Annotated in this window: 47 protein-coding genes (1 of these 47 running past the window's edge); 12 read left to right on the top strand and 35 right to left on the bottom strand. The window is 61.1% G+C overall.

Features of this window, described 5'->3' with window-relative positions; all coding sequences use genetic code 11:
• Nucleotides 1-113: 113 nt before the first annotated feature.
• The 9 genes from DWQ09_14540 to DWQ09_14580 form a co-directional block, all read right to left on the bottom strand.
• On the bottom strand, nt 114-377 hold the full coding sequence (locus DWQ09_14540; protein KAA3626806.1) for a hypothetical protein: 264 nt from the start codon (nt 375-377) through the stop codon (nt 114-116).
• Between the two features lie 362 nt (nt 378-739).
• Nucleotides 740-1,393 (bottom strand): hypothetical protein, encoded by a 654-nt coding sequence (locus DWQ09_14545; protein KAA3626807.1) that lies wholly within the window; start codon nt 1,391-1,393, stop codon nt 740-742.
• A 270-nt stretch (nt 1,394-1,663) separates the two neighbouring features.
• Nucleotides 1,664-2,746, bottom strand: a complete 1,083-nt coding sequence (locus DWQ09_14550; protein KAA3626808.1) for a Glu/Leu/Phe/Val dehydrogenase — start codon at nt 2,744-2,746, stop codon at nt 1,664-1,666.
• 18 nt (nt 2,747-2,764) lie between these two features.
• Nucleotides 2,765-6,286 (bottom strand): indolepyruvate ferredoxin oxidoreductase family protein, encoded by a 3,522-nt coding sequence (locus tag DWQ09_14555; protein KAA3626809.1) that lies wholly within the window; start codon nt 6,284-6,286, stop codon nt 2,765-2,767.
• Nucleotides 6,287-6,682: 396 nt separating this feature from the next.
• A complete protein-coding gene (locus DWQ09_14560) occupies nt 6,683-7,030 on the bottom strand; it encodes a YqcC family protein (GenBank protein KAA3626810.1) in 348 nt (115 codons plus the stop codon).
• A 66-nt stretch (nt 7,031-7,096) separates the two neighbouring features.
• Nucleotides 7,097-7,288 carry a hypothetical protein gene (locus DWQ09_14565; GenBank protein KAA3626920.1) on the bottom strand — a complete coding sequence of 64 codons (192 nt, stop codon included), beginning with the start codon at nt 7,286-7,288 and terminating at the stop codon, nt 7,097-7,099.
• Nucleotides 7,289-7,432: 144 nt separating this feature from the next.
• Nucleotides 7,433-7,834 (bottom strand): DUF2917 domain-containing protein, encoded by a 402-nt coding sequence (locus DWQ09_14570; GenBank protein ID KAA3626811.1) that lies wholly within the window; start codon nt 7,832-7,834, stop codon nt 7,433-7,435.
• A 257-nt stretch (nt 7,835-8,091) separates the two neighbouring features.
• Nucleotides 8,092-9,942 carry a PAS domain S-box protein gene (locus DWQ09_14575; protein ID KAA3626812.1) on the bottom strand — a complete coding sequence of 617 codons (1,851 nt, stop codon included), beginning with the start codon at nt 9,940-9,942 and terminating at the stop codon, nt 8,092-8,094.
• 114 nt (nt 9,943-10,056) lie between these two features.
• A complete protein-coding gene (locus tag DWQ09_14580) occupies nt 10,057-10,698 on the bottom strand; it encodes a peptide-methionine (S)-S-oxide reductase MsrA (GenBank protein KAA3626813.1) in 642 nt (213 codons plus the stop codon).
• A 398-nt stretch (nt 10,699-11,096) separates the two neighbouring features.
• Here DWQ09_14580 and DWQ09_14585 point away from each other — a divergent pair, with 398 nt between their 5' ends.
• The 6 genes from DWQ09_14585 (at nt 11,097) to DWQ09_14610 (ending at nt 17,462) form a co-directional block, all read left to right on the top strand.
• Nucleotides 11,097-11,921 (top strand): hypothetical protein, encoded by an 825-nt coding sequence (locus tag DWQ09_14585; protein KAA3626814.1) that lies wholly within the window; start codon nt 11,097-11,099, stop codon nt 11,919-11,921.
• Between the two features lies 1 nt (nt 11,922).
• The gene (locus DWQ09_14590) at nt 11,923-12,768 is read left to right on the top strand and encodes a magnesium transporter (GenBank protein KAA3626815.1); all 846 of its coding nucleotides are present in this window, start codon (nt 11,923-11,925) and stop codon (nt 12,766-12,768) included.
• On the top strand, nt 12,768-14,075 hold the full coding sequence (mgtE, locus tag DWQ09_14595; protein ID KAA3626816.1) for a magnesium transporter: 1,308 nt from the start codon (nt 12,768-12,770) through the stop codon (nt 14,073-14,075). The genes DWQ09_14590 and mgtE overlap by 1 nt, the downstream gene beginning before the upstream one ends.
• 199 nt (nt 14,076-14,274) lie before the next feature.
• Nucleotides 14,275-15,273, top strand: coding sequence for a cytochrome-c peroxidase (locus DWQ09_14600; GenBank protein KAA3626817.1), 999 nt, complete (start codon nt 14,275-14,277; stop codon nt 15,271-15,273).
• Nucleotides 15,274-15,291: 18 nt separating this feature from the next.
• Nucleotides 15,292-16,203 carry a phosphorylase gene (locus DWQ09_14605; GenBank protein ID KAA3626818.1) on the top strand — a complete coding sequence of 304 codons (912 nt, stop codon included), beginning with the start codon at nt 15,292-15,294 and terminating at the stop codon, nt 16,201-16,203.
• 221 nt (nt 16,204-16,424) lie between these two features.
• On the top strand, nt 16,425-17,462 hold the full coding sequence (locus tag DWQ09_14610) for a GGDEF domain-containing protein (GenBank protein ID KAA3626819.1): 1,038 nt from the start codon (nt 16,425-16,427) through the stop codon (nt 17,460-17,462).
• 3 nt (nt 17,463-17,465) lie between these two features.
• Here DWQ09_14610 and DWQ09_14615 read toward each other — a convergent pair whose 3' ends face one another.
• From DWQ09_14615 to DWQ09_14635, 5 genes are all read right to left on the bottom strand, one after another.
• On the bottom strand, nt 17,466-18,035 hold the full coding sequence (locus tag DWQ09_14615; protein KAA3626820.1) for a hypothetical protein: 570 nt from the start codon (nt 18,033-18,035) through the stop codon (nt 17,466-17,468).
• A 68-nt stretch (nt 18,036-18,103) separates the two neighbouring features.
• The gene (locus DWQ09_14620) at nt 18,104-18,661 is read right to left on the bottom strand and encodes a DUF924 domain-containing protein (GenBank protein KAA3626821.1); all 558 of its coding nucleotides are present in this window, start codon (nt 18,659-18,661) and stop codon (nt 18,104-18,106) included.
• Nucleotides 18,662-18,753: 92 nt separating this feature from the next.
• On the bottom strand, nt 18,754-21,078 hold the full coding sequence (locus tag DWQ09_14625; protein KAA3626921.1) for an aldehyde ferredoxin oxidoreductase: 2,325 nt from the start codon (nt 21,076-21,078) through the stop codon (nt 18,754-18,756).
• 115 nt (nt 21,079-21,193) lie between these two features.
• Complete coding sequence (locus tag DWQ09_14630; GenBank protein ID KAA3626822.1) at nt 21,194-21,667, bottom strand: MarR family transcriptional regulator; 474 nt, start codon at nt 21,665-21,667, stop codon at nt 21,194-21,196.
• Between the two features lie 86 nt (nt 21,668-21,753).
• The gene (locus DWQ09_14635; GenBank protein KAA3626922.1) at nt 21,754-22,272 is read right to left on the bottom strand and encodes a bifunctional (p)ppGpp synthetase/guanosine-3',5'-bis(diphosphate) 3'-pyrophosphohydrolase; all 519 of its coding nucleotides are present in this window, start codon (nt 22,270-22,272) and stop codon (nt 21,754-21,756) included.
• A 598-nt stretch (nt 22,273-22,870) separates the two neighbouring features.
• Here DWQ09_14635 and DWQ09_14640 point away from each other — a divergent pair.
• Entirely contained in the window at nt 22,871-23,074 is a 204-nt protein-coding gene (locus DWQ09_14640) for a hypothetical protein (protein ID KAA3626923.1), read from the top strand.
• Nucleotides 23,071-26,019: an EAL domain-containing protein gene (locus tag DWQ09_14645; GenBank protein ID KAA3626823.1), complete on the top strand. Its 2,949-nt coding sequence runs from the start codon at nt 23,071-23,073 to the stop codon at nt 26,017-26,019. The genes DWQ09_14640 and DWQ09_14645 overlap by 4 nt, the downstream gene beginning before the upstream one ends.
• A gap of 12 nt (nt 26,020-26,031) precedes the next feature.
• Here the strand turns inward: DWQ09_14645 and DWQ09_14650 are convergent, their stop codons facing one another.
• From DWQ09_14650 to DWQ09_14665, 4 genes are read right to left on the bottom strand one after another with little or no spacing between them, the layout of a single operon-like run.
• Complete coding sequence (locus DWQ09_14650) at nt 26,032-26,847, bottom strand: tRNA cyclic N6-threonylcarbamoyladenosine(37) synthase TcdA (GenBank protein KAA3626824.1); 816 nt, start codon at nt 26,845-26,847, stop codon at nt 26,032-26,034.
• 12 nt (nt 26,848-26,859) lie between these two features.
• Complete coding sequence (locus DWQ09_14655; GenBank protein KAA3626825.1) at nt 26,860-27,639, bottom strand: TatD family deoxyribonuclease; 780 nt, start codon at nt 27,637-27,639, stop codon at nt 26,860-26,862.
• Nucleotides 27,630-28,298, bottom strand: a complete 669-nt coding sequence (locus tag DWQ09_14660) for a DsbA family protein (GenBank protein KAA3626826.1) — start codon at nt 28,296-28,298, stop codon at nt 27,630-27,632. The genes DWQ09_14655 and DWQ09_14660 overlap by 10 nt, the downstream gene beginning before the upstream one ends.
• Nucleotides 28,282-28,581, bottom strand: a complete 300-nt coding sequence (locus tag DWQ09_14665) for a hypothetical protein (GenBank protein KAA3626827.1) — start codon at nt 28,579-28,581, stop codon at nt 28,282-28,284. The genes DWQ09_14660 and DWQ09_14665 overlap by 17 nt, the downstream gene beginning before the upstream one ends.
• Before the next feature lie 176 nt (nt 28,582-28,757).
• Between DWQ09_14665 and lon the strand changes: the two genes are divergently transcribed.
• Nucleotides 28,758-31,166: an endopeptidase La gene (gene lon, locus DWQ09_14670; protein KAA3626828.1), complete on the top strand. Its 2,409-nt coding sequence runs from the start codon at nt 28,758-28,760 to the stop codon at nt 31,164-31,166.
• A gap of 142 nt (nt 31,167-31,308) precedes the next feature.
• On the opposite strand, the gene DWQ09_14675 is transcribed toward lon, so the two are convergent.
• The 6 genes from DWQ09_14675 to DWQ09_14700 all read right to left on the bottom strand — a co-directional run bounded on the left by DWQ09_14675 (nt 31,309) and on the right by DWQ09_14700 (nt 39,158).
• The gene (locus DWQ09_14675; GenBank protein ID KAA3626829.1) at nt 31,309-31,956 is read right to left on the bottom strand and encodes an MBL fold metallo-hydrolase; all 648 of its coding nucleotides are present in this window, start codon (nt 31,954-31,956) and stop codon (nt 31,309-31,311) included.
• A gap of 51 nt (nt 31,957-32,007) precedes the next feature.
• Nucleotides 32,008-32,904, bottom strand: a complete 897-nt coding sequence (locus tag DWQ09_14680) for a 2-hydroxy-3-oxopropionate reductase (GenBank protein ID KAA3626830.1) — start codon at nt 32,902-32,904, stop codon at nt 32,008-32,010.
• A gap of 11 nt (nt 32,905-32,915) precedes the next feature.
• Entirely contained in the window at nt 32,916-33,692 is a 777-nt protein-coding gene (gene hyi / locus DWQ09_14685; GenBank protein ID KAA3626831.1) for a hydroxypyruvate isomerase, read from the bottom strand.
• A 107-nt stretch (nt 33,693-33,799) separates the two neighbouring features.
• The gene (locus DWQ09_14690) at nt 33,800-34,591 is read right to left on the bottom strand and encodes an alpha/beta hydrolase (protein KAA3626832.1); all 792 of its coding nucleotides are present in this window, start codon (nt 34,589-34,591) and stop codon (nt 33,800-33,802) included.
• 10 nt (nt 34,592-34,601) lie between these two features.
• Complete coding sequence (locus DWQ09_14695) at nt 34,602-35,894, bottom strand: O-acetylhomoserine aminocarboxypropyltransferase (protein ID KAA3626833.1); 1,293 nt, start codon at nt 35,892-35,894, stop codon at nt 34,602-34,604.
• 141 nt (nt 35,895-36,035) lie between these two features.
• A complete protein-coding gene (locus DWQ09_14700; GenBank protein ID KAA3626834.1) occupies nt 36,036-39,158 on the bottom strand; it encodes an AAA family ATPase in 3,123 nt (1,040 codons plus the stop codon).
• Here DWQ09_14700 and DWQ09_14705 point away from each other — a divergent pair.
• A complete protein-coding gene (locus tag DWQ09_14705; protein KAA3626924.1) occupies nt 38,397-39,485 on the top strand; it encodes a nitronate monooxygenase in 1,089 nt (362 codons plus the stop codon). The two genes, DWQ09_14700 and DWQ09_14705, sit on opposite strands and share 762 nt — an antisense overlap.
• On the opposite strand, the gene DWQ09_14710 is transcribed toward DWQ09_14705, so the two are convergent.
• Nucleotides 39,404-39,622, bottom strand: a complete 219-nt coding sequence (locus DWQ09_14710; protein ID KAA3626835.1) for a hypothetical protein — start codon at nt 39,620-39,622, stop codon at nt 39,404-39,406. The two genes, DWQ09_14705 and DWQ09_14710, sit on opposite strands and share 82 nt — an antisense overlap.
• A gap of 26 nt (nt 39,623-39,648) precedes the next feature.
• Nucleotides 39,649-40,947, bottom strand: coding sequence for a sorbosone dehydrogenase (locus DWQ09_14715; protein KAA3626925.1), 1,299 nt, complete (start codon nt 40,945-40,947; stop codon nt 39,649-39,651).
• Nucleotides 40,948-41,270: 323 nt separating this feature from the next.
• Here DWQ09_14715 and DWQ09_14720 point away from each other — a divergent pair, with 323 nt between their 5' ends.
• Entirely contained in the window at nt 41,271-41,651 is a 381-nt protein-coding gene (locus DWQ09_14720; protein KAA3626836.1) for a PilZ domain-containing protein, read from the top strand.
• 78 nt (nt 41,652-41,729) lie between these two features.
• Here the strand turns inward: DWQ09_14720 and DWQ09_14725 are convergent, their stop codons facing one another.
• Both DWQ09_14725 and DWQ09_14730 read right to left on the bottom strand, forming a co-directional pair.
• A complete protein-coding gene (locus DWQ09_14725; GenBank protein KAA3626837.1) occupies nt 41,730-43,097 on the bottom strand; it encodes a TrpB-like pyridoxal phosphate-dependent enzyme in 1,368 nt (455 codons plus the stop codon).
• 57 nt (nt 43,098-43,154) lie between these two features.
• Complete coding sequence (locus DWQ09_14730; GenBank protein ID KAA3626838.1) at nt 43,155-46,652, bottom strand: indolepyruvate ferredoxin oxidoreductase family protein; 3,498 nt, start codon at nt 46,650-46,652, stop codon at nt 43,155-43,157.
• 181 nt (nt 46,653-46,833) lie between these two features.
• On the opposite strand from DWQ09_14730, the gene DWQ09_14735 reads away from it, so the two are divergent.
• The gene (locus DWQ09_14735; GenBank protein ID KAA3626839.1) at nt 46,834-47,316 is read left to right on the top strand and encodes an Lrp/AsnC family transcriptional regulator; all 483 of its coding nucleotides are present in this window, start codon (nt 46,834-46,836) and stop codon (nt 47,314-47,316) included.
• A gap of 13 nt (nt 47,317-47,329) precedes the next feature.
• On the opposite strand, the gene DWQ09_14740 is transcribed toward DWQ09_14735, so the two are convergent.
• The 7 genes from DWQ09_14740 to aceE all read right to left on the bottom strand — a co-directional run.
• A complete protein-coding gene (locus tag DWQ09_14740; GenBank protein KAA3626840.1) occupies nt 47,330-48,646 on the bottom strand; it encodes a TRAP transporter large permease in 1,317 nt (438 codons plus the stop codon).
• Between the two features lie 2 nt (nt 48,647-48,648).
• The gene (locus DWQ09_14745) at nt 48,649-49,173 is read right to left on the bottom strand and encodes a TRAP transporter small permease (GenBank protein KAA3626841.1); all 525 of its coding nucleotides are present in this window, start codon (nt 49,171-49,173) and stop codon (nt 48,649-48,651) included.
• 186 nt (nt 49,174-49,359) lie between these two features.
• Nucleotides 49,360-50,307 carry an ABC transporter substrate-binding protein gene (locus tag DWQ09_14750; protein KAA3626842.1) on the bottom strand — a complete coding sequence of 316 codons (948 nt, stop codon included), beginning with the start codon at nt 50,305-50,307 and terminating at the stop codon, nt 49,360-49,362.
• Nucleotides 50,308-50,613: 306 nt separating this feature from the next.
• Entirely contained in the window at nt 50,614-51,576 is a 963-nt protein-coding gene (gene lipA, locus DWQ09_14755) for a lipoyl synthase (GenBank protein ID KAA3626843.1), read from the bottom strand.
• A gap of 150 nt (nt 51,577-51,726) precedes the next feature.
• A complete protein-coding gene (gene lpdA / locus DWQ09_14760; GenBank protein KAA3626844.1) occupies nt 51,727-53,802 on the bottom strand; it encodes a dihydrolipoyl dehydrogenase in 2,076 nt (691 codons plus the stop codon).
• 141 nt (nt 53,803-53,943) lie between these two features.
• Nucleotides 53,944-55,212, bottom strand: coding sequence for a dihydrolipoyllysine-residue acetyltransferase (gene aceF / locus DWQ09_14765; GenBank protein KAA3626845.1), 1,269 nt, complete (start codon nt 55,210-55,212; stop codon nt 53,944-53,946).
• 13 nt (nt 55,213-55,225) lie between these two features.
• On the bottom strand, nt 55,226-57,671 hold the 3' portion of the coding sequence (aceE, locus tag DWQ09_14770) for a pyruvate dehydrogenase (acetyl-transferring), homodimeric type (protein KAA3626846.1). 230 nt of this gene lie beyond the right edge of the window; 2,446 of the gene's 2,676 nt are visible here — the last part of the coding sequence; the start codon falls outside the window, past its right edge; it ends in the stop codon at nt 55,226-55,228.

A 57,671-nucleotide genomic window follows, 5' to 3' on the forward strand; every position in this document is an offset into this window, starting at 1 on the left:
CGCACAAAACAGCTAGAAAACGGCCCATGTTGAGCCGAATACTGCCTGCAAACGCTCCTTATGATGAAAAACACAAACATATTGAATCGGCCGTGCTGGTTTGCATCACTTATTCAGACGTTCCTTAAATCATACCTATCAGATGTATGAATTCTCGAAAACTCAACGAGCTTTTCAATGTCTACCATAAGAAGCTTGTCTATAGCGTAGTTTATTCTTTGCAATTGCGTACTATCTATAGCTCCAGTCGAAAAGGCTTTAAATGCTCTAGCAACTAATTTTGGCTTTGAAATATCATCCATTCTATCAAGCAGTAAAATTATGCTTTCACCAACATTTTGGCTATAGGCATCATCTTGCTCTAGTCGCTCAACCATTGATAGACGTTCAGCCAATGTAATTTCGGAAATACTCACGAGAAATTTTAGTAATTTCTTAGAAAAATAATAATTTTGAATATTTCCACCAGTTTTTACCAACCCTATTATGCTCGAAACAACAGGAATATCTTGAAATAATCCATCTTCGATAATTTTATCAAGCCCTACTTCAGCTATGTTTCCTGCAACATTAGATAGATCCGATTTTTTCAAAGTATCTGTAAGTGATACATCAATATCGTGATCTGGCATCTGATCTACCTCGTTTTACTTGAATAAACATCTAACGTCTTGGCTCACAGGCCGTAGGTCCCGTGCAGCAATTTGTAAGACGGCAATGTCCACACTGATAACAAGCGTCAATTATTTTCATCCTTGAACCCTATGTGCCAATGCGTTCCGTCACAGAACGGCTTGTTTTTTGATCCCCCGCAGCGGCAAAGCGTAAAGTGTTCCGTTGAAGCCCCTTCACCTAACGGTTGATCAACAAGCTCAATTCCTCCTGTAACTGCATATGGGCCATCCTTTGTGACCGTAACCATCGGCCCTCGATCATGATCTCGATGCTCAACATTATCGATTGTGTAACTAAGCGCTCCCGACGGGCATTTCTTTATTGTGTTGATAATATCCTCGGCTGTCGCACCACTGGGATCAACCCATGGCTCTTCATTCAATTTAAATACAGAACTGAGATTGTCTGTGCAGTGGCCAGCGTGGGCGCATATTCCACGGTTGTCGTGGATCGTAATCTGCTTGCCAACGTAGTTATCACGTTTGTTGTACACCCCATCTGTCAGTTTCTGATCGGTGAAGCCATTTTTACCATGAGTGCCATCACAGAAAGGTTTGTTATTTGAACCACCACAGCGGCATAACGCCACTCCGGTGATCGTAGCACAAGGGTCTCCGTTAGATTTTTGAATGTTTGGGATTACACGCGGCGTAAGATCATTTAGCAAATAATACGGCCCGTTCGGAAGGCAGGCGATTTTAGGTTTCTCTGTGCTCATTTCAATACCTCCATTCTGTTACTTGACGTCTAACGCCGAAGCTCACCGGCGGCAATGGAGCGCAGCGCAATTACCGTCCGGTGCAGCGCCTTGTATGGCTGGATTCGATAGTAGATAGCAAATCCCCGCCGATGGCCGAACAGGTCGATTAGGCGTAAACAGCTCTTTGGACCTGCCGGCGCCCGGGTAGCCGCATAAACGCGTTTTTTTTCTCCTTGAGGTCGTAACGATCTCCGGCTCTGCTCTCTTTTCCTTTTTCGGGACGCTGGTTTACGCCACCGCGCTGGCACTTGTTCCCTTCGCGATTCGCATGAAACGCCGTTCGGCAATGCGATCGGCAATCTCGGCGGTGGTCTTACCGGTTTCTCCGGCTTCAGCGAAGATCTCGCTCAGCGTGTCACCGATTTCTTCGAGCTTTACCATCTCCGCCACCTCGTCATCGCCATGTATCTCGAAATAGATGTCGATGATGCCGCCCGCGTTGATCACGTAATCGGGCGCATAGAGGATGCCCCGGCGGTGCAATTCCAGGGCGTGGCGATTCTCGTCCAACTGGTTATTGGCGGCGCCGGCGACGATGCGCGCCTTGAGTTGGGGCAAGGTGCGATCATTGATCACCGCACCCATCGCGCAGGGGGCGAATACGTCGACCTTCTGTGAGTGGATTTCGTCGAGCGGTACGGCCACAGCGCCGAATCGCTCCTGCGCTTCGTGCACGCGTGCCGCGACCGGGTCGCACACCCATAACCTGGCGCCTGCATTGTGCAGGCGTTCGGCGAGATGCATGCCGACGTGACCCAGGCCCTGAATGGCGACCTTCACGCCGTCGAGGTGGGTGCTGTTCAGGGCATGCAGCACGGCAGCGCGGATACCGACAAACACGCCGTACGCGGTCGACGGTGAAGGATCGCCGCTGCGCGGCCCGGCCGTGGTGCGTCGTTCGCGAAATCCGGCAACGTGCGCTGTCTCCTGGGCCATCCATTGAATATCCTTGACCCCTGTTCCCGAATCTTCCGCACCGATGTAGCGCCCACCCAGACTGTCGATAAAGCGCCCCATGGCCCGCATCAACGCTTCGCTCTTGCCGGTGAAGGGATCACCGATGATCACCGCCTTCCCGCCACCCAGCGGCAGCCCGGCCAGGGCCGATTTGTAGGTCATGCCCCGCGACAGACGCAACACATCGCGAAGCGCTTCCTCATCGCTCGCGTAGGGGTACATGCGACAGCCGCCCAGGGCAGGACCAAGCTTACGATTGTGGATGGCGATGATCGCCTTGAGAGAGGTGTCGCTGTCATTGCAAAAGACCACCTGCTCGTGGCCGTCGAAATCCTTGCTGCTGAATACACTCACTTCTCCTCCCCTCGCCGTTTACGCCGCTTCCGGCGACTGTTTCTCTTCCCGATAAGAGGAGAGCAATTCGCTGGCACGCTGTTTGACTTTCTCCCGGTTGCGCTCTTTCACCGGTCCGAACCCCCGTATGCCCATCGGCAATCCAGCCAACTCCACGGCGAGGGCGTGATTCTCGCGGCTGAGTTTCGGCAACAGCTGCTCCACCAGCGCTTCAAAATCGGCGATATCCTGGCGCTCGGCACGGCGCTCCGCGCTCCGGCCGAACAGGTCGAAGACCGTACCGCGCAGGACCTTGAACGGTGCAAGCCCGCGAAACAGCCGCATCATCCACGGCCCGTAGCTGCGTTTGCGGATCTCGCCGGTTTGCGGATCGGGTTGCGCCAGCAACGGCGGCGCCAGGTGAAACCGCAGCGAGTAATCGCCTTCGAACTCCTCCCGCACCTTGTCCATGAATGCCGGCTCACTGAAAAGGCGCGCGACCTCGTACTCATCCTTGTAGGCCAGCAGTTTGAAGTAGCTGCGCGCCACTGCCTCGGCAAGCAGTGTGGAGTGCAGCGGCGATTCGGCACGCTGCGTGCGCTTCACCAACGCCTGATAGCGCTGCGCATACGCTGCGTTCTGGTAGCGGGTGAGATAGTCCATGCGCTCGGCAAGCAACTCCTCCAGTGGCTGCGTCGGATGGATTGGTATGACCGCTTTGAGTTGGGCGAACGATTGCACCCTGGCGAGATCGTGCGCTGCGCGCCGACCCCAGAGCAGCGCCTTCCTGTTCATCTCCACCGCGACACCATTGAGCTCTATGGCTTGCAGCAGCGCCTCTTGCGATACCGGCACCAGACCCTTCTGCCAGGCGTAGCCGAGCAGGAAGAGATTGGTGGCGATGGTATCGCCCATGAGGCGCGTTGCCAGTGCGGCTGCGTCGAAGAAATCCGCCCGTCCTTCACCGACGGCATCGATGATCATCTTCTGCATGCGACGCAACGGGAATTCCCAGTCGGGATTACGCACGAAATCCGAGGTAGGGACCTCGGCGCAGTTGACGGCGGCGCGCGAGAGATCGCTGCGCATCTTGGCCAGCGCCTCGAAGCTGGCGGTTACCACCAGGTCGCCGCCAATCACTGCGTTGGCTTCGCCGGCGGCAATGCGCACGGCGTGGATATCGTCGGAACGATCGGCGATGCGCACATGCGAGTAGACGGCGCCGAATTTCTGCGCGAGCCCGGTCATATCCAGGGCGCTGACGCCCTTGCCATCGATATGCGCTGCCATGCCGATCAGTGCACCGATGGTGATGACGCCGGTGCCACCCACGCCGGTGATCAGTATGCCCCAGGGCTTCTCGGTGCTCGGCAGATCGGGTGCGGGGAGCTCGCCGAACTGGCTCTCATCGCCCCCCAGCGCCTTGCCCCTGCGCACATCGCCGCCCTCTATGGTCACGAACGAAGGACAGAAGCCGTTCAGGCATGAGTAATCTTTGTTGCAGGCGGATTGATCAATGGCGCGCTTGCGTCCCAGACCGGTCTCGACCGGCACCACGGAGAGGCAGTTGGATTTCTCCGAGCAGTCGCCGCAACCCTCGCACACCAGTTCGTTGATAAAGACCCGTCGCGCGGGATCGGGGAACTTGCCGCGCTTGCGGCGACGACGTTTTTCCGCCGCACAGGTCTGATCGTAGATGAGAATCGACACGCCGGAATATTCGCGCAACTCTTTCTGGATCGCGTCGAGCTCATCGCGATGGCGCATCGGTACACCGGGACCCAGATCCGCGGCACCGTAACTGCGCTCGGTACCATCGGTGACCACGACAAACTTCTCGATGCCTTCGCCTTGCAACTGCCGCACGATCCGCGGCACCGTCAAAGTGCCGTCGATGGGCTGACCGCCGGTCATCGCCACCGCATCGTTGTAGAGGATCTTGTAGGTGATCGGCACGTTAGCCGCCACCGCCTGGCGAATCGCCATTATCCCGGAGTGGAAATAGGTGCCGTCGCCGAGATTGGCAAAGATATGGCGCTCTTCGGTGAACGGCGCCTGCCCGACCCAGGCCACGCCTTCGCCACCCATGTGGCTGAAGGTGGAGGTGTTGCGATCCATCCAGTTCACCATGTAGTGACAGCCGATCCCGGCCACCGCGCGGCTCCCCTCGGGCACGCGGGTCGAGGTGTTGTGCGGGCAGCCGGAGCAGAAGTGGGGTGTGCGCTGGATCGACACCGGCACCTGCGCCAGTGATTGCTCCTTGGCTTCGAGAAAGGCCAGGCGTTCCTGAATGCGCGACGAGGTGAAGAAGCGCTCGATGCGCGCCGCGATCACGCGGGCGATCATCGACGGCGTGAGTTCACCGGCCGCCGGCAGCAGCCATTCGCCATGCCACACCTTGCCGTGATCGGTATGCTCGAAGGCCCACTCGCCCTTCTCGTCGAATTTGCCGACCACGCGCGGGCGCACATCCTCGCGCCAGTTGTAGAGCTCCTCCTTGAGCTGATACTCGATGAACTGGCGCTTCTCCTCGACGACCAGGATCTCCTCCAGGCCCTGCGCGAACTGACGCACGCCCTCGGAGTCCAGCGGCCACACCATGTTGACCTTGCACAGGCGGATACCAATCTCGGCGGCCAGCTTGTCGTCGATGCCCAGATCGTCGAAGGCCTGGCGCACGTCGAGGTAGGACTTGCCGCTGGCAATGATGCCGAGGCGCGGCTGCGGGCTGTCGATCACCACGCGGTTGAGCTGGTTGGCGCGACTGTAGGCCAGCGCGGCGTAGAGCTTGTTCTGCAGCAGGCGCCTCTCCTGGATCAGCGGCGGATCGGGCCAGCGTATGTTGAGTCCGCCTTCCGGCATGTCAAAATCTTCCGGCAGGAGGATCTGCAGCCGATGCGGATCGACATCCACGGAGGCGGAACTTTCCACGGTGTCGGCCAGCGCTTTGAACGCCACCCAGCAGCCCGAGTACCGCGACATCGCCCAGCCGTGCAGCCCGAGATCGAGATAATCCTGCACATTGGCCGGCGCCAACACCGGCATCATGACGGCTTTGAAGATATGATCGGTCTGGTGCGGCAGTGTCGAGGACTTGGCGGCATGATCATCGCCCGCCACCACCAGCACGCCGCCGTGGCGCGAAGTGCCCGCAGCGTTGGCGTGACGGAACACATCGCCGCAGCGATCCACTCCGGGGCCTTTGCCGTACCACATGGCGTAGATGCCATCGTGTTTGGCGCCGGGAAACATGTTGAGCTGCTGGCTGCCCCAGATGGCGGTGGCCGCAAGGTCTTCGTTCACCCCCGGCTGGAAGCGGATGTTGTTGCGCTCGAGGAAGGGTCTGGCCTCCCACAACGTTTTGTCGAGTCCGCCGAGCGGCGATCCGCGATAACCGGAGATAAAGCAGGCGGTGTTCAGGCCGGCAGCGACGTCGCGTTGATGCTGCATCATGGGCAATCGCACCAGCGCCTGAATGCCCGAAAGATAGATGCGCCCGACGTCTACGGAAAATTTGTCACTCAAAGAAACCTTGGCTTGCGGCATTACCGCGACCTCCATTCCAGTACCCATCGTCGATCGCCGCCGCAGCGGCGCGGAAACGTTGCTTTAGAAATGGACCGGTGTTACCGGCCGGCACATGCAAACGGCATGTCTATCAAGCGTAGCAATCGTGGCGGAAGGTGGAACGCGAAACGACTGGGTGAGGAACGGGCGCAAGGCCCCTGAAGCGGCAGGTGGCGTAGAGACATGTTCTTCTCCCCGGGGCAGGATCGCTGCCCACACTGTGGGTGTTGGAGTAACGAGGACGCGGTTCTTGTGGAACGTTGCCTGCCGCAATCCTAGCCGCCGTATCGGCATCGGTCACGTTGCAGTGCCGCAAAGCGGACAAGAAGCGGGCATCTGCGCGGAACGCCGCCTCGCGAACATTCAGCGGGTTGACGCGGTGTCAGGGCCCTACGGAGAACCCGTGTCATCCGGCGATTGAGAAATCGCCCGATCGAAGCGTTTGATCGACTTGAGCAACGCGGCGCTGTCGAAATCGAGGTCGGCGAATACATGCTCGGCCAAGGGGTGGATATCGCTCCGGGTCGGCAAAGGCAGGCCGTTGGTGATCGTCTTGCGCACGCGCACCAGAAAAATCCACTGCAACCATTGGGTGAAAGTCAGCGTATCGAAGCAGAACGGCTGTTCGCTCAGCAGTGCCTCAGGTGCGGGGGTATGCAATTCCCACAACTCCAGGCGTCGCAACTCGCCCTCGATGGCATCGGTAATCTGCAAAATTATCTCTTCCCGATGGCGCAACGGTTTCTCCGGGCGCACTTGCAATAGTGTTGAAAAGCGCGAAGCGTGCGCGCGGGAGACCGCCGACTACGACTCGCCGGGTTTATCGCGTGGCTTGGATCGGTCCTCTTCACGCTGCCGGGAAGGTGTGTTTTTTTCGGGGTCACTAAAGGTGAACCGACCGTAGAGGATACAGCCCTTCATGCCGGGATCGCAGGGTTTGCCCTCGACACGCATACAGTTACCCCGAAGTTCATGCGGACATCCCCAACCACTCATCTCATCGCCCTTGCCGGAATCGACCGTTGAATTACTGATCTCCTGCACATTACCGGTTTAACCGGCTCGTGGGAAGCCAGCGGGGTACGGCGCAGGTGCACCCTGATTGTCGCCCCGCTGCCGGATGTCGCATCCCGACGAGGTCTAATACCCCAACCGTGTCATCGGCATCAGCCAATGGACGACGCTTCCCCGTATTTGCGTCGCCAACGCACCCAGTCGTTGCATCAGTGATGCTCGAAACTCGTTGCGTTCACCAGTCCGCAGAAGTACGACTTGCGGGCCGTGCACCTGAGCATTTGTCCCGCTGAGGCGCACCTGGCTCGATTGACGCGTGGAGATGACCGCTACGCCGCAACGGTCGAGATGGAACGACTCACCCGCCTCGATCAGGATATCGCGGGTGTCGTGATGCTGTGTGATCCAAACGGAGCCGCTCGCTACCGAAACCGTGGTGCCGTTGCCGTCCTTTACTTCCAGAAGCTCGCCGCGATCGAGGGGGTGTATAGAGGTCGCTAGCGTGCAGTCGATTGCCTTGGCGTTCATGGTCTGGCTCCTTAAGGGTCGATGCGTTTGAGGGTTTCACTGCGCGGTTCAGCGCGTTTAGCTCTACAGTGCAGGCCTTGTGCCAGATTACCCGGAACAGTTGTGATCGATTGTTAACTCGCTGTATTTAATGAAGTTAGTAGTCACCAAGAGCATACCCGGATGCAGCGCCATCCCCCACCAGGCCGCCTGATACCGTGGAACCACCGTATTTGGTGGCCCGCTTCCACCGTATTTGGCAGTTGATGCTTTCTGGATTACTCATGCTTGTGAATACCCAGCCTGCGCATGCGACCCCGCAGCGTACTGGGTTTGAGGCCGAGTTTGAGCGCGGCTCCCTGTGTCCCCTCAATCACTCCATGAGTCGTTTTCAGTACCCGGCGAATGTGTTCGCGCTCCACCTGTTCCAGCGACTGCATCGCCGCGATGCTCTCCACACCGTCGGCGGTTGGCGCCGGCGGCGCGTCGATGAACTCAGCGTCGGTCAGCTTTGTCCCTGTGGCGAGGATAGCGGCACGCTCGATGGCGTTCTCCAGTTCACGGATATTTCCCGGCCAGTCATAGCGTAGGGCACGTTCGAGAAAATCGGCATCGACCCCCGTCAGCGCCTTGCCCGTCTTTTTCGCCGCACCGGCCACAAAGTGCTGAATCAGCAGCGCGATATCCTCGCGTCTTTCGCGCAGCGGCGGAATGCGCAATGGAAAGACGTTGAGACGGTAGTAGAGGTCGGAGCGGAACTCCCCGAGTTGGACCAGACCCTGCAGATCACGATTGGTGGCGGTAATCAACCGCACATCGGTGCGCAGCGTGCGATCGCCCCCCACACGCTCGAACTCCTGTTCCTGAAGTACGCGCAGCAGTTTGACCTGGAGTTCCAGAGGTAACTCGCCTACCTCGTCGAGAAACAGCGTGCCGCCATCGGCCAGTTCGAAGCGGCCCCGACGCAACTGCGTTGCTCCGGTGAACGCTCCCTTTTCGTGCCCGAAGAGTTCGCTTTCGACCAGATCACGCGGCAGCGCCGCGCAGTTGACCTTAACCAACGGCTTGTCGCGTCGGCGGCTCAGTTCGTGGATGGCGCGCGCGACGAGTTCTTTACCGGTACCCGTTTCTCCGAGAATAAGCACTGTCGAATCGGTCTCCGCGACCAGTTCCATCTGCGCGGTCAGTTGCTTGAGCACGGGCGACCGCCCGATGATCTCGCCGAAACGATGCTCGCTGCGAATCTCGTCTACGAGATATTCGATGGTCGCCTGCGAGCGTCGGTGCGCTTCGATCTCGGCGCGCAGCCGTTGATTCTGCTCCTCCAGCGCGTCTCTTGCCCGGCCAAGCTCGAGTTCAGCCTGTTTGAGTTCGGTGATGTCGCCGGTTGAACCGATGATGCGGCACGCGCGACCCGAACCGTCCCGTAGTGCCAACCCATGCTGCCGTGCCCAGCGCCAACTTCCATCCTGGGCCCGATAACGGAAGTCACACTCGAAGCGCCCGGTTTCGCCTTTAACATGGGCAACGTAGGCTGCGCGAAAGATGGGAAAATCATCAGGATGGATACGACTGCCCCAGTCGTTCGCGGTTCGCAGCTGTTCCGGTGCAAGTCCCAGGGCTTCGCGTACGCGGGTGGAGTAGTAGACAGTGTCATCGCCAAGATCCCAGTCGTAGACGCCTTCGTTGATCGCCCGCATCGCGAAATCGTACCGCTCTTCACTTTGCAGCAGCGCCTGCCTGGCGTTATACGCTTCGGAAATATCTTCGCAGATCTGCAGTACACCAAGTTCCGCGAGCGGTTGCAGCACAATGCGCAGCGCGCTTCCTGCACCAAGCTGCTGCTCGCTGACCACGGCTTCGTTGGCTCGACATCGGGCGAGCTGTTCGTCAATCAACGCCTCCACGTCGCTCGTACCGTAGTCGCCCCGCTCGGCGCGAAAACGAACCAACGATTGCAACGGCGCGCGCAGGGTCAGCACTTCCGCGGGTAGGGCCAGCAACTGCGCATAAGCATCGTTCCAGGCCAACAGGCGCAACCGCGCATCGAACCAGGCATACCCCTTCCCCAGCCGGTCCAGCGTTGCGCACAACCGATTGACCACACCAGCCCCCACAGGTGAGTTCATTCGTTGATGCCCCCCGTACGTTCACCCCGCCACACGCGACATACCGCTCATCGCTTGCGGCGAATTGCACAGCGGCCGCATTGCGCGGTCTGCGATTTGTGATGATCCGTATCGTTAATCCGGGAACGCGACCCCCGTACCGCCCAGCCCGCAGTAGCCACCAGGATTCTTTGCAAGATACTGCTGATGATATGTCTCCGCGTAGTAAAACTCGGGCGCGTGGCGAATCTCGGTAGTGATCCCGTCGCGACCACTGCGGGTCAACGCCTGCTGATACGAATCGCGGGAAGCTTCAGCCGCCAGGCGCTGCGCTTCGCTGACACAGTAGATGCCGGAACGGTATTGGGTGCCGACATCGTTTCCCTGACGCATCCCCTGGGTCGGATTGTGCGCCTGCCAGAACACCGCCAGCAATTGTTCGTAAGTGATCGTTTTCGGATCGAACACCACGCGCACCACCTCGTTGTGACCGGTCTCACCCGAGCAGACCTCTTCGTAAGTTGGATTCGGCGTGTAGCCACCCGCATAGCCGACAGCGGTCGCGTAGACACCCGGCGTCTCCCAGAACTTGCGCTCCGCGCCCCAGAAACAGCCCAAGCCGAACAACGCCAGTTCCATCCCCTCGGGAAACGGCGGCACGATGCGGTGATTGTTGACATAGTGGCGTTCCGCGACCGGCATCGCTGTCATACGCCCGGGCAACGCCTGTTCCGGCGTCGGCAAGGCGGCCTTCTTGTGTGCGTGAAACAGATTCATAAATACCTCGCGGATTCCAGCCCGGATCTTCCCAGCTATCGGTCTCGAGGGTCGGTTATCGAGCCTGCTGACTTAGTTGACCGTCGGTCAGCACCATTGGTTCAAGCGCAAAAGCCTTCCCGATCGCTCAGCAACCACCGTCCATAGTCTTGCGGCAACAAAACAGACGCCTATGGATAGGAGTCTAGAACAAGCGGCGGGAATCTGCGTCGCGGTGCGCGGACCACAGAGACTCTTCCGGGGCCATTCTGCCGTTGCGGGTGTCGGGAAGACGCAAACGCCATGACCTGCCGGGCGCACTGTTGAATCGCACACCGCGCTTCAGCATCCAGCCTTGGCGGTTGAAAGGGAATCATCTAACCTTGAACCCATCTCACGAGGCGAGGGTAGTCCGCGCTATGGATGACATCAGCACTTCCATCACCGAGGCGCTCTCGCTGGTTGGCGCGCGCATTGTCGAATATCTGCCGAACATTCTGGGTGCCACGCTGCTGCTGCTGGCGGGGTGGCTGGCGGCGTGGCTGCTGTCGCGCGCCACGGATCACATCACCCGGCGCGCCGCCGAAAGCCTCGCGCACGCCCGCCAGATGCCCGCTTCGGTGCGCCGACTGCGCTCCTATCGCAGCATGCCGACGATCGGTGCACGGCTGGTATTCTGGATCGTGATGCTGTTCTTCGCTGCAGCCGCGGTCGAAGCGCTCGGGTTGCCCGCCGTTTCCAATGTGGTCAGCTGGTTGACCGCCTACCTTCCCCGCATGCTGATTGCAGCGCTGATCGTCGTATTGGGTTTCTGGGCCGGCCAGGCGGTGCGCGAGATCATCATCGCCGCAACCGAACAAACACGGATCAGCCGCGGTCTCCTGCTGGCCCGTCTGGCACAATCGACATTAGTGGCCATCGCCACCGTTATCGCTGCCGAACAGGTGGGCATCGATACCACCGTGCTCATCACCCTGGTGGTCATTCTGGTGGGCACCACGCTCGGCGCCATGGCGCTGGCGTTCGCGCTGGGCGCAGCAGGCACAGTGGCGAACATCATCGCTGCACACTATGTGCATCAGACGCATCGCGTGGGTGAGCAGGTCAGAATTGGCGACGCCGAGGGCACGATCACCGAAATCGGCCGAACTGCCGTGGTGCTGGACAGCGCAGGAGAAAAGTTCATCATTCCGGCGCGGCGCTTCACCGAAGAGACCAGCACAATACGACAGAAATCCGGCTGACATGAGCATCGTCGCGAAACTCACCAACCTCTACATGGAACGCCATCCCAGAGAGGCCGCTCGTGTGATGAGTGGCCTCCCCGTCGCGGAGGCGACGGAACTTCTGCGTAACACGCCGCCCAGCGCCGCGGCAGCCACGCTGCGACAACTTCCCTCTTTCTGGAACGCCGGCATGCTGGCGGAGCTGCCATCCAAAACCTCAATACCCATCTTGCTGCAGCTTCCGTTGGTCACCCAGGTTTCGATTCTGAGGCAGATGACACCGCCGCGGCGCGAAGAGTTGCTCAAGACGCTGCCGCAGGAAAACAGTGAGCCGCTGCAGCGTTTACTTCCCTACTCCAGCGGCAGCGCAGGCGCGCTGATCGATCCCCATGTTTTCACTGTCGTCGAGGAGGCGACGGTGCAGGAGGTGCTCAGCCAGGCCAAACACGGCCACCCGAGCCTGCGTTATTACCTCTACATGGTGGACCGCAATCACCGGTTGATCGGAGTGCTCACCTTGCGCCAACTCATGCAGGCTGATCCCAAGCAGGCGATCACCGAGCTCGCTGCACCGACGGTACACACCATCAACGCCGCGGCCCGTGAACGCGACATCGTCAACAACCCGCATTGGCGCCACTTTCACATGATGCCGGTAGTGGATGACGACAACACCCTGCTCGGCATCATCCGTTACGAAACGCTGCGCGAAACCGAGCAGGCTCTGCACGCCCGCGACGAGGAGGACACAGCACTGGCCACGCTGCTCTCGCTGGGTGAACTTTACTGGACCGGGTTGGCCGGGATTTTTCGTGGTATCGGAGCGGACGATGCCCTGGCCCGCAAATCAACGAAGGACGGCTGATGAACGCTCAATCGCCAACCGAACAGATGTTCATGGCCAGCACTTACGTCAGGCAGTTTCCGGCGGAAGCAGCCGAGCAGCTGGAGAGTGTCGCCGTCAAGGAAGTGGTGGCTTTCGTAAGGCGTCTGAATCTGGAAAGCATCATCGAGTTGCTGACCCGCCTGTCTCTCGCTCTGGGTGCACGATGTATCGTGGACCTCCCCGTCACGACCCGCCTGCGGGTAGCCGAAGCACTGGACCCTGGCCGCCTGGCGGCCTTGCTCAGCCATCTCAAGGAGGCCGAGAGAACGCGGTTGCTCGAATCACTGCCAACGGGATTGCGCAACGAAATCAATGAACTCATGACCTATCCCGAGGGGTCTGCCGGAACCCTGATGGAGCACCGTTTCGTCACCGTCGGACCGGATACGCTCGCGAGCGATGCGCTGCGCAGATTGCGTCGCGCCGGAGGCAGCCGTGGCAACTGTATCCTGGTTGTCAACGCAGCCGGACAACTGCTCGGCCTGATCACCACCAGCGCATTGGTATTTGCGAAAAGTCGGCAAAAGGTTGAAGAATTGCTCGGCGCGGCGACTCCCAGCATCCACGTGCTCGAACCGCGCGAAGAGGTGGTTGAAATGATCTCCCGCCACCACCTGAGCCGACTTCCTGTCATCGACACCCACGGCTGCCCGGTGGGCATCATCCACCAGGAAGCGCTCGTCAAGGCCGCGCAGGACGAGGCACTGGCCGATCTGCAAACCATGGTCGGTGCCGGCAGAGAGGAGCGTGCACTATCGAGCCCCCTGTTCGCCGTCAGCAAGCGTCTGCCATGGCTGAACATCAACCTGCTCACCGCATTTCTGGCCGCCGCGGTTGTCGGCTTGTTTGAGAACACCATTGCTCAGTTCACTGCGCTGGCCGTATTGCTGCCCGTGGTCGCCGGCCAGTCGGGCAATACCGGGGCACAGGCACTGGCTGTGGTCATGCGCGGTCTGGCATTGCGCGAGATCCGGCTGCGTCACGCCTGGCAGGTGATGAGCAAAGAAGGTTTAGCCGGAGCGATCAACGGCGTAGCGATCGCCATCGTTACCGCCATCGGCGTCTACCTGTGGTCACAATCCGGCGGCCTGGCACTGGTGATCGGCGTTGCCATGGTGATCTCGATGTCCCTGGCCGGCCTGGCGGGTGCCGCCATCCCCCTGGTGCTTACCCGTCTGGGTCAGGATCCCGCCCAATCGGCATCCATCATTCTCACCACGGTTACCGATGTCGTGGGTTTCTTCAGTTTTCTGGCACTGGCCACCGTACTGTCTGGAATTCTGTAGGTCGGGCGTCCGTATCGTGCAATTTTCAGCAACTGTACTCGCGCTCGGGGGATCGCCCTTACGGCTATACTCTATCGGTGTGCGATGCGCGAGCGAGCAGGCCAACCCCTCGGTGGTATTGCCTCAGACGCTCGCTACCGGTGCCATGGCAGCATGGAGACCGGATGGTACGCCAGGCCGGCTTTGAAGAGTCACATCGATGATAACTGCGCGAATCACCCTGTCCACCTTGCTGTTGCTGCTGTTCGGCGGCATCGTTTCGTCCGCATTTGCCACCGACAGTGAAAGACTGCTGCGGCGCGCATCGCGCTACTTCGAACCCTTGCCCGCTACCATGCCGGGCGCCGAGCAGGATACCGATGCGCGCATCGCGCTCGGCAAACAACTTTTTTTCGATGTACGTCTGTCGATCAACGATGGGCAATCGTGCGAAACCTGTCACCGCCTGGGAGAGGGCCGGGCAGGCATCGATAACCTGCCGACCGCCGTGGGCGCCAAAGGGGATGTGGGGCCGCGCAACACACCCACCGTTCTGAACGCCGGCTGGCAATTCAAGCAGTTCTGGGACGGTCGCGCCGAAGACCTGGCCGACCAGGCCAAGCAACCGATACTGAACCCCATCGAGATGGCCATGCCCAGCGCGGAGGCGGTGATCGAAAAACTCAAAGGCATTGCCGAATATCGGGAATCCTTTGCCAAGGCGTTTCCCGATAGTGCCGAGCCGCTGACCTACGACAATCTCGCGGAGGCCATCGCCGCCTTCGAACGCACACTGCGTTCCGAAAGTCGGTTCGACGATTTTCTCAACGGCGATACCGCCGCACTCAACGCGCAGGAGCAACGCGGCCTCGACGAGTTTCTGCGTCTGAGCTGCAACAACTGCCACGACGGCCCGTTGCTGGGCGGCGGCCTGTTTCGCAATATCGAGGAGAAGGCACCCTACCCGAATCAGAAGGACCGTGGGCGGATCGAGGTCACCAAAAATCCCGACGACCTGATGGTGTTCAAGGTGGCGCCGCTGCGCAACGTCGCGGTCACCGCCCCGTATTTCCACGATGGACAGGTTGCAACCCTGGCAGATGCCATCAATATGATGGGCCGGCTAGCCGTTGGTGTAGAATTCACCGCACAACAGGTGGATGAACTGGTGGCCTTTCTGGGCGCCTTGACCGACAAACAACTCGAAGGCGCGCGTTAGGCGCCCAGGAACCTTCCGATGGAAAACACGGCGTTAGGGTCGGCGACCCAGAGGGGGGCATTGTGGTCGCAACTGGTGGCGCGCTCGGTCGCGGCGCAGGCCGAAGGACATCAGTACTCGCTGCCCACACACGGCGAATGGTTCGAAGACGAGGGGCTGCATTACCTGATCCGCGTAGTCGACAACCTCTCGCGCAAGGACCAGGACAGACTTGCCGCCGCCCACGTGGCCGACGAGAAGGCGCACCCGTTCAGCCCGTTTCTACCCCCGGAAGAGCATCTGTTCGTCAGTGACCTCTCCGCGACACATTTCGCGGTCCTCAACAAGTTCAATGTGTTGGACAATCACCTCCTGGTCGTAACGCGTGAATTCGAAGAGCAGGACAAACCGCTCAACGCCGCGGATTTCGACGCGCTGTGGCGGTGCCTGAGTGATTTTCCCTCCCTGGGCTTCTACAATGGCGGCGAGGATTCGGGCGCCAGCCAACGCCACAAACACCTGCAGCTGGTACCGCTCGATTCGGGCGACCCCACGCATTGGTTGCCATGGCTGGAGCATTACGACAGAGCCATGCGCCCCGGTGAGATTACCCAGGCGCCCGAGCTGACCTTCAGCCACGCCCTCATCGGTCTGGAGATCAGCGAGCCAGAATTGGCGGGCACTCAACTCGAAGCGGCGTACTGGGCGTTGATCCACCACCTGGGATGGGTCGAAGGCGATCCTCGACAGCGCCGTCCACGCCCCTACAACCTTCTCGTCACCACCCACTGGATGGTGCTGATACCGCGTATCCGTGAATGCTGGAACGGCTTATCGATCAATGCCCTGGCGTTCATCGGCGCCTTGCTGGTGCGCAACGAAGAGCAAAAGAACGCCCTGCGCGAAATCGGTCCACGGCGAGCACTGCAGTCCATTTGCGCAACCATTTAGGGGCTTGCCGTTCTTGGCGTCCGCGTTGCGCGGACCCACAGCTACCTCCCTGATAATTCCGCACTGCAGCATTCATATAGAACCTATCTCAGAATCCCCCACGTGCTGCGTTGAGCCCCAGAGGGCCGGTCGCTCGTGGGAGATCTTGAGATAGGTTTTAGTGTCAATTTGTCCGGGCTATGCAGTAACATCACACCAGTCAGCTCAGGGAGGAGATAAACATGAACCTCGGGGCGCAGCGTTTCGACTTCAGAGTCATCGTTTGGCTGTGCCTGGCAACCGGGCTCACGTTAATCCCATTCACTGTGCTGCACGCCGCGACGGGTGACAAGCGTCTGTTTCTTCTGATCGGCGGGTTGGCTGTGTTGCTGATCGTCAGTGCCTATCGAATCTGGCGACGCGGTCGCGTAAATGAAACACTCGTCTACTTTACCGGTCTCAGCGTCAACTTCGTCACCGCCTGCGCCATCTATTTTGTCGGCGATCTGACCATCCATTGGGTGTACCCCGTTGTTGTCGTCAATCTGGTTCTCCTGCAGCCGCGCGCCGGCCTGGCAGCCAACGTGGTATTCGTTACGATTGTATTGTGGGCGGCGAGCAATTGGTTGTCGCTTGCCGAACTGAGTCGCGTTGCTGCCGCGCTGTTTATCCTTACCACCTGCGTCTATTTCTTTTCCTACTCTGTCTCACAGCAGCAGGACGCGCTGCGCACCCTGGCCTCGGTCGATCCTCTGACAGGCGCCGGCAATCGCCGTGCATTGCATTCCACGCTGGCGGAGACTGTTCAATCCCGGCAGCGTTACGGTTGCAGCGCTTCGCTACTGGTTCTCGATCTCGATCACTTCAAACGTGTCAACGATACACACGGCCACGACCGGGGTGATCAATTGCTGCGTGATGTGGTGCAGTTGCTAAAACGGCGTCTGCGCAGCGGCGACCGTGTGTTTCGCTACGGCGGTGAAGAGTTTGTCATCGTGGCGCCGCACACCCCGCTCACCATGGCCGCTCAATTGGCGGAGGATCTGCGCGGCGCTATTTCCCGGCTGAGCAGCCACAATTTGCCGGTTACCGTATCGCTTGGTGTTGTCGAATTGCAGCACGGAGAGGGTGCCGATACGTGGCTCAAGCGCGGCGACCAGGCGCTCTATCAGGCGAAGGCCGGGGGACGCAATCGTACGGTGGCGCACGGCACATGCTCCGGCTTGCGGCATGATCCTACCCTTGTCGATTCGCAGCCGCGCTCACTCGCATCATCCTGACAATTACGGGGTATTCAACGTTGAACCAGTGGTGTTGTTGGTTTCGCCGCCGGGCGCCTCATCCACCGTATTGGCCACGTCGGCGATTGCGACAAATCCGTAGATACCGCTGGTCCAAACCAGATCGTTCCAGAAGACGAGTTTGTGTTCGTAGACTTTACCCGCCGGCAACGCGGGTATCTTGATGACCACCTTGTCGGGATAGGCCGGGTGACTATAGCGTGACAGCCCGGGTGCATCCGGGCAGCCGCCCCCACCCCCGCGATGACCGCGTTTGCGGCAATCCAGCGTCAGCAGACTCGGGCCCGCCGCGCCGGCACCCTGATTTTTGACCCGCACCAACCCGTTCATCGGTTTATGGAGCAAAGGCACCAGGTCCGGCTTGAGCTTCGACAGTTCGGGCAATGCTTTGGGTGCCGGTCGAAATCGCGGCGGCAAGGCCTGGCGGTTGCCGATGTCCTCATGCTCGATGCCGGGAGCACGGGACGGCGCGGCAAAGAGGTCGATGCCGCTGACCGCCAGGATCAGTGCCACCGAGCCACTGACCAGATACTTCGGGATCCTCGTCTTCATGGTCACTCCTTACGATTCGATGCCAGGGATTCATCAACAGAGTCGTCATCCGGGCGTCGCTGGTTCAATCAACCGTGATACGAATCGGGATCATCGAGGTAAGCGAGTTCCTCGGCGGTGCTCTCGCGGCCGAGGGTGGCATTGCGATGCGGAAACCGCCCGAAGCGGCGCACGATGTCGCGGTGGTGCCGTGCCCATTTGAGATTGTCTTTGAGACCCGCGGCCTCGAAGAGCGCGACGGACCGGTCCTGGTCATCGAGCAATTCACTATGCATGAAGGGCAGGTAGAGAAACCCTTGGCCAGCGGCGTCCAACGCCTGATCGAAGCCCTTCGCAATGGCCCGTTCCGCGACCGCCCGCGACGCCGCTTCGGTGGAGAAACCCTCCGGCTGATCGCGAAACATGTTGAGCGGAAACTGGTCGAGCACGATGACCAGCGCCAACGCGCCGTTTGCCGTGGCTTCCCACTCCGCCAGCCTGCCCTCCGCTGCGGCTTGCCAGGTGGCGAGAAACCGATCGGTCACTTGCTGATCAAAGGCGCGAGTCGAGTTGAACCAGCACTTGCGTGCGGTGGGTGAAAACCAGAACTCAAGTATCGTGTCGGGCGTTGCGAGGGCGTTGTTCATAGGTCCGCTCCTGAGGCGGTTTCCCCTCAGTGTGGCAGCCCGCCCTGCCTACTGCCACGCTGGCAGCGCGATCCCGGGCGAACTCGCTCCCGTCAACCGCCGGCCAACATTGGCACGATCGTTACCTGATCGCCATTGCGCAAAGACGCCTGCTTCTCCCCGGAGAGCAGCATCTCGCCGTTGACGGCGATGTTGAGCGAACGGTCATCGAGTTTCTCGGCCGCCTCCGGCAGGCGGCGCTTAAGTGCTTCACGCAACTCGATCACGTTGTTGACCGGCTCGTCGATGATCACGCCATGCTCGGGGGCTCCCGGCAATTCGGGCGGCAAATCGACCTCGACAGCAAATCCGGTCACCACCTGTGCGAGGCGGCGATGCCACTCCAGCGTGGGGGCACCCTCGGCATCGAGTCCGGTCAGGGTGTAGAACCGCCGCTTGAGCGCTTCAAACTCCTGACGATCGATCTTCTCGCCGGCGAACGGTCCGAAGGTGTTCGACTCCTCGAACCAGCGCTTCGGCAGCGTGTCGTCCTTGGCGCGCAGGCCAAGCCTCGCGTTAAGCAGCCGCTCGATACCGGTGATGTTGCGACCCGCTTCCAGCACCTGCTCGGGTGTGAAGTCCACACCGGTCAGCGCCGTCAACTGGTGTGCGAAATCACTCGGTGCCGGCAGGCTGGGGGAGTTGAAGAGCTGGGTGTTGAAACGGCACATACCCACCGCGTCGCCGGCGGCGTAGGTGTCCTCGCAACGCCGCACCGCGTACTCCTTGCCCTCGTAACTGTTGGGCTGCGCGGCGACGAACCCGCCGTAGAGCGCAGTCTTGAATTCCGGATCATCATTGACCCGGGCGTTGATCTCCAATGTCACGCGATTGCGCAGATGATCCATGCCGCGGGTCGCCACGGCGAGGCCCAGCGCAAAGGCCTTGAGAATGCGCGCATCGTGCGGATCGGACTGAAACAGCCCTTTACTCGCCATCCGGTAATCCAGTGCCTCGGGCGGGTACTTGCCGGTATCTACCGCGCGCGCCGAATCGGCGATCACGTCCCCGAAACCCTCGCGTGCCGCGGTCATGAACAACAGCTTCTCGATCAGGTCGTAGTTACCCCACTCCAGCTCCAGCCCGCCGGTGTGCGAGGTGTCGATGATGCCGCGCTGAAAGAGTTCGAAGGCCCAGGCGATGGCGCTGCCGGTGCTGGCCGAATCCATCCCCAGGTCGTTGAGGATATTGTTGAGGCGCAGTACCTGCTCGGCCTCCTTGATGCCGATGTTGGGGCCAAATTTGCCCAGCGTCACGTACTCGGGGCCATCGCCCTTGTCGTAGCGATCGAACTTGCCGTCGTTGTGTATACCCTTGTAGGTTTTTCCATGATCGTGTTCGACGTCGGCCTGCGGCTTATCGTAGCTGGCGTTGCCCTTGAGCCCTTTCAGCGCGTGCGCGCCCCAGCCGCCCTTGCCCTCCGGCGTCAGATCGTTGCGCGCGCGACAGTGCACCGGGCATTTGTAGCAGCCATCCATACCGGGACGGTAGGGATCGATGTTGTCGGCATCCAGCGTATCGACCCAGGTGGTCTGCTGGTTGTTGAGCGTGCCCATGGCACCCAGCACGCGGCTGGGCTTATAGAGGAACGGCGTGCCGACCTTTTTCAGCGCATTGCGTATGACGCTGGTGGAGAGGATCTTCTTGCCGATCTGCTTGTTGAACTTCTTGTAGACGTCGCTGTATTCGGTCTCCGGCAGTTCGCCTAGCACGAGAATACCTTTCAGGCGCAGCGAACCCATCTTGGCGCCCGAGCCGCCACGCGCCCAGATTGCCTTGGGTCCGGCCATGATCCCGCTGCAGAGCACACCGTTCTCCCCCGCCTGCGTGAGGCGCGCCAGCGCCATGGTGCGGCGCTCCTCGCAGTCGAAATCGCGCTCGATGGCCTGCGTGAAATCGATGTTGTTCATACCCACGTAGGCCGACGCATCGAGAAATTCCACCTCCGCGCCGCTGAGCTTCAGCAGTGTCCACTCCTTGGCGCGCCCGTAGACGACGATGTGATCGTAGCCGTGACGGCGCATGAAACTGGGGAAGTAATCGCCGACGCTGGAGTCGAGAATCGCGTAGCTGTCGGGCGACTTGCTGGTGACGTTGCCGCGGGTGGCGCCCGGGACGTTGCTGGTGAGCGTGCCGGCCCCGAAGATCAGGGGCACCTCGGGATCGAGTGCGTCGCGCTCCGCCTCCAGCAAATTGTAGAGCAGGTACATGTTGGCGCCGCGGTTGCTCAGGAAGGTGCGGAACACCTCGACCGGCAGGTAGCCGCGCCGCGTTTCACGCCGTTCCAGATCGACAAACAAGACTGCGCCCTGAGTGGTGTACTGCGGTGCATCGTGCAGGCGCTGCAGGAGCCGATCGACACGTTCGCGAATTGCCATAGTCATACCCTCACCGCTGATGTAACAGGATACGAGGAGCATACTCCATAATTGTTGGAGTTCCAACTATTATGGCCATACGCGGCCGGGCACCGGGACCGCCGCTAGCAGCTAACTAACGGTATTTCGGGAATATTTTCGCCAACAGCCGAACCAGGGTTTCCCGCTCGTCGGCGCTCAGATTCTGTACCAGACGCTGTTCGTGCTGTTCGACCATGGGCCGGAGTTTCGCCAGCAGCGCCTTGCCCTTGCGGGTCAGCGACAGCGAGTTGGAGCGCCGGTCGTCGACGGCGCGTTTGCGCTCCACTAATCCCCGCCCCTCCAGATTGTCGATAACCGACACCACCGTGGAGCGATCGAGATGAATGGCCTGCGCCAGATCGGTCTGCTTGAGCCCGGCATTGACATCGATGAGCGCCAGGGAGGCGAACAGCGTAGGCGTGATATCGAGGTCGCCGAACGCCGCCGCAAAATCTCTGAATACCGCGATCTGCGCCAGCCGCACATGATAGCCGACCAGTTGGGGTAGCAGATCGAAGTCGAGCTTGGGTTCCGCGTCCTGATTGTGTAAGGGTTGTATCGTCGCCATGCGTCCAGGTTGCCTGCAGCCGAAAAACCGCCTCATTCTAGCCCAACTTCGCCCCGATGTGCGGGATCATCGCTCTCCGCCACCGCTCAGGGACGCTTTCGGTAGACCTCGTCGAAGAGTTTCTCCAGGCCGGGATGGATACCGCGCAGCATATCGATCACCGCCCTGGCCCAATCGAAGTATTCGCGGCGCCGTTCCAGGTCCCAGCCGGCGGGCGGTCGCGAGAGCATATCGCGCAGGTTGCAGATCTTGTCAGCCAGCTTGACCAGTTTGGCCCGATCACTGGCAATCGATGCGTGCTCGATCTGCAGCCGCTTACGCTCGGCCTTGGGCAAAGACTGATCGTCGGTGACCTCGACAACCACATCGGCAATCTCTGCGCCGAAGTGCTGCATGAGTTCGGCGTGCGTGGTTTCGGTGTCCTCGATGGTGTCATGCAATACGGCGGCGCAGAGTACCACCACGTCGCGCACTCCGCCTTCGTTGCACAGCACATCGGCGAGTTCGATGGGATGGTTGATATAGGGGGAGGCAGGGAGATCCTTGCGGCGTTGATCGCGGTGCTTGTCGGCAGCAAAATCCAGCGCCCGCAGCACCTGTCCCATTTCGTTCATAGCGCGTTCTTGATCTGTGACGAGAGAGACATTGTGCCTCGAATGCCCGAAAGACTAAACGGGCAGATAGGTCAAGTTACGTCGGTGACTTCCGCCGATAGCAATCGGCAAGTGGCATTCACGAAGGCGTCCTGTCTGATTATCAGCCGCGCGGGCAAACCCCTCTCCAGCCCGGGATATCCTCGTCCGTGACGACATCGGCGCTGCCCGCAAACCCACCGCATGCACCGCAGCCGCAGAGGCCTGGCAGCGATTCACCACACTCATGGTCTCGCCCAATGCAGGTTCGTGCCATCCTCATACCCGGACCAGGGTCTACACTTGATTTGAAACAGAGAATTCGGGAGTTCAGGGTAAGTATGCTTGCCGGGGCCGTCAGTCGGGGTGTGTCCATCCAGCCGAGTCGCCCCCGTAGGATGCAGGGAGGGTTTCGCGCTTGCCCACCGCACACAATCGGAATCCAGCCGCCTTCACCGCACTCAAGGCGCTGTCCATTCCCACCAACGACCCGCACGTCCCACTGGCGGATACCGTCGATGACGACCTTTTGGTGCAGATCGAACCCGGTCGGGGCAGCACTTTTGCGCCGATCATCGCGGACACCCCCGACAATCTGGAGTCGATCAGGGTGTTGCTGGAGGACGCCGGCTTTATCGCCATGAACTCACACGCCATGACGGGCGACAGGGATCGGTTGCTGGCGGCCGGATGCGATGGGTACATCGAAAAGCCAATCGATGCGGATCGCATCATCAATGAAATCCAGGCGTATCTCAGGAGGAGACAATCGTGAAAATCCTGGTCGTTGACGATCATCCCGACGCCCGCATTCTGCTCGCAGAGTCCTTGCGGGCTGAAGGTCACGATGTGCAATGCTGCACTGACGGTCTCAAAGCGCTCGCCTGCATCAGAGAGTGGCACCCCGATCTCGTCATCTCCGACATCATGATGCCCCACATGGACGGCTATACCCTGTGCTGGGAAATCAAGGCCGATCCCGATTTGCAGGGCACGGCCTTCATTTTCTATACCGGCACCTACATCGAGCCCGAGGACGAAGAACTCGCCATCGGACTGGGTGCGGCACGATTTCTCGTCAAACCCATCGATCCCATCGAGTTCGCCTCCATCATTCGGCAGTTGGTGGAAGAGCAGCGCGCCGGCACTCTCCCCAGCCCCGACCATACCCAGCAGAACGCCGTCTCCCTCTCGCGCCTGCATTCGAAGATCCTCACGCGCAAATTGCAGGAGAAGATCATCGCGCTGAACAACGAGCACCGGGCGCAGTTGGAAACCTTCAGCCTCAACGCGGTCATCCTCGAAACGGCGGCGGATGCCGTCATCGCCATCGACACCGACAACCGCATCGTCTTTGCCAACGCCGCTGCGACGCTTTTGCTGGGTTATTCCAACGAGCAACTGCTGCGCATGTCGCTCATCGATGTGATTCCGGAACAGTTTCGCAATCGGCACGAAAAGGCTTTCAGAAAATACCTGAACACCGGCAAGAAACGTAAAGCAGGCTGGATCGGCCTGCCGCTGCAAGTACTGGATGCCAGGGGCACCAGGATTCCGGTCGAGGTCTCTTTCGGCGAACGTATCGGGGAGGGCCGCAAGCTCTTTATCGGCACACTGCGCGACATGCGCGAGCGCAGAAAGGCCGAAGAGGCGCTGCACCTCTCGGCGCGCATTATCGCCACCACCTCCGACCTGATCGCCGTCGTCGACAAGAACTACACCTACCGGATGGTCAACGACGCCTACTTCAAGATGTTCGGCAAACCGCGCGAAGCCATCGTCGATCACACTGTCGCCGAGTTGCTCGGAAAAGAGAACTTCGAGTCGATCGTCAAGGACAAATACGACCGGAGTTTTGCGGGGGAGAGCGTCACCTTTCAGTCCTGGTTCGATCTGCCGCGAATCGGCAAACGCTACATGGAGGCCTGCTACTACCCGAATCGTAGTACCGACGACACGATCCACGGCGCCATCGTCTGTGTTCGCGACATCACCGAGCAGCGCCTGGCCGAGGATGCACTGCGGCTCAGCAACCGGGCCCTGGAGGCAAGCAACAACGGTATCGTCATCACCGATTCCAATCTGCCCGACAAGCCGATCATCTACGCCAACCCCGCCATGTGCCGTTTGACCGGTTACAGCCATGAGGAACTGATCGGCAAAAATCCGCGCTTGCTGTTTCGCAGCGACCGCGATCAAACCGGACTCGAAACGATCCGCCAGGCACTGCGCGAGCGGCGATCCGCCGAAGTCATCGTCCGCAACTACCGCAAGGACGGAAAGCTGTTCTGGAACAACATGCACGTTGCACCGGTTTTCGACGAGCACGGCGCCTTGACTCACTACGTGGGCATAGCCAGCGATGTCAGCGATCAGATGCACTACGAAGAGGAGCTGCGCTTTCAGGCAACCCACGATACTCTCACCGGTCTCGCCAATCGCAGTCTGTTGCAGGATCTGCTCGAACAGGCCATCTCCTACGCCGATCGCCGTAACAACAAAATCGCGGTCCTGTTTGTTGATCTCGACCGCTTCAAGCAGATCAACGACAGCCTCGGCCACGGCATCGGCGACGAACTGCTGAAGCAGGTGGCGCAGCGCATCAACGAGCGGGTACGCAAGGGAGATTCGGTCGCACGTCTGAGCGGCGACGAATTCGTGCTCATCCTCTCCGACGTACCCGACGAAGACGCGGTTGAAAAGATTGCCCGTTCCATCCACGGCTCCCTCGCCCTGCCCTTTCAGGTACTGGGCCACGAGGTACTGATTACCTGTTGTATCGGCATCAGCCTTTATCCCCGCGACAGCCGCGAAGCGGATGCCCTGTTGCGCGACGCCGATATCGCCATGTACCGCGCCAAGGAGCTGGGGCGTGATGCCGTGCAGTTTTTCTCCGCCGAGATGTCCTCCACCATTTCGGAGCGCATGTCCATCGAGATCGGCCTGCGCCGGGCGCTGGAGCGTGGCGAGCTGCGACTTCACTACCAACCGCAGTTCAGTCTCAGCGCAAACAGGATAATCGGTGTCGAAGCGCTGGTGCGCTGGCACAGCGCCGAACGCGGCCTGGTCTCTCCCGCCCAGTTCATACCCGTTGCCGAAGAAACAGGACTGATCGTCCCCATCGGCGAATGGGTGTTGCGCGAGGCGTGCCGGCAGCTCGGCCAGTGGCGCTCGGAGGGGATCTCCCTCGATCTCGTGGCGGTCAATGTGTCCGGGTTGCAGATACAGCGCAGCGATTTCGTCACCGCGGTCCAGGCAGTGCTGCACGAGGCCAAGCTCGCGCCATCGTCATTGGGACTGGAGGTCACGGAGAGTGTCGTCATGCGCCAGGCCGATGTTGCGATCGCCGCCCTGGACCAATTGAACAAGGTGGGCGTGACGCTGGCGATCGACGACTTCGGAACCGGTTACTCCTCCCTTTCGTACCTGAAGCGGCTGCCGATCCATAAGCTCAAGATCGATCAATCGTTCGTTCGCGACATCCCCGCCGACACCAACGATGCCGCCATTGCCCGCGCCGTGATCGCACTCGGCAAGAGTCTGCAGCTACGGGTTGTCGCCGAAGGGATCGAAACGGACGAACAGCGTATGTTCTTGATCAAGGAAGGATGCGACGACGGGCAGGGCTATTTCTTCAGCCGGCCCCTGCCTCCGGAAGAACTCGAACCGCTGCTGCGCGCCGGACCGGGAAAACCGGAAAGTACCGACTGGGTTATATGACGCCTTGACCCGCTAGCGCGGGCTGTCAGACACCGCGTCGGCAGCCACTCTCAGCCGGCGCGCCAACGCCTTGTCGATCGCCCGCGCGGCGGCGACCAGACCAAACGTGGCAGTCACCGCGGTCGCTGCCCCATACCCCATGCTGCAATCGAGATGCACCCCGTGGATGCCGGGTTTCTCCTGGCAGACGGTGCCGTCAGATTTTGGGTAGACCGGCTGCTCGTCGGAGAAAACGCACTCCACGCCGAAATAGCGCTGGGGATTGCGCGTAAAGTTGTGGTGATCACGCAGATGTTTGCGCACTTTGGCTGCCAATGCATCGTTGTAGGTGCGGCTCAGATCGACCACACGGATCCTGGTCGGGTCACGTCGTCCCCCCGCGCCCCCGGTGGTGATGATCGGGATCTTGTTGCGTTTACAGGTATAGACCATCGTCGCCTTGACGCTGATGCTGTCGATGGCATCGATGACGTAGTCATAATCCCGTTCCAGCAGTTCGCGATGGTTGCGATCGGTGAGAAAATCATCGATCAGATCACACCGGATATCAGGATTGATCTGCCGTGCCCGTTCGCCCAGCACCTCGATCTTCTTGCGGCCGAAACTGGCAGTCAGCGCGTGGCTCTGGCGATTGACATTGCTGGCGCACACCTCATCGTAATCGATCATCGTAAGACGCCCGATTCCCGAACGTGCCAACGCCTCGACCGCCCAGGAGCCGACGCCGCCCACACCCACCACGCAGACGTGCAGATCGCGCAGCAACGCGTAGCGCTGATCGCCGTAGAGGCGGCGCAGACCGGCAAAGCGAAGATCGTAATCAGCCATGCGTGGAAAGTATCAAGCTGGCTGGCGTCCATCGAGGCCCAGCACAGCGCAGGCATTGGCGGTAGTGGTCGCGGCGATCAGTTCCAGTGCCTCGGCGCGTATCTCTGCCAACGCTTCAGCCACCTCGATGAGGTACTCAGGGCTATTGCGCTCCCCATGGTGGCTGGCAACCACCAGATCGGGGGCGTCGGTCTCCAGCACTATGGCCTCCAACGGCAGTTCGCGGGCCAATCGCCGGATATTCCGGGAACGCTCGTAGGTCAGTGTGCCGCCAAAACCAAGCTTGAACCCCAACTCTAGGTACTGTTCGGCCTGCTGCAGGCTGCCGTTGAAAGCATGAGCGATGCCACCCTTCACCCGTATACGACGCAGCACCGCAAGCACCTCGTCATGGGCCTTGCGCACATGCAGCAGCACCGGCAGGTCCGCCTCGCGTGCGCAGGTCAATTGCGCCGCAAAAAGCGTTTGCTGACGTTGATGATCGATGGATTTCACGTAGTGATCGATACCGATCTCACCCACGGCGACCGGGCGTTCGCGCCGCAGATAATCGGCCAGAAGAGCGACGTCTTGATCCTGATGGAGATCGAGATAGACCGGATGCAGCCCCAGCGCGGGCAGGAGCCCACTTTCCCTGGCGCACAGCGCGAGCAACCCATCCCATCCCGACGCGGTAACGGCAGGCACGACGATGCGTGTGATTCCCATGCTCCGACACCGTGCCAGCACGGCCTCCCGATCGGCGTCGAACTCGCTCACGTCGAGGTGGCAGTGGGTATCGATCAGTTCCATGTCGCTGTGCGTTCAGCGAGTAGCGTCTCGATCGTTGCGCGCATCGGCGCGGCATCGCCGTAATCGAGGGGCACCAGCCAACGACCTGCAGCGGTCACCAGGATCAGACTGGGGTAGCCGGATGCCCCTAAGGCATCGGTTTCCTCGATTTCCGCCAGCAGCTGGCGCTGCGTCGCCGGATCACGGAGAGTCGCGCGAAAGCGGTCCGCATCGAGACCCAGCTCTTCGGCCAGCGCCACCAGCGTCGCCTCATCGGAGGGATTGCGCGCCTGCTGATAGTAGGCCTGCTGTATGACGCGCGTCATGGCAGCGTCGTACTGCTCGCCCTGGGCACGTGCCGCGATCACCGCGCGACAGGCCGGGTAGGTGGAACGGCGCGGTTGGCATTTCGTCCAGAAATCGAAATTGAAGCGAGTCCCCGGTACACGCGTTTCAATCCGGCGCCAGGTGGCCTGCAATTGTTCACGCATCGCCTCGGGCATGGGCAGATCGGTATCGGGAGCCAGCCCACCCAACAGGCGTTTCACGGTTACTCCGGCAGGAAGCTCATCCTGCAAGCGGGTCCAGACCGGGGCAAAACCAAAACACCAGCTGCACATGGGATCATGCGCGTAATAGAGGATCGCATCGCCCGTGGTTGCGCTAGGCACGACCGGCATCGCTGTCGTTGGGCGAGTGAAAATACTCGCTCTCTTCGGCGGCCAGCTTGACCAGGCGCTGCAACTCTTTCAACCGCTGGCTGGCGGTGCCGAGCGGCGAGCAATCCTCGCACAACGGATCGCCACAAGGTTGCCGCGAATAGAGCCAATACTGAATGGCGCCGGCCACCAGGCCATCGGCGACATCCCAAAGATCGGCCTCCTGGTCATTGTCTGCCAGCTGGTTGCCCAGATCGATGGTGTGGCGCGCGGCCTCTTCGTATACGGAGTCGTCTTGTTCCATGGGGGAGTCGAACGTCTTCGGGATCTGCGGAAAGCGGGGGTTGATTCTAGCAGATCGAACCCCAATATGACCCCGCAGACACACCCGTTTCAGCTCAACAACCGGCTGTCCCGCTGGCGGCGGACGGCAACTCCACGACCCTGGCACATCGACAGGCCACCCGCAAAGAAGAGCTCATGCAAGAATCCGACACCCTGAACGGCGAAATCATCAACACCGAGGCCGGCAACGACGCGGCGGTTCATTCCGATCTGGCTGTACCGGGTGACCTGCTGCCCAATACCCTGCACATCCTGCCGATTTTCGAGCGGCCCTTCTTCCCCGCCCAGGCCCTGCCCATGCTGCTCGATGCCGATCAATGGCTGGAGACGGTCGAGGCGGTGGGCGAGGCCGCACACCATAAAGTGGGAATGCTGCTGGTTCATACCGAACCTCAGCAACTGCCCGACCCCGAAGACTTCTTTCGCGTCGGCTGCGTGGTGCGTATGCACCATCCGATCCACAACGGCGACAAGATCCAGTTCATCGCCGAGGGTATGCAGCGTTTTCGCATCGTGCGCTGGATGAGCAAGAAACCGCCCTTTGTCGCCCAGGTGGAGTACCCTGACGAGGCGACCGATCGCAGCGATGAGGCACGCGCCTACGCCATGGCGCTGATCAACACCATCCGCGAGCTGCTGCCCCTCAATCCGCTCTACGGCGAGGAGCTCAAACAGTTCCTCAATCGTTTCAGCCCCAACGAGCCTTCGGCGCTGGCCGATTTCGCGGCAAGCCTGGTCACCTCCGGGCGGGAAGAGCTGCAGCGGATTCTGGAGACCTTCCCGGTGCGCCAGCGTATGGAGCGGGTGCTGCTGCTGATCAAGAAAGAGCTGGAGGTCGCCAAACTGCAGACCAAGATCCGCCAGCAGGTGGAAGAGAAGATCTCCGACCAGCAGCGCAAGTTCTTCCTGCGCGAACAGCTCAAGGAGATCCAGCACGAGCTGGGCATTGCCAAGGATGATAAGACGGCGGACATCGAACGCTTCAAGCAGCGCCTGGCCAAACTGACGGTGCCCGAACAGGCGCAGAAGCGCATCGACGAGGAGCTGGAGAAACTTGCGATACTCGAATCGGGCTCGCCCGAATACGGTGTCACCCGCAACTACCTGGATTGGCTGACCAACCTGCCGTGGGGGGTGCACTCCAAGGACAAACTCGATTTAAACCGGGCGCGTAAAATTCTCGATCGCGACCACGACAGTCTGGAGGATGTGAAGGAGCGTATCGTCGAGTTTCTGGCGGTGGGTGTGCTGAAAGGCGAGATTCGCGGCTCGATCCTCTGTCTCGTCGGCCCGCCGGGTGTGGGCAAGACCTCAATCGGCCGCTCCATCGCCGATGCCCTGGGACGCAAGTTCTACCGCTTCAGCCTCGGCGGCATGCGCGACGAGGCCGAAATCAAAGGCCACCGCCGCACCTACATCGGCGCCATGCCCGGCAAATTCATCCAGGCCATCAAGGATGCGGGCGTCGCCAATCCGCTGATCATGCTCGACGAGATCGACAAGGTGGGCGCCTCCTACCACGGCGATCCCGCCTCGGCACTGCTGGAGGTGCTCGATCCGGAGCAGAACATCGATTTCCTCGATCACTATCTCGACGTGCGCTTCGACCTCTCCAAGTGCCTGTTTATCTGCACCGCCAACCAGCTCGACACCATCCCCGCCCCATTGCTCGATCGCATGGAGGTGATCCGATTATCGGGTTACATCACTGCGGAAAAACTGGAGATCGCCAGGAACCACCTCTGGCCGCGCGCCCTGGAAAAGACCGGATTGAAGGCAAGCCAGCTAAAAATCAGCGATGCCGCGCTGCGCCAGGTGATCGAGGGCTACGCCCGCGAAGCGGGCGTGCGCAACCTGGAGAAGCAGCTACTGCGCATCTGCCGCAAGACGGTGGTGCGCGTGGCGCGCTCGCGCAAGGCGCTGAAAACCGTGCGTGTCGGTGTCACCAATCTCGAGGAGTTCCTGGGAAAACCGTTGTTCAAGCCGGAAAAGCCGATCCGCGGCGTGGGGGTGGCCACCGGTCTGGCCTGGACGCGGCTGGGCGGCGTCACACTGCCCGTCGAGGCGACGAAAGTCCACAGCAAGAATCGCGGCTTCAAACTCACGGGCAAATTGGGCGAAGTGATGCGCGAATCGGCCGAACTCGCCTACTCCTACATCGCCTCGCATCTCGCTGACTACGGTGCCGATTCCGACCATTTCGACAACGCCTTCATCCACCTCCATGTACCCGAAGGCGCGACACCCAAGGATGGCCCCAGCGCCGGTATCACCATGGCCACCGCGCTGCTCTCGCTGGCCCGCAACGTGCGCCCACGCGGACCCATCGCCATGACCGGGGAGTTGACTCTCACGGGGCAGGTTCTGCCGGTGGGCGGCATCCGTGAAAAGGTGATCGCCGCACGGCGGGTGAAGATCAAAGAGCTGATTCTTCCCGAGGACAACCGCCGTGACTTCGATGAACTCCCGGACCATATCCGCGCCGGTCTGACGGTGCACTTCGCCAGCCACTACGACGAGGTAGCGCCGGTGATGTTTAGGTAGGAGATCGATTAAGTTTTTTTCGCGCAAAGGCGCGAAGACGCAAAGTCTGCTAAGAAAAATATTGCAGAAGCAGTCAAAAGTGTTCTAACGGTTTAATTTGCGTCCTTGGCGCTTTTGGCGCCTTTGCGCGAGACCAACTAAATCACAAATCCATCACCCGATCCCCCACGAAGGGGTTGTTCTCTCGCTCGGCACCGAAGGTCGATGCCGGTCCGTGACCGGGAAGGAACTCCACTTCATCGCCCAGCGGGAACAGCTTCTGGCGGATGGAGTGCATCAGATCGTCGAAATTGCCGCGTGGGAAATCGGTGCGGCCGATGGAGCCCTGAAACAGCACATCGCCCACCACGGCCAGTTTCTCCGTCGGGTGGTAGAAGACCACGTGGCCCGGCGTATGCCCCGGGCAGTGGATCACCTCCAGGGTCTCGTTGCCCACCTGAACGGTATCCCCGTCCTCCAGCCAGCGTGACGGTTCGAACGATTGGGACCTGCCAAAGCCGAACTGGATTGCCTGTTGCGGCAGTTCGTCGATCCAGAACTTATCGTCGATGTGCGGCCCTTCGATGGGAACACCCAGACGCGCAGCCAGTGCCGCCACCGCGCCCACGTGATCGACGTGGCCGTGGGTGACCAGGATCTTTTCTACGGTAGCATCCGCCTCTTTGACGGCGCCCAGAATGCGCTCGATATCGCCACCGGGATCAACGATGGCGGCCTTTTTGGTCTTTTCACAGACCAGCAGCGAGCAGTTCTGTTCGAAGGGGGTGACGGGTACGACATAGACTTTCACGGCAGAGTCCTTGGTTCCAGCGAAACGCGGATTCTACCAGAAGCCCGACTATCAACCCTCAGCCGCCCCGATTTCATGGTTGGCGAGCCGCTCCAGTGCCCGCACCAGGGCCGAGTGGTCCCAGCCCGCGCCGCCCAGGGCCGCGCAGGCGTTGAAGAGCTCCTGCGCGGTGGCGGTATTGGGCAGCGCCACCCCCAGGGCGCGCGCCCCTTGCAGCGCCAGGTTGAGATCCTTCTGGTGTAACTCGATACGAAATCCCGGATCGAAGGTGCGCTTGATCATGCGTTGGCCGTGCAGCTCCAGAATCCGCGACTGCGCCAATCCGCCCAGCAAGGCTTCGCGCACCCTGGCCACGTCGGCACCGGCTTTCGACGCGAACAGCAGCCCTTCGGCGACGGCCTCGATGGTCAACGCCACCACGATCTGATTGGCCACCTTGCAGGTTTGACCGTCGCCATTGGGACCGATGTGGGTGATGGTCTTGCCGACGATCTCGAGGTAGGGCCTGGCGCGCTCGAAACCTTCCGGTGTCGCTCCCACCATGATGGTCAGGGCGGCGTTGACCGCCCCCACCTCGCCGCCGGAGACCGGCGCGTCCACATAGTCACCCCCCGCGGCGCGGATACGCTCGGCGAAATCACGCGTTGCCAGCGGCGCAATGGAACTCATGTCGATGACCAGCGCACCGGGCTGCAGGCCGGCGGCGACACCCTGCTTATCGAACAACACCGCTTCCACCTGCGGCGTGTCGGGAACCATGATGATGATCACCTCGGCGCGTTGCGCCACCTCACGCGGATTGGCGCAGACCTCGATGCCCTTCGCCAGCAGGTCGCCCGGTACCGCGCTGCGGTGCTTTACGGTACACACGGTGTGCCCGGCGTCCAGCAGATGCCCCGCCATGGGCCGGCCCATGATGCCCATGCCGATGAATCCGATTGTGCTCATCGCAATCTCCCTCACAGATAAGGTCGCAACCACGCGAGACCCGCCTCGGTGGTGGTCGCCGGCTTGTACTCGCAGCCGATCCAGCCTTCGTAACCCAGCGTATCGAGGCGATCGAACAGGAATGGATAGTTGATCTCGCCGCTCCCCGGTTCGTGACGGCCGGGATTGTCGGCCAGCTGCAGATGACCGACGCGCGCCAGGTTGGTTTCGATGGTTCTCGCGAGATCACCCTCCATGATCTGCATGTGGTAGATGTCGTACTGCAGGCACAGATTGTCCATACCCACCGCAGCGATGATCGCCAGCGCCTGCCGCGTGTGGCAGAGAAAAAAGCCGGGGATGTCGCGCGTATTGATGGGCTCGATGAGCAGCGTGATACCCGCAGCCGCTGCGCGTTCCGCAGCGTAGCGCAAATTTTCGATGAAGGTTGCGCTCGCTTCCGCTTCCGCCAAACCATGCGGACGGATACCGGCCAGACAGTTGAGCCGGCGACACCCCAGCGCGGTGGCATAGGTGATCGCCTGCTCGACACCGGCGCGAAACTCTTCGCGCCGCTCCGGCAGACACGCAATCCCGCGCTCGCCCGCTGCCCAGTCGCCGGCGGGAAAGTTGTGCAGCACCTGAGTAAGACCGTTGGTGCGCAACGCCTCAATCAGATCTTGCGCCGGGTATTCGTAGGGCGAGAGATATTCCACCCCCCTGAAGCCGGCGGCCGCGGCCGCAGCGAATCGCTCCTGAAACGGCACCTCGTTGAACAGCATGGTCAGATTGGCGGCGAAACGGGGCATGCGGTTGCCTCCTTCTTGACGGTGATTGCACCCCTTAAAGGGTAGGCCGTTTTTCGGCGGAGAGAGCGTCGCAATCCGCGACTACAGCAGGAGAAACAGCGACCGCGCTATGCCAGCGCTTCGATCAACGCATCCAGCAGCGCATCCGGTTTCTCGTTGAAAAGCGAGTGACCGCTGCCGGCCAGGGTCATCACCTGGACCCTGGGTAATGCCGCTATCAACGCCTTGGCGTTGCGCGGTGGCGTCATCAGATCTTTATCGCCCACGATCAGCGTGGTGGGGCACTGCACCCGCGCCGCAACCTCCAACCCCGTCTGATAGTCGTTGCAGGCGCTGAGATCGGTATGGATGGCGCCGGGACGCGCACGCTCCAGCAAGCGCATGCCCATGCCCGGATTCCACATGCCGATCTGCTCGTTGCCGCCGGTCAACGCGGCACGTGCATGGCCGAAGATATTGAGCATCTCCAAGGCCAGGTGATCGTTGTCCGCGGCTGCGGCGAGCAGTTGGTCATTGACCGGCATCGGAAATGAGGTGCCAATCAGCACAGCGGTGCTCACCCGTTCGGGATGGCGGCCTGCGGCATCGAGTGCGACCAGGGAGCCCATGCTGTGCCCCGCCAGCGCGGCTTGCCGCACACCCTGGGCGTCGAGCACGGCAATCACCCAATCGGCGATCGCCTCGATGCTGTCCAGCGGTTCGCCCGCGGAACGTCCGTGACCGGGCAGATCCAGCGCCAGAACACCCCAGCCATGATGCGCAAACCAGCGCGCCGGCAACACCCAGATGGAGTGATCCATGCCGGTGCCGTGCACAAACACCACGCACGGCTTGGAGGGATCGAAAGGACGTCCGCCGGTGGCGGCGAAGACGCGCTTGCCATTCACATCGAAGTACATTGCGCGGCTCCTATTTTTGTGAGGCGTAGAGGGCGCGGCTCAGGTCTTCGATAAGATCCGCCGCATCTTCCAGCCCGATAGAGAGCCGCACCAGCCCCTCGCTGATACCAGCGGCCTTGAGCGCTGCGGTGTCCATGCGATGATGCGTCGTGCTCGCCGGGTGGATCACCAGCGATTTGGCATCGCCGACATTGGCGAGATGCGAGAACACCTGCAGGTTCTCGATCAGCTTCTGCCCCGCCGCGCGGCCGCCCTTGACGCCGAAGCTGAAGACCGCCCCGCAACCCAGGGGCAGCATCTGCCGGGCCAGGGCGTGATCGGGATGCTCCGGCAGCTCCGGATACATGACCCACTCCACGGCGTCGTGATCGTTGAGAAAGCCCACCACCTTGCGCGTGTTCGTCACATGGCGCTGCATGCGCAACGACAGCGTTTCGATGCCTTGCAGGATGTGGAATGCTGAAGTCGGGCTGAGGCAGGCGCCGAAATCGCGCAGCCCCTCCTTGCGCGCCCGGGTGATGAAAGCAGCGGGTCCGAACTCCTCGGCGAAATTGAGGCCGTGAAATCCTTCGTAGGGTTCAGAGAGATGGGGGAATTTGCCCGCTTGCTCCCAGTCGAAGGTACCGCCGTCGATCAGCACCCCGCCGATCACCACGCCGTGGCCGCTGAGAAACTTGGTGGCGGAGTGAAAGACCAGATCGGCCCCCAGCTCGATGGGCCGGCACAGATAGGGGGTGGCGAAGGTGGAATCGACCAGCAACGGCAGATCGGCCGCATGCGCGACTTTGGCAATCTCGCGCACATTCAAGACATCCAGCCCGGGGTTGCCGAGGATCTCGCCGAAGACCAGGCGCGTGTTGGGACGAATCGCCGCGGCAACCGCCTGCGGATCACGCGCATCGACAAAGGTGGTCTCGATACCGAAACGCGGCAGCGTGTACGCCAGCAGATTGTGACTGCCGCCGTAGAGCGAATGCGAGGAGACGATGTGGCCCCCCGCCCCCATCAGCGTCGCCACCGCCAGATGCAGGGCCGCCTGACCGCTGGCGGTGGCGATGGCGCCGACACCGTTCTCCAGGGCCGCCATGCGCTCCTCCAGCACCGCGTTGGTCGGGTTGGAGATGCGCGAGTAGACATGCCCGGTGCGCTCGATGTTGAACAGCGAGGCGGCGTGATCGGTATCGCGAAACGCGAACGACGCCGTCTGATAGATGGGTGTGGCCCGCGCCCCCGTTGTCGGATCGGGCTTCTGCCCGGCGTGCAGCATCAGGGTATCGAATTGGGGAAGCGACGGTTTGGCCATGGGCGGGATCTCTGATGGGTGGGTCGCGGCGTAGCATTGCAGCTTGGCGACGGCGCCGCAAGCCAACCACCGCCGGCAGTCAACCCCGGTGAGCGATGCGCGCGACCGCCACGCGACCTGCGGTGGTGACGGATCAGTGATCTATTGGGTGCTGCGCGGTTCGGCCAGCAGCGTCATCAGGACATGTGTCGCACGCTGTGCGGCCTGCCCGTCCCACATCGCGGGCACCGTATCGCGGCGCAACGGCTCGGTAAGCGCAATCGTTACCGCTTCGATGATCTCCACCGGATTGAAGCGACACAAACGATTGCCGCCGCTCTCAACCGTGATCGGCCAGGGTGTCTCATCGCTCAGCGTGATGCAGGGGACACGCAATGCCGTGGACTCGACTTGCATCAGCTCGGTATCGGTGACCACGACGCGCGCGTCGACCAGCAATTCCAGCGATCGAATCGGGTCGATCAGCGCCAGCATGTCGATGTTCCACTTGCGCCACTGTCGCACCGGACCCGACGGGTGCAGCGCATCCATCAGGGGTTGCGACACCAGCAGCCGAATCGGCAGCATCTCGCCGATATCGCGCAGAACTCTCAACAGCAGTTCGATGTGCCCGGGCTTTGAGGTACGCTCATCGCGCAGTACAACCAACGCACACCCGGTCTTGGTTCCGTGCGCGCCGTGGCGCTTGGGATCGGCTGCCTGACCAAGCTCTATCCCGTCGCGTGCCAGCAGGCTGGCAAGAGCGTCGACGCGCAGATTGCCGATCTCGCGGATTCGCTTGCGCTGAATGCCTTCCATCAGCAGGTTGACCTGCGAAAGCGAATCGCTCACGAGCAGGCAATCGGCAAGCCGCTCCAGCAGCGCCTGGTTCATACTGCGACTTTTACTGGCGGCACCCAGGCGTCTTCCCGCCTCGACCCGCACTTGCGGTACGCCGAGTTTGTTCGCGGCCAACGACAGGCCCAGCATGATGTCGCTGTTACCCACGCTGAGGAGCAATTTGACGTTGCCGGTGCTCAGTAACTCAGCGCCGGTGCGCAGAGGCTCGATCAGCGCGCTGGCCTGCTGATCCTCAGCCGGGGCAATCGCGCCCAGGGGGCGCCACACCACGCGTTGGGAGCGGCTGCTCCATGGGGGACGTTCCGCATTCAGCTCGCCAGGCTCCACCAGCACCGTGCACTTGCCGATCTGTTTCGCCAACGATTTGATCAGCGGCGCCAACACATAGGCCTCTTCCACGGTGGCGCAGACCGCTACCAGCGGCGTGTTGATCGCATCTCGACGTTGAGCTGCCCGGTTGGCCGAAGCTGAACGGGATGGTTCGGATTTCGGCATCCCCGGCGCCGGCAACACTTCGGTAACAGCGACCGCCTGCGAGTTGTCGGGCACCGGAGTTTCGCGTTTCGGTGGCAGACCCGCAGGTGCCACAGGGCCCATCTGCAACGGCCCCGGCAGCTTGGAGCCGGTATCGCTCCCCACCGTGAAATCGACGGGAGGTGGCGAAGGCTGCACGGCAAAGAACGCCGAGTTCGCGCTTTCAATCAGGCGTTCAACCATAGCGACGTTCCACGCCAGCCCCCTACCCTTCGCCAGAATACCGCGCACCTGTTCGCAGAATCGTTTCAGCTTGCGCGGGAGACCTTCACTCCACTGCGCGACTCGTTCACACATTTCCGCTGGCAGGCGCGGCAGGTCCTTGTAGCCTTCGAACTCGGCCCACCCCTGCATGAAATCGTCGATATCAGTGGTCGCAAGCGGAGCCAGCTGATACGAACCGATGAGGTGTTCGATGCCGCCGCCCTTGCTTTCGGTAAACCGCAGGCGCCGGCCGATAAGGAACACCTGAAGCAGCGGATGACCCGATTTCTGCATTTGACAGAGCCTGGAGAGTTCGCCGAGATCGGCCTGTTGCAAATGATCGGCATCATCGACGATCAACAGCGAGCGCCCGCCCTTGGAAAGTCGAGCCGAGAAATTGCGCTCCAGCGCATCGAGCAGTTTTGGCTGCGGCAGGCTGTAGTGCGCCAACCCCAGCCCCGCCGCCAACTGGCGATAAACACCGTTGCCACCCACCCGTTCGCCCGACAACAGGACCACCGCGTCGGCCGGCGCCTTCCATTCCTGGATGACCTGGCGTGCGATCGTGGTCTTCCCCACCCCTGCCGGCCCGGTGAGCGCGAATACACCCCGCCCCTTCTCCAACGCATAACGAAAATAGTCGAGAGCACGCCGCTGACCCTCACCGCGGAAAAAGAAGCCCGCGCGTTTGGGTTTCGCACTGCCGCGAGCATTCGATTGTGGAACCGAGGCCATGGTCAGTCTCTCACTCCACGGAGTGCGCAGGTTGAAAACGGAGCTGTCTGGACAATCATTCCCTGAGAGTAGCGGAGTCCGGGCTTCACTCCAAGCGACGGGACTGCCTTGCCGCCCGCTGCACACGGGGTGTCGCATCGACCGTGGCGCGCCTATGCTCTGCGTGTGGCATACGAAAAGGGGTAGCCAATGCCGACCGCGACTGGATTGACGAGACAACTGGGCATCACGCATCCCATCTTTCAGGCGCCCATGGCGGGAGGCGCAACCACGGCCGATCTCGTCGCCGCGGTCTGCCAGGCAGGGGGACTGGGTTTCCTCGCTGCCGCCTACACTGCACCGGAGACCATCGCGCGCACCGCCGCCCAGGTGCGCGAACGCACCGACCGACCGTTCGGTGTCAATCTCTTTGCCCCGCTGCCACCCCCCGACGGCACCTTGGACCCAACGCCGGCGGTGGCGAAACTGCGCCCGTTTCACCAGGCAATGCAGCTGCCGCCACCGCTGCCGCCAGCGTTCAGCCCCGACCCCTTTGATGAACTTTTTGCGGCGGTGATCGAGTGCGGTGCCGCCGTGCTCAGTTTTACCTTCGGCCTCCTCCCGGCGACAGCGCTGCAGGAGGCCAAATCGAGAAAAATGTACGTGATAGGAACAGCGACCACCGTTGAAGAGGGTATGGCACTGCAGGCATCGGGGGTTGATGCGGTCGTCACGCAGGGCGCCGAGGCGGGTGCGCACCGGGGCACCTTTCTGCGCAGTTTCAACGACTCCATGGTAGGCACCCTGGCGCTCGTACCGCAGATGGTGGACGCGCTCACCATCCCCGTTATCGCGTCGGGTGGAATCATGGACGGGCGCGGCATTGCGGCCGGGCTGGCTTTGGGTGCAGAAGCCGTGCAGATGGGCACGGCGTTTCTGACGTGCCATGAAGCTGGCGTGTGTGAAGCGCACAAGCTCGCCATTCTTGACGCGCAGGAATCCGACACCCGCATCACGCGCGCCTTCTCCGGGCGACCGGCACGGGGTATCGCCAACCGGTTTATGGAGACGATCGAGAATCCGTGTGAGACAGAGTCGATTCTTCCCTACCCGCTGCAGAATGCGCTGACCCGTCCACTGCGCACGGCCGCGGCAAACGCAAACCGTCCGGAGTTTCTGTCGCTCTGGGCCGGTCAGGGAGTTCGGCTTTCACGTCGTCAATCGGCCACCGAGTTGATGGGCCAGCTGGTTACCGAAACGGATGCCGTTATCCAACGGCTGTCCACGCTGGGCAGATAGGGAAGGTTCCAGCGCAATCGGATTCCCGTGGGAGCGGCGGCGATGGTTTGAGAGGCAATGTGCCGCGGCGAGCGCAATGGCTTGCCACTGGAACGCTTGCCGCCGATCGGTTGCAGCCCGATCAACAGGGAGCGCACGCCTTCACAAAAAGCCGCCAGCCTGCCTATTTCGCCGCGCCCGCATTGCTTCGTTCGTTGCCCACGTACCGTACCCGCCAAATCCGTCCGCCTTTGTCATCACCGATATAGAGCGTTCCATCCGGGCCGATAGCCACGCTCATCGGCCGGTGATCGGCCACGCTTGGATGGCTGATGAACTGCTTGCCCGCGAAACCATTGGCGAAGATCTCCCATTCACCGGACGGTTTGCCATTGCTGAAGGGGACAAAGGCGACGAGGAAGCCCTTCTGCTCGAAAGGACGGCGATTCCAGGAGCCGTGGAAAGCAACAAATGCTCCGTCCCGATACCGCGCGGGAAACTGCTCGGCGTCATAGAACACCAGGCCGTTGGGGGCAAAGTGTGCGGGAAAGGCATAGACAGGCGCCGTGTACCGGGCGCATCGACCGGCTTCGTTTCCGTCGCCGCCATACTCCGGTGCCAGCACGCGCTGCTTTTTCATGGGATCGTAGTAGCAATAGGGCCATCCAAAATCGGCACCCCGGGATATCAGCAGGAACTCCTCAGCCGGGAGTTCGGCGCTTTGTTCCTCGGTGAAGAGGTGCGGCCAAAGATCGTGCAACTGATCGCGCCCATGCTGAACCGCGTACAACGACCTGGTCTTGTTGTCCCATGCCATCGCGATGAGATTACGCGTTCCGGAGGCATACTTGACTCCGTCAACCAACTGCTGCTGGTTCAACTGATCGGCCCTGAAGCGCCATACGCTCGCCTGCCGTTCGCGTTGCGGGCAGGGCTGCAAACCCGGCGAACCCGGTGTGCGGGCCTGCTCCTGGCAGGCGTTGGATGGCGCGCCGACATTGACGTAGATCGCCCTCCCCAGCGGATCGATGGCAAAGGTTTTCGCCCGATGCCCGCGCTGAACCGGGAATCCCTCCACGACAACCTCCGCGACACCCGACGGGGTCAGCGCCCCGGGCTTGATCGGATAGCGCACGATCATGTTGTTCATGCTGGCGTAGAGGTAGCCGTCCAACAGTGCAATGCTGTTGCCGGCATGCTCACCAAAGTGTCCCCGTTTGTCGGCCTTTCCATCCCCGTCGCTATCGGCAAGTGCCAGGATGCTTTTCCCGTTGAGCAGGCCGCCAAGATTGGCGTACAGGACACCCTCCCTGGACACCGTGATGTGGCGCGGACCACTGCCGGTGTCCGCGTATACCCAGGCGCAAAAACCTTCCGGGAGCGTGAGTCCCGCGTTGTCTGCGGCGCACCGCGGATCAGCGATGGCCTGCGCGCTGACCGCCAGGCCAAGCCAGCAAGCCGCCACTGCCTTAAGGACAATCATCTTCATGGCTACACCTGTACGCTTTCCAGAGGCCATCGTTCGTTGTCGAGGGAGTACCGCATATTCAACAAATATCTTTTGATATCAACTTACTACGCCACCACTCAGCGCATTCGACGCCGCTGCCGCAGCTGAACGACCAGTGCTGGCGGAAGGGAATGCGATGCGGTTCACTGAAATCCTCACCGCAACCGATAATCATGGCTCTGCGGATTTTCAAACCGGTAGCGCAGAAAAGCCATCACCAAGCTTAGCAGGACCCCGACCAGCCGATCTCTGCCCATACGCTGTCGGAAGCTACCGAACATAACAAACCGTTAACAATGAATAATGAGGAGGGCACCATGAGTTCTCGACACAGCGAGCGCGTTGGGACATCGCTTCCTGTACTGATTCGCACCAGCGGCGGCTGCCTGGTACCCGGGGTCGTTCGCAATCTCGGGACCCGCGGGCTGTTCGTGCAGACCAATCGCTCCTTGCCGGTCAATTCACAAGTCGTTGTGACCCTCGATCTGAGCCGGCAGAACAGCACGCGTCGCGAGCATTTTATGGGGACGGTCATCCATGGCCAGAATGGCGGCATCGGCCTGCACGCAGACGATCACGAAGTCTCGGTTCGAGAAGCCATCCTGCACTGCGCCGGTCAATCATCCATCGATGGGCAGGTGAGTCGCTGGTTCGTCACGCACAGCAGCACCCATTAAACTTCTGCTCCAAGTCCGCAGGCCCCAGCGATAAAAAAGGGCGGCACGGCGAGCCGTGCCGCCCTTGTCTTTGTCACCTCATCCGGTAGCGACTTGTGGCAGCTCGGCCAGGGCAGCAGCCAGGGCAGCCTGATCGTAGTCCTGATCCTCCAGCACACCCGCGAAATAGTCGGTGTACGCCGCCATATCGAAGTGACCGTGCCCGGAGAGGTTGAAGAGTATCGTCTCCGATTTCCCTTCCGCTTTGCAGCGCAGCGCCTCGTCGATGGCAACGCGCACCGCGTGGGTGCTTTCCGGTGCCGGCACGATGCCTTCCGCGCGGGCGAACTGCACGCCAGCCGCGAAACAGGGGTTCTGATGAACGGCCCGCGCTTCGAGAAAGCCCAGCTCTTTGATGTGACTGACCAACGGCGCCATGCCGTGGTAGCGTAATCCGCCGGCATGAAAACCCGGCGGCATAAAGGTGTTGCCCAGGGTATGCATCTTGACGAGCGGTGTCAGATGCACCGTGTCGCCGAAATCGTACGCATAGACACCGCGCGTGAGCGTGGGGCAGGCGGCCGGTTCGACGGCAATGAGGCGCACGTCGGAGCCTCCGCGCAGCTTCTCACCGAGGAACGGGAAAGCGATACCGGCGAAATTACTGCCACCGCCCGCGCAGCCGATGACGATATCCGGGTAGTCGCCGGCCATGTCCATCTGCTTGATCGCCTCCTGCCCGATGATGGTCTGATGCAGCAGGACGTGGTTCAACACGCTGCCCAGCGCATACTTGGTATCGTCGTTCTTGGCCGCGACCTCAACGGCTTCGGAGATGGCGATACCGAGACTGCCATTGGAATTGGGGTTCTTGGCGAGAATGGACCGCCCCGAATCGGTGGTGTCGCTGGGGCTGGGAATGCACTTCGCGCCATAGGTCTCCATCAGCGCCCGGCGGTAGGGTTTCTGCTGGTAGCTGATCTTCACCATGTAGACCAGCACTTCGAGCCCAAACACGGATCCGGCAAACGCCAGCGAGGAACCCCATTGTCCTGCACCGGTCTCGGTACTCAGCTTTTTGACGCCTTCCTCTTTGTTGTAGAACGCCTGTGCGACAGCGGTATTGGGCTTGTGGCTGCCGGAGGGGCTGACACCTTCGTACTTGTAGTAGATCTTTGCCGGTGTACCCAGCGCTTTCTCGAGGCGGCGCGCGCGATACATCGGTGCCGGACGCCATTGCTTGAGGACGTCGCGCACCGGCTCGGGAATCTCGATCTCCCGCTCGGCACTGACCTCCTGCATGATCAACCCCATGGGGAACAGGGGCGCGAGATCGTCAGGACCGATCGGCTGCCCGGTTCCCGGGTGCAACGGCGGCACCATCGGCTGCGGCAGATCGGCGGCGATGTTGTACCAGTACTTGGGGATCTGATCCTCACCCAACAGATATTTGACGGTATCGTTCATGGACCACCCTCCTCCTCTTGCTCTCTTATGGTTGTCGTATGATCGGGAGCATCCCGATCACTGGTTTCCGAAGATCAGACCTTCGGCGGTCATTCGCGATTGCGGACCATCGGGTTGACTGGTCCCGAACAGGCTGGTGCGCATATCCTGCTGCTGCTCGGCGGTTGCTTTTATGCTGCGCATTTTTACCGGCCCAAACCCGGCGATTTGCTGGGGCAGTGCCGCCAGTTTAACCGCCTCGTCGTAATTCTCTGAAGTCACTAGCGATAGAAGTCTGCTTATATCCCGTTCAAATTCATCGATCAGCCGCCGCTCGATCCGCCGTTCCCGCTGCCAGCCGAGAATGTCGAATAACGTCCCGCGCACCACCCGCAGCCGACTCAGCAACTGCAGCATCACCGTAAACCAGGGCCCCAGCGTCCGTTTCTGCGCACCGCCGGTTCGGCTGTCACGCCCCGGAAGCAAGGGCACCGCCAAATGGTAATGAGGTCTCACCTTAGCACCGAACCGCGCGTTCAGGGAATCCCGGTACCGCGGATCCGTGTGCAGCCGAGCCACCTCGTATTCGTCCTTGTAACTTAGCAAACGAAAATAGGAGCGCGCTACCGCAATGCTCAGCGGTCCGGGCTCGTCGCTCATCCTGGCATCGGCCGCCATGACCTGTTTCACCAGCTGCGTGTAGCGATTGGCGTAAGCGCGGTTCTGGTAGTCCGTCAGATAGCCGGCGTACCTCTGTATCAAATCCTCCAGCGCTTCATCGGTGGCCGCCTCATCCGCCGCGCCCAAATCACACAGCTGCTCGAGATCACCGAAATCGTGCGCTGCCAGTCGCCCGACATGAAAGCTCAGTTGGTTGGCTTCGATGGCAACGCCGTTACGCTCTATCGCCTCGAGGATCGATGTCAGTTTGAGCGGGATCTCCCCCAACTGATAGGCATATCCGAGCAGCAGCAGATTAGCGCCGATGCTCTCGCCCGTAACCTGGGCGGCCAATCGCGACGCGTCCACAAACTGGACGTTGTCCTCACCGAAGGCGCTGGCGATGTGCTCCTGCCTGGCGGAGCCGTCGGGCACCTGATGAGGATTCAGCACATCGGCGGCGGTGGGCGTGTCATGGTTGTTGACCAGTACCGTCGTGACGCCGGCGCGCGTACAACCCGCCACTTCCGCTCCGGTCGCCGAGACCATGTCACCCGCCAGGAGCACATCGGCATCAGCCATCGGTATCCGCGCCCCGTGAAGCTCGAAATAGCCGGGCGCAATGCGCACGTGCGTCAGCACCTGCCCGCCCTTCTGCGCCAGGCCGGTGAAATCCAGCACCGTGGAGGCCTTGCCCTCCAAATGGGCGGCCATGCCGAGGACCCGCCCCACGGTCACCACGCCCGATCCTCCGGCGCCTGCCAGCAGCAGATTAAATACACCACCATGCGTGCCCGCCTCGGGCTGCGGCACCTCCCGCGCCAGCAACGCGTGGCTCGGCACTGATGCCTGCGGCTCCGCACCCTCCAGCGTGACGATGGCTGGACAATAGGCGTCAACGCAGGCGAAATCGTCGTTGCAGGCGGATTGATCGATGCGCCGTTTCCACCCCAGCGGCGTCGCTTCGGAGACCAGCGCCACGCAGTTGGAAGCCAGCACACAATCGCCGCACCCCTCGCAGACCGCCTGATTGATGAACGCGCGCATGCGTGCCGGGGCTTCCTCGCCGCGTTTGCGTCGCCGCCGGCGTTCCGTGGCGCAGGTCCAGTCGTAGATCAGGGCAGAAACACCCGGGTACTGGCGCAACTCCTCCTGCAGCGCCTCCAGTTCGCGGCGATGGTGCAGGGTGATCCCCGGCGGCAGGGCCGCACGCGACAGCGCCTCCGGTTCCTGGCTGATGATCGCGATCCGTTTCACCCCCTCGTGATAGATCTGCTGGCTGATCGCGGCCACCGAGGGATTCCCCTCGAGCGGCTGGCCGCCGGTCATCGCCACCGCATCGTTGTAGAGAATTTTGTAGGTGATATTGACACCGGCGGCGACCGCCTGGCGGATGGCCAGGTGACCGGAATGAACGTAGGTGCCATCACCGAGATTCTGAAAGATGTGCTTCTCACTGGTGAACGGCGCCTGCCCCACCCAGTTCACGCCCTCGCCCCCCATATGCAGCAGGCTGCTGGTGTCGCGCTGCATGCCGACCACCATCAGATGGCAACCCGTTCCCGCCAGCGCGCGACTGCCCTCGGGAACCGTGGTCGAGACGTTGTGCGGGCAGCCGGCGCAGAAGTACGGCGAGCGTGCCACCTTGGGCAGTTGCGCGCACTGCGTCTGCTTGACTTCGAGGAGCTGAAGATAGGTTTGCGGCCGGCGCTCCTCACCCTGCCCCAGAGCAAGCCATTGCGCCAACACCTGCGCCAGAAGCGCGGCGTCGAGCTCGCCGGTTGCCGGCAGCAGGGGCATACCGGCGGCATCGTGTTTGCCGTGTATGGCAGGGCGTTCCCCCTCGGGGAGCCCGTAGAGCAACTCCTTCAATTGCGTCTCGACCAGGGGCCGCTTCTCCTCGACCACCAGGAGGCGCTGGAGTCCCTGCGCAAACTGTTGCGCCCCGACCGGCTCCAGCGGCCACGGCATCCCCACCTTGTAGAGGCGCAGCCCCAGCTCATTGGCCCGCTGCTCGTCGATGTCCAACGCAGCCAGCGCCTGCCTCAGATCGGCGTAGGCCTTGCCGGTCGCGACAATGCCCAGGCGCGCCTGCGGTGTCTCCCAGATGAGGCGATCGATACGATTGGCGCGTGCGAAGGCCTGCGCCGCCGGCAGCTTGATCAACTGCAGGCGCGCCTCCTGGGCGAGTTGGGGATCGGGCCAGCGGATATGCACGCCTTCTGCGGGAATGGCGAAATCATCGGGTTCGCGGATCACCAGATCGGGGGCATCGAGAGCTACGGAGGCCGCCGTCTCCACCACCGAAGAAACCGCCTTGAAGCCCACGTAGCAACCCGAGTAGCGCGACATGGCGAAACCGAGCAGACCAAACTCAAGATATTCGCGGATGCTCGCGGGATGGAGCACCGGCATCATCCACGAGGCCATCGCCTGCTCGCATTGATGCGCCATGCTGGATGAGACCGCACCGTGATCGTCGCCCACCACCACCAGCGCACCGCCTCTGGGCGAGGTCCCGAGCGAGTTGGCATGCTTGAGGGCGTCTCCGGCGCGATCCAGACCGGGGCCTTTGCCGTACCACATGGCGAAGACGCCTTCGCGTTGCGCGCCAGGATGGAGGGTGAGCTGCTGGGTTCCCAGCACGGCGGTTGCAGCGAGTTCCTCATTGATGGCGGGCTGGAAGCGAATGCGGTGCGCGCTCAGGTACTCTTGCCAGCGCCAGAACGTGCGATCCATCCCCCCCAGGGGTGAACCCCGGTAACCGGATACGAAACCGGCGGTGTTCCAGCCGGCAGCAGCATCACGCTGGCTCTGCACGACCAGCAACTGGGCGAGAGCCTCTACGCCTGTGAAGTAAGCGCGACCATCTTGAATGGCGTAGGCCGCCACCTTTGAGATTCCGGTTTCCGGCATAAGCCCCCGGTTATGTACTGGTTACGAACCTGGGATTGCCTTTGCACCTCTGGCGGGTGTCTCCGGATCAATCCTCCTCCTTTGATCACAGAGTCTATGCCTATCATTCGGAGATTTTCTTTGCTATTTTCCTAGTATCGGCGGTGAAAATTAGTAATATCTACTAAGAATATACTGTTTTATGAAAACTGATTCCAAACAACCCCAGCTCGATGCCAGCGATCTGCGCATCCTGACGGAACTGCAACGCAACGGACGGCTGTCGATCGCCGAGCTCTCCGAGCGCATCGGCCTCTCGACCACACCGTGCTGGCGGCGGGTGCGAATGCTGGAAGAGTCGGGCGTGATCAGTCGCTACACGGCCGTGGTCAACGCCCAGGCACTGGGAATCGCGCTCGATGTCTTCGTCGAGGTCTCGCTCGATCTGCATCAGGCGGCCGCCTTCGAAAAAGTCATCGATGAGCGCGACGAGGTGGTGGAATGCTACGCGGTAACAGGGGATCGGGATTATCTGCTCCACGTGATGGTGGCGGATATGGATGCCTGCGACCGTTTCCTACGGGATGAGTTGATCCATTTTCCTGGCGTGCAGCGCGTCAGCACCCGTCTCGCCCTCAAGCCAATCAAACAGAGCGCCGGTGTACCCTTGCGCATACTCCCTTAGCAAAAACCAACGGCTACCCAATCTGGGAAGGCAACCACAACGCTAACGCCGGGAACGCGACGAGAGCCACCAATACCAGCAGCTCGAGCCCGATAAATGGTAAGGCGGCCACCCAGACCTGGCGCATGGAAATGGACGGCGGAGCCACCGCCTTCATCACATAGAGCAGCAATCCGAAGGGTGGTGTGGTGAAACTCACCTCCATGGCAATCAGCATCAATACGCCGAGCCAGAGAAGATCGATGCCCTGCGTTGCGGCCAGTGGGATAAAGAAGGGGATGGTGATCATGATCATGCTCACCTGATCCATGAAGGCACCGAGCAGCAGGAGAATCGCCAACATGATCACCAGGGTCACGAGCAGAGAGGCATCCGTTCCCTCGATCAATCGCAGCAGCCCATCCGTCGCCCCGGAAAACGCCAGAATCTGCGAGAAGGTGACCGAGGCGACAATGATGAACAGGATCATCACCGAGATCTTTGCCGTTGCCCGCAACGATTTGATCAGCGCTTTGAAGGTGAGACCGCGATAGGCTGCCGCTGCGATCACCGCACCGACGAAACCAACCGCCGCTGATTCCGTGGGAGTCGCCCACCCCGCGAGAATACTGCCCACCACCAAGGCAAACAGTCCCAGCAGTGGTACGACGTTGATAAGAAACGGCCGCCAACGTGCCCATGGCGACATTACCTGGCGAGCGTCGTCGCGTGGCGCGAGCGACCGATCCAAACCACAGCGCCCCACCACGTAGACCAGGAAGATAGCGCTCATCATCAAGCCGGGGATAATCCCCGCGATCAGCAGTTTCGAGATCGAAATGCCTGCCAAACTACCGAGCAACACAGCCAGGGCCGAGGGTGGAATCAACATCGCGATACCGCCCGTCGCCATGATCGGACCCATGGCGATCGACGGATGGTATCCCCGCTTCAACATGTCCGGCAGCAGCAGACCACCCAGTACCGCAGTGTTGGCCAATGTCGAACCGGAAAGCGATGAGAACAGGGTGCCACCCAAAACCGATACCACGGACAACCGACCCGGCACACGTGATACCAGTCGATCAACCGCCTCGATGGCTTTGAACGCCACGCCGGTGTGGAAAAGGATCTCGCCCATGGCGACGAACAGAGGGATGGGAGCCAACGTGAAGGTTGCGAGCGATGCCATGGCGTTGCGCGGCAGTTGGCTCAGCCCCGCCTCGCCGCCCAGAAAAACAGCGGCACCCAGAATATTGACCCCCAAAAAAGCGAAAGCTACGGGCAGACCCATCGCCATCAGCAACATGAGTGTTCCCAACAACAGGAGTAACGCGGTAGACCACTCCATCGCTACAGTCTCTCGCTGGACAACACTTCGTCCACTTCGCTGACGCTGCTTTCCGGCCCGATACGCAGCAAGCGCAGCAGAAACTCAAAGGCCAATAGCATGCAGGCCACCGGTATTACCGACAGCAACGCCCATTCAGGAATCACCAACTCCTTGAAAATCATCGAGCCAATGAAGTGCGCATCCTGTGCCGCTTTCGCGCCGTAATAGAGGAGCGTCAGGCAAATACCCAAACCGATCGCATTGATCACGAAATCCAGAATCCTGGCAGCCCTGTCCGGCAACAAGGTCACCAATACATCCACGCGCACGTGACCCCCGAGGTGCAGCACCCACGGCGCCGCCATGAAGGTCGAAACATAGAGTCCGTACTCAGCGACCTCGATCAACCAGGGAAAGTTGCCGACACCCAGATTACGGATGAGCACATCCAGAGCGATCAGCGCAGCGATAACCGCAAGAACCAGGCCCGCGCATATGCCTAGCGTTTCCAGAAATCGGTCATAGAGCGGCATCAGTTTGCGCATGGTGTTTGCTCGTTGGTATGAGTTGTTTTTAGAACCTGTCTCAGAATTCTCCGCGTGCTGTGTTGTACCCCAGAGGCGCGCTGGGTAGGCCGCTCACGGGGAATTCTGAGACAGGTTCCAGGCTACACGACACGAACGCCCCTCTCCATTCCACGTGGAGAGGGGCGAACCCAGTTCTTGCGCTTGTTACTTGCTGAGCAGCTCCTGGAGTTTACCGCCATGCTCGGGACTGGTCTTAACAATGGCCTCCCAAGCTTTTTCATCGGCGTCCTTCAAGTATCTTTTCCCTTCGTCGCCGGTAAAGGCGATAGTCTGAATACCCTGCTGCTTTTGCCGCTCGGTCTCGCTCTTGTTCAATTCGAGATCCATTGCATCACCTTCGCGTTCCATCTGTTCAGCAGCCGCCGTTAACACAGAGCGCTGTGCATCGGTCAGCGAATCCCATCGGTCCTTGTTGACAAGAACCTCCACCGCTGAAGCGTAGAAGCCAGGATCGACGCGATACTTGGTGACCTCATGCCACCCCAGATCGAATATGCCCTGAATCGGCCATCCGTAACCATCCACCACACCTCTCTCGAGCGCGGTGAATACCTCGCCGGGCGCGGTGCGCACCAGACTCGCACCCATCGATGCAAAAAATGCACGGTAGATGGGTGTGGTGCGAATCTTCAGTCCGGTGAGATCACGGCTCTTGATCGGCTTGTTGAGATACAGATGGAAAGGCGCCTTGCTTTTATGCCGACCCAACAGATGAGCGTTGGCTTTCTGGTTATGTAACGACTCCAGATAATCGTAGGCACCACTCGCCCGCAACTCCGTAACATTGTGCGTCGTCATCTTGAGTGCATCCGCCTCCGGCATGATATTGGTATAGAAGGAACCCGGCAGATTGCCGATATGCACCACGCCGGTTCGCACCGCATTACCCAACTCAAAGGGATTCATCACCTTTCCGCCACCGCCCACGTAGTTGATCTGGACGACACCCTTACCCTGCTGGTTGACCAGGTCGATAAATTTCTCGAACTGTTTGGAGAAATTGGTGCCCTGCGCGAATGCACTTACTCCCTTGAGGGTTACCTCCTCGGCACCAGCCGGACTTACCAGCAATGTCACCGCCAGCAGAGGCATTCCAACAAGGCCCGCCAATCTGTAATAGTTTGATTTCCATCTAAGCATGCCGCACTCCTCCTCTTGGTATTTTCATCGTTGAACGGGGCTCTTAAGACTACAGGGTTTGGGAGGGCGCTATCTCTCCAACCCAATGCGATCCCAGTGCGCAGTTTGACCTACTGCCTCGATCCAAACACGCACACCGTCGTTTACAGTATGGCCTACCAAAACCTATCTCAAAACCCCCCGCAATGGCGGGTTACCGAGTCTGTAAGGTTTGGTCCAACCCCGCATTGACAGTGGTCCATAGACCGTAGCGCGCCTTCAGACTACTCCGCTTGCCTGCAGATCGGCATGATAGGACGAACGCACGAACGGCCCGCTGGCCACATGCGCAAAGCCCAGATCCTCGCCGACCTGCTTTAGCTCTGCAAACTCCTCCGGCGTTACATAACGAGCAACCGGCAGGTGATGCGGACTGGGCTGCAGGTACTGCCCCAGGGTGAGCATATTGACGCCGTTAGCGCGCAGGTCTTTCATCACCTCCACGATCTCCTCGTTGCGCTCGCCCAAACCCAGCATCAAGCCCGATTTGGTGGGAATACCGGGATGCATGGCCTTGAACTGCTGGAGCAGTTCAAGCGACCAGCGGTAATCAGCACCTGGGCGCACCTGTTTGTAGACCCTCGGCACGCTCTCCAGATTGTGATTGAAGACATCGGGTGGCGTTGCGGCTAGTCGCGCCAACGCTTTTTCCATCCGGCCGCGAAAATCGGGAACGAGTGTTTCGATCTTTATACCGGCATTGGCCGCGCGCACCGCCACCATGCACTCGGCATAATGGCCGGCACCGCCGTCCGCCAGGTCATCGCGGTCCACCGACGTGATGACGACGTAGCGCAGTTTCATTTTTTGCACCGTCTCGGCCAGCCGCTGCGGTTCGTCGCGATCCAGCGCCAGCGGTCGCCCGTGGGCGACGTCGCAGAACGGGCAACGGCGCGTGCAGATATCACCCATGATCATGAAGGTCGCCGTGCCCTTGCCGAAGCACTCGGCAAGATTGGGGCAGGCCGCCTCCTCGCAGACCGTATGCAGCGTGTTGTCGCGCAGCAGATCACGGACCTTTTGCTGCTGCGAGTGGCTGGGCAATTTAATCCGCAGCCACGGCGGTTTCGGCAACGGTTTGTCAGCGGGGATCACCTTGACCGGAATGCGCGCCACCTTGTCGGCGCTGCGCAGTTTCTCGCCGGGCACCACGGGTTTCTTCGGTACGGAATCAACCGTCATCTCGTCAAATCCTTAAGTTCAAAAGCTCTCAGCGCAGAGACGCCAAGACGCCAAGAACGCAACGAAAAGGAATCCAATGAAAAAATCTTTGCGCTCTTTGCGTCTTGGCGTCTCTGCGTTAAAAGAACTCAATGCCCTCAGCCGAAGTCCTTACGACTTCTTCTTCGGCATGTACAGATCGGTGATCGTGCCCTCGAAGGCCTCGGCCGCGAACGCCACCGTCTCCGACAAGGTCGGGTGCGGGTGGACGGTCAAAGCGATGTCCGAAGCATCGCAATCCATCTCGATGGCCAGCGCCACCTCGGCAATGAGATCGCCCGCGTTGGGACCGACGATCCCGGCACCGATGACGCGCTCGTTGCTCTCCTCGAAGATCAGCTTGGTCATCCCCTCGTCGCGTCCCAGCGACAACGAGCGACCGCTCGCAGCCCACGGGAAACTGCCCTTGCCGAACTTGAGCCCCTGCTCCTTCGCTTCGGCTTCGGTGACGCCGACCCAGGCGATCTCGGGATCGGTGTAGGCGACCGAGGGGATCACGCGCGCCTCGAAATGCGTGTTCATGCCGGCACATACCTCGGCGGCCACCTTGCCCTCATGCACCGCTTTGTGGGCGAGCATCGGCTGGCCAACGACATCGCCGATGGCGAAGATGTGCGGCACATTGGTGCGCTGCTGTTTGTCGACGGCAATGAAACCGCGTTCATCCACCGTGATACCCGCTTTGGCGGCATCGATCTTCAGCCCATTGGGCATGCGGCCCACAGAGACCAGGATGCGGTCGTAGGTTTGCGGCTTGGGGGCCTTGTCGCCCTCGAAAGTCACCTTCAACCCCTTCTTCGTCGCTTCGACCTTGGTGACGCGGGTTTTCAGCAAAATCGCTTCGTAGCGCTTCTCCAGACGCTTGTGCAGCGGCTTGACGATGTCTTTGTCGGCACTCGCGATCAGGCTGTCCAGCATCTCCACCACGGTGATCCTGGAGCCCAGTGCGTGGTAGACGGTAGCCATCTCCAGCCCGATGATGCCGCCGCCGATCACCAGCATGCGCTTCGGCACGTCTTCGAGCTTGAGCGCGCCGGTGGAGTCGATGACGCGCGGATCGTCGGGGATAAAGGGCAGCTTTACCGGCGCGCTACCGGCAGCGACGATGCACTGCTGGAAACCGACGACACTCTTCTCGCCCTTCTCGTTCTCCACCTCGATGTGATGCGGATCGAGAAAACGTCCGTAACCGTTGACCACCTGCACCTTGCGTTGTTTGGCCAATCCGCCGAGGCCGCCGGTCAGGCGTTTGACGACACCGTCCTTCCAGCCGCGCAATGCATCGAGATCGATCCTGGGCTCAGCGAAGGTGATGCCATGGGCACCGAAATCGCGCGCCTCCTCCAGCACCTTGGCGGCGTGGAGCAATGCCTTGGACGGAATACAACCGACGTTGAGGCAAACGCCACCCAGGCTCGGGTAGCGTTCGATCAGCACCACCTTCCTGCCCAGATCGGCGGCGCGGAAGGCGGCCGTATAACCACCGGGGCCGGAGCCCAGCACCACCACCTCGGCCTCCACGTCGGAAGCGCCGGCGTAGCTGTCGGCCTGCGGTGCCCGCACCGACGCGGCAGCTGCCGGCGCGCCGGTAGCGGCCTTGGGTGCCGCACCCGCCACTTGCAGGGTGAGGATCAATGTGCCCTCGGAGACCTTGTCACCCACGGTTACCTTGAGCGCCTCGACGACACCGGCCGCGGGGCTCGGGATCTCCATCGAGGCCTTGTCGCTCTCCAGGGTGATCAGCGAATCGCCCTCGCCGACGCGGTCGCCCTCGCGCACCAGCACCTCGATGACGTCGACATCCTTGAAGTCACCGATATCGGGCACCAACACATCATCGATGCGCCCCGCACCGTAGCCACCGCCGGCATCACCGGGGGCCGCGGCGCTACCGGGAGTTCCCCCGACGACGGGACGTGGCTCATCGGCAGCCACCTTGGCTTCCGCGCCGATCTCCATGCTCAAAATGGCGCTGCCTTTGGAGACCTTGTCGCCGACCTTGACCTGCAACTCTTGCACCGTGCCGGAATAGGGCGAGGGAATCTCCATCGAGGCCTTGTCGCTCTCCAGGGTGATCAGCGGATCATCGATCTCGACCAGGGCGCCCGGCGCCACCAGCACTTCGATCACATCCACATCATTGAAGTCACCGATATCCGGGACGGTAATCTGTTTGATTTCGCTCATTATCGTTCTCGCTTCTTGGATTTTATCCCCTCTCCCTCAGGGAGAAGGAGTCGACTGGATCTCTACCCCCCACCCGCTCCCGGAGGAAGAGGGTGTCGATTGGACCCTCACCCCCACCCCCTCCCGGAGGGAGCGGGAGTTTCATAGGAGTAACCGCCGCACATCGGTCATCAGGATGCCCAGATGGCGCACGAAACGCGCCGCTTCCGCCCCATCGACCACTCTGTGATCATAGGAGAGCGACATCGGCTGCATCAGACGCGGCACGAAGTTGCTGCCATCCCATACCGGCTTCATCTGCGAGCGGGTCAGACCCAGGATGGCGACCTCCGGCGCATTGACGATCGGCGTGAACGCGGTACCGCCAATGCCGCCGAGGCTGGAGATGGTGAAACTGCCGCCCTGCATGTCGCCGGGCATCAGCTTTCTGTCGCGCGCCTTGACGCTGATCTCGGCCAGCTCCGCCGACAGGTCGTAGATGCTCTTCTGATCCACATCGCGCACCACCGGGACCACCAGGCCATTGGGCGTATCCACCGCGATACCGATGTGCACGTACTTCTTCAGGATCAGGTTCTCCGCGCCGGGATCCAGCGAGGCGTTGACGCCGGGGAACTCTTTCAGCGTCGCGGCGCACGCCTTCATGAAGAAGCTGAGCAGCGTGACGCGCAGCCCGCGCTTCTCGGCCTCGGCCTTGAGCGAACCGCGAAAGGCCTCGACTTCGGTAACGTCGCACTCGTCGTGATGCGTGACGTGCGGCACGTTGAGCCAGGCGCGGCTCAGGTTCACACCGGTAAGGCGCTTGATCTTGCTCAGCGCCTGGGTCTCTACCGGGCCGAATTTGCTGAAATCCACCACTGGAATGGGCGGGATGCCGGCACCGCCGGTTGCAGCTGCGGCAGAGGCCGCCGCAGGGCTTGCCCCACTCCGACCGGCACCGGCCAGATCCTCTTTGGTGATTCGGCCCTTGCGTCCACTGCCGACCACTTGCGACAGATCGATCTTCTGCTCGCGTGCCTGGCGCCGCACCGAGGGGCTGGCGTGGACGCGGCCGAAGGGGGCGCCGGCAGCGGTCAGCGGCGCTGCCGGGGGGGGCTTGGCGGCCGGGATGCTGGCCGGTGCAGCGGGCGCCTCGGCCTTGGGAGTCGGCTCGCTGGCCGCGGCAGCGACCCCCTCGGCGGCCAGCAGCAGGATCAGGCTCCCTCTTGAGACCCTATCCCCCACCGCCACCTTCAGTTCCTTGACCACGCCGGCGGCGGGACTGGGAATCTCCATGGAAGCCTTGTCGCTCTCCAGGGTGATGACCGGATCGTCGATCGCAATGGTGTCGCCGACTGCAACCAGCACCTCGATCACATCCACGTCTTCGAAATCGCCGATATCCGGCACTTTGATCTCTTGTAGGCTCATTGTTGGTTCTCCCTCAGACCTTCACCGGGTTGGGCTTGTCGGCATCGATACCGTACTGCTGGATAGCCTTGACGACCTCTTGCACCGGAATCGCTCCCTCGTCAGCCAACGCCTTGAGCGCGGCCACCACCACGTGATAGCGATCCACCTCGAAGTGGCGGCGCAGCGCCTCGCGGCTGTCGGAGCGGCCGAAGCCGTCGGTGCCGAGCACCGTGTAGCGGCGCGGTACAAAAGCGCGGATCTGCCCGGCGAAGGCCTTCATGTAGTCGCTGGCGGCGATCACCGGCCCTTCGGTGCCGGCCAGGCACTGCTCCACGTAACTCTGACGCGGTGTCTGATCGGGATGGAGGCGGTTCCAACGCTCGATCTCCTGACCGTCGCGGGCCAGTTCATTGAAGCTGGTGGCGCTCCAGACATCGGCGCTGACGCCGAAGTCGTTCTTCAACAGATCCACCGCGGCGATCACTTCGTTGAGGATGGCGCCGCAGCCGAGGAGCTGGACGCGGGGCGACTTCCTCTTGCCTTTCGGTTTCTCGCCTTCGCTCAACCGGTAGAGCCCTTTGAGGATGCCGGTCTCAGCCCCCTCCGGCATCGCCGGGTGGGTGTAGTTCTCGTTCATGGTGGTGAGGTAGTAGAAGACGTTCTCCTGCTCCTGGAACATGCGCCGCATCCCCTCGTGCACGATCACCGCCACCTCGTAATGGAAGGTGGGATCATAGGAGATGCAGTTGGGAATGTGACTCGCCTGCAGCTGGCTATGACCATCCTGATGCTGCAGCCCCTCACCGTTCAACGTGGTGCGCCCGGCGGTGCCGCCGATCAGGAAGCCGCGCGCCTGCAGGTCGCCCGCCGCCCAGGCCAGGTCACCAAAACGCTGGAAGCCGAACATGGAGTAGTAGATATAGAAGGGCATCATGGTGACGCCATGGTTGGAGTAGCTGCTGGAAGCGGCGATCCACGACGACATGGCGCCCGCCTCGTTGATCCCTTCCTGCAGCAGCTGACCCTTCACATCTTCGCGGTAGGGCATGATGTCGCCCGCATCCATGGGGGTGTAGAGCTGCCCTTCCGGGGCATAGATGCCGATCTGGCGGAACATGCCCTCCATACCGAAGGTGCGCGCCTCGTCGGGAACGATGGGCACCAGGCGCGGACCGATCTCTTTATTGCGCGCGATGGCCACCATGGTGCGCACCAGAGCCATGGTGGTCGACATGGTGCGCTCGCCGGTCTCCTTAAGCAGTGCGTCGAACATCGACAGATCGGGGATATTCAGCGTGTCGCCCCTGGTACGCCGCTGAGGGAGGTAGCCGCCCAGCGCCTTACGCTTGGCGTGCAGGTACTGCATCTCCGGCGAATCGTCGGCGGGTTTGATGAAGTCGGCCGCCACCACGTGGTCATCGGAGATCGACACCTTCAGCCGCTTGCGAAATTTGCGCAACTGATCCTCACCCATCTTCTTCTGCTGATGGGTGATGTTCTGGCCCTCACCGGCCTCGCCCATACCGTAACCCTTGACGGTCTTGGCCAGGATCAGGGTGGGGCGTCCCACGGCCTTTACCGCTTCCGAATAGGCCGCGTAGACCTTTTGCGGGTCATGCCCACCGCGGATCAGACCGTAGTAGATCTCGTTGTCACTCATATGCTCGACCATCTTCTTCAGTTCGGGATACTTGCCGAAGAAGTGCTCGCGCACGTAGGCGCCGTCTTTGGCCTTGAAGGCCTGGTACTCGCCGTCCACCGCCTCTTCCATGCGCTTGCGCAGCAGGCCGTTGTGATCCTGGGCCAGCAGCTTGTCCCAGCTGGCACCCCAGATCACCTTGATCACGTCCCAGCCGGCGCCGCGGAAGTTGCCTTCCAGTTCCTGGATGATCTTGCCGTTCCCGCGCACCGGGCCGTCGAGGCGCTGCAGGTTGCAGTTAATGACGAAGATGAGGTTGTCGAGTTTCTCGCGCACGGCCAGTGAAATGGCGCCCTGGGATTCCGGCTCATCCATTTCGCCGTCGCCGAGAAAGACCCACACCTTGCGCCCCTGATCTTCTATGAGGCCGCGGTTCTGCAGGTATTTCATGAAGCGCGCCTGGTAGATGCCCATCAGCGAACCCAGACCCATGGAGACGGTAGGAAACTGCCAGAACTCTTTCATCAGCCACGGATGCGGATAGGAAGAGATCCCCTTGCCTCCCGTTTCAAGACGGAAATTCTCCAGCTGCTCTTCGCTGATGCGCCCTTCCAGATAGGCGCGGGCGTAGATGCCGGGGGCCGCATGACCCTGGATATAGACCAGATCGCCGCCATGGATTTCGTTGGCAGCATGCCAAAAGTGGTTGAAACCGGTCTCGTAGAGCACGGCGGAAGATTGGTAGCTGGCGATGTGCCCGCCGGGCGCCGCCGGCTTCTTGTTGGCGCGCACCACCATGGCGGCGGCATTCCAGCGCACGATGTCGCGCAGGCGCTCC

Source organism: Pseudomonadota bacterium, from assembly GCA_008501635.1.
GTDB lineage: Bacteria > Pseudomonadota > Gammaproteobacteria > QQUJ01 > QQUJ01 > QQUJ01.

Bases quoted from the DNA above. Each gene is read 5' to 3' on its own strand.
- DWQ09_14630 (KAA3626822.1), bottom strand. From the start codon at position 21,667: ATGGCGACGATACAACCCTTACACAATCAGGACGCGGAACCCAAGCTC.
- DWQ09_14635 (KAA3626922.1), bottom strand. From the start codon at position 22,272: ATGGGACAGGTGCTGCGGGCGCTGGATTTTGCTGCCGACAAGCACCGC.
- DWQ09_14575 (KAA3626812.1), bottom strand. From the start codon at position 9,942: ATGAACTCACCTGTGGGGGCTGGTGTGGTCAATCGGTTGTGCGCAACG.
- DWQ09_14625 (KAA3626921.1), bottom strand. From the start codon at position 21,078: ATGGCAATTCGCGAACGTGTCGATCGGCTCCTGCAGCGCCTGCACGAT.
- DWQ09_14545 (KAA3626807.1), bottom strand. From the start codon at position 1,393: ATGAGCACAGAGAAACCTAAAATCGCCTGCCTTCCGAACGGGCCGTAT.
- DWQ09_14620 (KAA3626821.1), bottom strand. From the start codon at position 18,661: ATGAACAACGCCCTCGCAACGCCCGACACGATACTTGAGTTCTGGTTT.
- DWQ09_14660 (KAA3626826.1), bottom strand. From the start codon at position 28,298: ATGCCGGTCGTGCCTAGCGCAACCACGGGCGATGCGATCCTCTATTAC.
- DWQ09_14750 (KAA3626842.1), bottom strand. From the start codon at position 50,307: ATGCCTCTGCTGGCGGTGACATTGCTGGTAAGTCCGGCTGGTGCCGAG.
- DWQ09_14540 (KAA3626806.1), bottom strand. From the start codon at position 377: ATGGTTGAGCGACTAGAGCAAGATGATGCCTATAGCCAAAATGTTGGT.
- DWQ09_14720 (KAA3626836.1), top strand. From the start codon at position 41,271: ATGAATAATGAGGAGGGCACCATGAGTTCTCGACACAGCGAGCGCGTT.
- lpdA (KAA3626844.1), bottom strand. From the start codon at position 53,802: ATGAGCGAAATCAAACAGATTACCGTCCCGGATATCGGTGACTTCAAT.
- DWQ09_14615 (KAA3626820.1), bottom strand. From the start codon at position 18,035: ATGAAGACGAGGATCCCGAAGTATCTGGTCAGTGGCTCGGTGGCACTG.
- DWQ09_14570 (KAA3626811.1), bottom strand. From the start codon at position 7,834: ATGAACGCCAAGGCAATCGACTGCACGCTAGCGACCTCTATACACCCC.
- hyi (KAA3626831.1), bottom strand. From the start codon at position 33,692: ATGCCCCGTTTCGCCGCCAATCTGACCATGCTGTTCAACGAGGTGCCG.
- DWQ09_14590 (KAA3626815.1), top strand. From the start codon at position 11,923: ATGAGCATCGTCGCGAAACTCACCAACCTCTACATGGAACGCCATCCC.
- DWQ09_14665 (KAA3626827.1), bottom strand. From the start codon at position 28,581: ATGGAACAAGACGACTCCGTATACGAAGAGGCCGCGCGCCACACCATC.
- DWQ09_14600 (KAA3626817.1), top strand. From the start codon at position 14,275: ATGATAACTGCGCGAATCACCCTGTCCACCTTGCTGTTGCTGCTGTTC.
- DWQ09_14565 (KAA3626920.1), bottom strand. From the start codon at position 7,288: ATGAGTGGTTGGGGATGTCCGCATGAACTTCGGGGTAACTGTATGCGT.
- lon (KAA3626828.1), top strand. From the start codon at position 28,758: ATGCAAGAATCCGACACCCTGAACGGCGAAATCATCAACACCGAGGCC.
- DWQ09_14715 (KAA3626925.1), bottom strand. From the start codon at position 40,947: ATGATTGTCCTTAAGGCAGTGGCGGCTTGCTGGCTTGGCCTGGCGGTC.
- DWQ09_14650 (KAA3626824.1), bottom strand. From the start codon at position 26,847: ATGGCTGATTACGATCTTCGCTTTGCCGGTCTGCGCCGCCTCTACGGC.
- DWQ09_14705 (KAA3626924.1), top strand. From the start codon at position 38,397: ATGCCGACCGCGACTGGATTGACGAGACAACTGGGCATCACGCATCCC.
- DWQ09_14680 (KAA3626830.1), bottom strand. From the start codon at position 32,904: ATGAGCACAATCGGATTCATCGGCATGGGCATCATGGGCCGGCCCATG.
- DWQ09_14580 (KAA3626813.1), bottom strand. From the start codon at position 10,698: ATGAATCTGTTTCACGCACACAAGAAGGCCGCCTTGCCGACGCCGGAA.
- DWQ09_14695 (KAA3626833.1), bottom strand. From the start codon at position 35,894: ATGGCCAAACCGTCGCTTCCCCAATTCGATACCCTGATGCTGCACGCC.
- DWQ09_14730 (KAA3626838.1), bottom strand. From the start codon at position 46,652: ATGCCGGAAACCGGAATCTCAAAGGTGGCGGCCTACGCCATTCAAGAT.
- DWQ09_14725 (KAA3626837.1), bottom strand. From the start codon at position 43,097: ATGAACGATACCGTCAAATATCTGTTGGGTGAGGATCAGATCCCCAAG.
- DWQ09_14585 (KAA3626814.1), top strand. From the start codon at position 11,097: ATGGATGACATCAGCACTTCCATCACCGAGGCGCTCTCGCTGGTTGGC.
- DWQ09_14610 (KAA3626819.1), top strand. From the start codon at position 16,425: ATGAACCTCGGGGCGCAGCGTTTCGACTTCAGAGTCATCGTTTGGCTG.
- DWQ09_14735 (KAA3626839.1), top strand. From the start codon at position 46,834: ATGAAAACTGATTCCAAACAACCCCAGCTCGATGCCAGCGATCTGCGC.
- aceF (KAA3626845.1), bottom strand. From the start codon at position 55,212: ATGAGCCTACAAGAGATCAAAGTGCCGGATATCGGCGATTTCGAAGAC.
- DWQ09_14745 (KAA3626841.1), bottom strand. From the start codon at position 49,173: ATGCGCAAACTGATGCCGCTCTATGACCGATTTCTGGAAACGCTAGGC.
- DWQ09_14555 (KAA3626809.1), bottom strand. From the start codon at position 6,286: ATGGAGGTCGCGGTAATGCCGCAAGCCAAGGTTTCTTTGAGTGACAAA.
- DWQ09_14655 (KAA3626825.1), bottom strand. From the start codon at position 27,639: ATGGAACTGATCGATACCCACTGCCACCTCGACGTGAGCGAGTTCGAC.
- DWQ09_14690 (KAA3626832.1), bottom strand. From the start codon at position 34,591: ATGTACTTCGATGTGAATGGCAAGCGCGTCTTCGCCGCCACCGGCGGA.
- mgtE (KAA3626816.1), top strand. From the start codon at position 12,768: ATGAACGCTCAATCGCCAACCGAACAGATGTTCATGGCCAGCACTTAC.
- lipA (KAA3626843.1), bottom strand. From the start codon at position 51,576: ATGACGGTTGATTCCGTACCGAAGAAACCCGTGGTGCCCGGCGAGAAA.
- DWQ09_14740 (KAA3626840.1), bottom strand. From the start codon at position 48,646: ATGGAGTGGTCTACCGCGTTACTCCTGTTGTTGGGAACACTCATGTTG.
- DWQ09_14605 (KAA3626818.1), top strand. From the start codon at position 15,292: ATGGAAAACACGGCGTTAGGGTCGGCGACCCAGAGGGGGGCATTGTGG.